We start from the raw sequence: 57,671 nt of genomic DNA, 5'->3' as shown, positions 1-57,671 counted from the left end.
ATTCTTATTCAAAAGTTAATTTAACGTGTCAAATATATAATATTATCAAAAATATATATTCATTTTTTTGAATATAATAATTTAACCGATTGCTTGTTCTAAATCCGCTATCAAGTCTTCTACATCCTCGATCCCTACACTTAGCCTAATTAAAGAATCAACCACACCAGTTTTCTCACGTTCTTCTTTTGGGATAGATGCGTGCGTCATACTGGCAGGATGACCAGCTAAACTCTCTACACCTCCTAAAGATTCTGCTAAAGTGAAAACTTTTAGGTTTTCTACTATTTTAATAGCCTCATCGAAATTGCTACCCTTTGTCACAAAAGATATCATTCCGCCAAATCCATCCATTTGTGCTTTGGCAACCTCGTGATTAGGATGATCTTCGAAACCTGGCCAATATACTTTTTCAATCTTTGGATGATTTTTTAAGTACCGAGCAATAGCTTCTCCATTTTCGCAATGACGCAGCATACGAACGTGTAGCGTTTTTATTCCTCTAAGTGCTAAAAAACTATCTTGAGGACCACAAACCGCTCCACTCGCGTTTTGAATAAAATATAAACGCTCAGCAATCTCATCATCTTTTACGATCAAGGCTCCCATCACCAAATCGCTATGACCACCGATGTATTTAGTTGCACTATGCATCACGATATCAGCACCAAGGTCTAAAGGTCTCTGCAAATAAGGGGTTGCAAAAGTATTATCCACGGCCAGCAGAATATTGTTCTTCTTAGATATTTGAGCAATTGCTCTAATATCGATAATATTCATCATTGGATTTGTAGGTGTCTCTACCCAAATTAATTTCGTATTAGCGTTTATATAAGATGCTACTTTATCTGAATTCTCCATTCCAACGAAATGAAACCTGATACCAAAATCTTCAAATATTTTGGTAAATAAGCGATAAGTTCCACCGTATAAATCATTAGTAGAGATCACTTCATCACCTGATTTCAATAATTTAATTACTGCATCAATTGCTGCTAATCCAGATCCAAATGCAAGCCCATATTTTCCGTTTTCGATACTAGCAAATGCATTTTCCAATGCTTTTCTTGTTGGATTATGTGTTCTGCTATATTCAAATCCTTTATGACCTCCTGGTGTCGTCTGAGCATAGGTAGATGTCTGATATATTGGAGGCATCACAGCTCCATATGCTGGATCGTGTTCTTGTCCTCCGTGTATTGTCTTCGTATTAAATTTCACTAGTTTTAATGTTTTTTTAATCGAGTCTTGTATTTTTGACTCATAGAAATCAACATATGTGTTTTTATGTTAAAAAACTGAACAAATGTATGATTTAATTCGTTCTAATCATATTTCAATGAATACCTTTAGTAGATGATTAACACAAAACCCAACACTAAGAGGAAATACATTTTTTTTCTTATCCTCGTTACTTGTTTTTGTAGTTGTGAAACAAATGAATCTTATACTTTTCGGCAACGAACTGTAATGGTTGACGACTTTTTTGATTGTGAAGTCACTGATTGTGTAATCACCGAAATTTTCCTGTTAGAATCTGTGTCTGAAGACAAAATTTCTAAAGATATCAATCAATTAATTGAAAAAACTGCAATATCTATTTTAAATATTGAGGAGGACAATTCTATTACTACTGTAGAAAAAGCAGTGCAAAACTTTAATAACTCCTATCAAGAAATTAAAAAAGAGTTTCCTGAAGAAATCATGCCCTATGAAGTCAGTATTCATTGTGATATCAGTTTTCAAAATGCTAACATCCTGTCTGTCATTATTGACTCTTATTTGTTTGCTGGAGGTGCACACGGGAGTGGTAATTCAACCTATTTGAATATAGATCCTAAAACAGGTAAAAGTATTGAAAACCAAAAAATGATAAAAGACATTAATCAATTTTCAACATTTGTTGAAAAGAAGTTTAGAAAAACACATTCAATCCCTGAAAATGCTTCTATAAACAGTACCGGATTCTTTTTTGAAAATGATATTTTTAGCCTTCCAATCAATATCGGTCTTACTGATACACATATCATTCTTTTATATAATCAGTATGAAATTAGTTCTTACGCGGAAGGACCGATTGAATTGAAACTTGATAAGCAAGAAGTTAAAGACTATTTTGCCTTAAATATACTACAGTGACTTTTTAAGTGCTAAAACATAACCAAGATGGATTCCTTCGTGGAAGTTGTTAAAGTGAATCGCATCTTTTACAGATCTTATTACAAATCCTGTACTTGTTGGATATTCTTGATACTCTTCAAAAACATTAGCTTCTATATCTTTTTCGGTTTGATCTAATGTACTAAAAAGAAGCTCTTTTATCTTTTCTACGTCTTCTGTGCTTGCAAATCCTTCAGCTTTTGTGCCCTTGCGATATTTGTTGACCATTTCATCATCAACCATCAAAGATAATCCACTTAACTTATACACAAGCAGTTGTTGGGTAACAATCACATGAGCAATATTCCAAAATAAATTGTTATTAAAGCCTTCAGGAACTTTATTAAGATCCTCTAAAGAATAGTTGTCCATTATTTTAAGAAGTAATCGTCTATTGGTTCTGGTAATTTCTAATTGATCTTTCATAGCTACTTAGTGAATGTTCTTAATTTTTAGCCAAAAATATGAGTTTTATTGTGAAATGAATTTCCTTTGTGCTGATTTTGACACTTTAAATTACCATCTGTGAAGAAAATATACCATCTATCGACCTGTGATACATGTAAACGAATACTAAACGAGTTAGCTCCTACTTCGGATTTTGTTTTACAAGACATTAAAAACGAATCTATTACCAAAAATCAAGTGGAAGAAATGAAATCGTTGTCCGGCTCTTATGAATCTTTGTTTAGTAAAAGAGCAAGACTTTACAAAGAACGGGATTTAAAAAACAAAGCTCTTACAGAGGATGACTACAAAAATTTAATACTAGAACATTACACCTTTTTAAAGCGTCCGGTAATCCTATACAATGAACAAATATTTATAGGGAATAGTAAAAAAGTAGTAGAAGCTGCAAACACAGCCATGAATGGATAAAAGAACGGTAGCATTATTAGCAGCTTTTGGCGCTAGTTTAATTTATGCCATCAATCACACCTTGGCAAAAGGAGTAATGCCAACTTATATCAAACCTTTTGGTTTTATACTTCTTAGAGTGGTTGGTGCTGCAGCACTGTTCTGGATTGCTTCGATCTGGGCTCCAAAACAAAAAATTGATCGCAGTGATTGGTTGAGAATATTTGGGTGTGCAATTTTTGGAATGGTGATTAATATGTTGATGTTCTTTAAGGGACTTCAATTATCCACTCCAATAAATAGTTCGGTAATGATTACCATCTCCCCTATTTTGGTATTCATTTTATCTGCAATTTTCTTGAGTGAGAAGATAACTTTTCTAAGAACCATTGGTATTTTATTAGGTTTTTCTGGTGCATTAGGGCTTATTCTTTTTGGAGCAGAAGTAAGACAAGATGCTCCTAATATCCCTTTAGGAAATATTCTTTTTATTATAAATGCTGCTTCTTATGCAATCTATTTGGTGTTGGTAAAACCATTAACCGCAAAATATCATTCTTTTACGTTAATGAAATGGTTCTTTCTGATTGGTGTTATCATTAATTTCCCCATTACGATTTCAGAATTTAGCGAAGTACAATGGACCTCACTCCCGTATGATGTGATCTGGAAAATGGTTTTCGTGGTTGTTGGAACTACTTTCTTTACCTATTTATTAAATGTATTCGCACTAAGAACTCTAAAAGCTTCCACCATCGGAGCATTCATTTATCTCCAACCACTATTAGCTATAAGTTTTGCGATGGCTATGGGTGCAGATTCATTGAGTCTGGTTAAAATAGTATCTGCATTATTAGTGTTTTTAGGTGTATATCTAGTCACTAAAACACCTAAAAAATTAACTTAAATCTTTGGGAACCTTTGCAAATTTCCTGGTGTCTTCTTTGGTAAGCACTTTAAAGTTTACGGAGCGTTCTACATTATCCATAAACTGAAGCATTTCTTCAGGAAGAGGTATCAATTTTCGGGTTTTTAGATCTAACCAAGCACCCATCATTTCACATCGCGCAAAATTTTTCCCTTTATGGTCATAAAAATTATGTACGAATTCGAAAAACATTCCATCTTCACTCATGCCGGATAATTCTAAAGAAACTTTGACCGGTTTGCCATAAAAAACCTCTTTAAAATAATAAATATGTTCATAAAATGTAATGGGTCCAATATTAAACTTCGCTAAAAGTCTTTGATCAAAACCCATATCAAATAAAAATGACATGCGGGTATGAGCTGCATATTCTATATATGTTTTGTTTCCTAAATGACGGTTAGCGTCAATATCATTCCATCGAATCTCAAATTCTTTTAAATACATATTACTTAAAGTTACGCAGCAAAAATACAAAAACGCCTGTAATTGGATCACCGGAAAACTTGCCCTAAGAAAATTGAACCTTATACTGGATTCGTTCCTGAAACAAAATAAGACCAGACAGGTTTTGAAAACCTTCGGGGTCTTCTTATTTTAGAACAAAATTTAACCAATGTATATTAAAAGAAATATTAGTTGGGGGATTATTCTGCGATATGCATGGAAAAATGTAATCTTCTTCACACTTTACACTGCCATTATATTTTCGTTGTATCATTTTTTTGAATTAAAATTTATTGATATTCCTTTTCAACCGCTATCTGTAATTGGTATTGCAGTTGCGTTCTATATCGGTTTTAAAAACAGTCAAAGTTATGATCGTTTTTGGGAAGGACGCAAAATTTGGGGTGGTATTGTCAATTATAGCCGAACTTGGGCGAATCAAGTTTTATGCTTGGTCGACGATCACCACGAAACCAAAAAGATATTAATTCACCGACATATAGCCTGGATTAATGCACTACGAATTCAATTAAGACAACCTACGTCTTTCTCTATTAAAGAAAACTCTTCTGTAGAACGGATATTTCATAAACACGGAGAGCGCAATCCCGCTTGTGATGCTACTAAGGCATTCGTTTCGGATCAAGAATATAATGATTTACTTCAAAGAAAAAACGCAGCTACCCATTTGGTAAAAAATCAGGGATTGCATATTAAAGAGCTATTGAAAGCAGGAAAAATTACAGAATTTGATAAACAACTTCTACATTCAGTTTTAGAAGAGCTGTATAATCTTCAGGGGAAATGTGAACGTATTAAAAACACACCTTTTCCTCGTCAATATGCCTATTTCAGCACAGTTTTTACCTGGATATTTGTATTGTTATTGCCTTTTGGATTATTGAGTGTTTTTGAAAGTGAACTCAGTGACATGTCTCAACAGCTACAACCCTGGTTTATTTTTCTAATGATTCCCCTTTCTGTATTAATATCCTGGATTTTTACCACCATGGAAAAAGTTGGAAGCAATAGCGAAGATCCCTTTGAAGGGAGAATAAATGACGTTCCGATGACAGCACTGTGCAGGACTATCGAGATTGACTTAAGAGATATGTTGGACGAGAAAGACCTTCCTGAAAAAGTAAAACCAAAAGATAATATTTTGTATTAATGCCAGTAGTCGAATCCAAATACGTTCCGCCTTATTTTTTTAGAAATGGTCATTTCTCTACAATCTATCCCAATTTATTGAGAAAAGTAACAGGAATTCATCAGAAAAGAGAAAGAGTAGAATTACAAGACGGAGATTTTATTGATATAGATTGGAGCTATGCATCCGATACTAAATCTGGGCAAAAAGTTGCTGTCTTAATTCACGGACTGGAAGGTAACGCTCAACGCCAATATATTGTTGGACTTGCTAAACACTTAAATAACAACGAATGGGATGTGGCTGCGGTTAATCTTCGAAATTGTAGCGGAGAAGTTAATCGATTATATAGATCTTATAATGCCGGAGTTAGTGATGATTTAGACTCTGTTGTCCAACACATCATTGAAAAAGATTATAATAATATCTCTATTTGTGGATTTAGCCTTGGCGGAAATATTACATTAAAATATTTGGGAGAAAGAACAACTCCAGTACAAATCAAATCCGCTGTTGCGGTATCAGTTCCTTGTGATCTGTATGATTCTTTAACTGAAATCAATAAACCTAAAAACTTTATTTACCAACAACGTTTTATTAGAAGTTTAAAAGAAAAATTATACGAGAGACAAGTAGTTTTTCCAGATCAAATCAGTAAATCGGATATCAATGCATGTAAATCTTTAATTGATATCGACAATTTATACACTAGCAAAGCACACGGTTATATAGATGCCATTGATTATTACACAAAATGCAGCAGTAAACAATTTTTAAACGGTATTCAGATTCCAACCCTTATCATCAATGCCAAGAATGATACTTTTCTCGGAGATGCATGCTATCCAAAAAAAGAAGCCGGAGAGAATTCTAACCTATTTTTAGAAACTCCGGATTTTGGTGGTCACGTAGGATTTTATTTACACGGAGGGACATACTACAACGAACTAAAAACCGTAGCCTTTTTACAGAAATGGTAAAACTTCCTAACGTTTTTTAGTTCGTTGTAGTATATTTCCTTCAACAATCTTTAAACAAAACAAATGTTAAGCCAATGTTAAGGTTTTGTATGGCAATTTTCTATCCCTTTATCGAAAATCTTTTTTTTATTTAGATTATTTTAAGAGTTTTGGTCGTTTCCTTAAAGAATCATCAAGGAAACTAAATTATCGCTAACTCAAACTCAATAAAAATGAAAAAAAGTTACAAAAACCTTACTGGGGTATTTGGCTTTGTGCCAAAGAGGTTTGGAAAACTACACATGCTGGTTTTTTCTTCTATGTTTCTCCTTTCTACAGGAGCCTTTTCACAAACAAAAGAGGCTAAAGATCAAATCAAATCGAAAAGTAATATTTCTAAACTTCAACAACTTCAACAACAAAATGCTGAAAAGGCCGCTATTCAAAAAAAAGAAGCAATACAAGCTGCTAGAAGAAATGGTTGGCCAATTAAAACACGCCTGAAAGATGGTACTTACTCCGAATTACAAAGACTTGCATTTGATGGAAGTCCTGTGTACTATACAACCTTTAATGTAGATGCTGCAAGATCTACCAGAACAAATCATTTAAATAGCGGAGGATCTCTTGGACTTAATCTAGACGGTCAGAATATGACCGCTCACGTATGGGATGGTGGTCACGCAAGAGCATCTCACCAGGAATATGACGGTCCTGGAGGAAATAATCGAGTAACTATTCAGGATACTGGCTCAGAAGGTGGCGTCCAACTTAACTTTCACGCAGGTCACGTAACTGGAACGATTATGGCTTCTGGTGTGCAAGCTAGTGCAAAAGGAATGGCTTCTCAAGCAAAAGTAAATGGATATATGTGGAATGATGATGTAGCCGAGGCAACCGCTGCTGCTGCAAATGGTATGTTAGTATCGAATCACTCATATGGTTTTAGAAGCGATTTAGTTCCTGATCAATATTTTGGAGCGTATATCGATACTTCTAGAGATTGGGATGAAGTAATGTTTAATGCACCTTATTATCTTATGGTAGTTGCAGCAGGAAACGATGGTAACCAAAACAGCTACAATTCACAACCACTTGATGGAAATTCTTCTTATGATAAACTAACCGGACATTCTACTTCTAAAAACAATATGGTTGTTGCTAATGCACAAGATGCTAATGTAAATAATGATGGTTCTTTGGTAAGCGTTTCTATTAACAGCTCCAGTAGTGAAGGACCTACCGATGATTATAGAATCAAACCGGATATCACAGGTAACGGTACTGGTGTATATTCTACGTATGCAAGTAGCGATACTGCATACAATAGCATTACAGGAACCTCTATGGCATCTCCTAATGTTACAGGGTCTTTATTGTTATTACAGCAACATTACAATAACTTAAATGGAAATTTCATGCGAGCTGCTACCTTAAAAGGAATTGCACTTCATACTGCTAATGATGCAGGACCTTCTGGGCCTGATGCTGTTTATGGATGGGGATTAATGAATGCAAAAGCTGCTGCAGAAGTAATTTCTGCTAACGGAAACGAGTCTAAAATTGAAGAGCTTACTTTAACTAGTGGTCAAACCTATTCAATCACTGTTGATTCTGATGGAGTTAACCCTCTATTAGCTTCTATTTCTTGGACAGATCGTGCTGGTGATGCAGTAACTGCTACAAATTCCAACGCAGCTGTTTTAGTAAATGATTTAGATATCAGAGTTACTCAAAACTCTACAACCTATAATCCCTACAGATTAACAGGCGTAACAACAAATGGAACTGGTGACAACACCGTAGATCCATATGAAAGAATCGATGTAGCAAATGCTTCTGGTTCCTACACAATTACTGTGACCAACAAGGGATCTCTAGTTGGAGGAAGCCAAGATTTCACACTTATCGTTACAGGATTAACAGGAACCCCAGTAGTTTGTAACGCTACAGTTCCTGCAGGAGTTGGGACTTCCAACGTAGGTTCTGATTCTGCTACCATCAACTGGACTGCAATTCCAGGAGCATCTTTTGACGTAAGATATCGTCAAACAGGTACTTCAACCTGGACTACACAAACAGCAAGCGGAACTTCATCTGTAATTTCTGGATTAGCTGCTACCACATCATATGAAGCACAAGTAAGAAGCAACTGTTCTGATGGATCAACTTCTTCTTATAGCACATCTACAACCTTTACAACTACTGAAATTCAGTTAAACTATTGTGCATCTAATGGAAATAGCACGGCTGATGAATATATTGGTAATGTACAGTTAGGAACTATTAATAATGCATCTGGTGCAGGAAGTGGAGGTTATACAGATTTCACTTCTATTTCTACATCTATTGCAAAAGGTGACTCTTATACAATCACTGTTACACCAACCTGGACAGGAACTGTATATAGTGAAGGTTACAGTGTATGGATAGACTATAACCAAAATGGGGACTTTACAGATGCAGGAGAGCAAGTATGGACTCAGGCAACTACGCAAGCTACACCCGTAAGTGGTACTTTTACAGTTCCTGCAAGTGCAACAAACGGGGATACAAGAATGCGCGTTTCCATGAAATATAATGGAGTACCTACTTCTTGCGAATCCTTTCAATATGGAGAGGTAGAGGATTACACTGTAACTATTGGAGCTTCTACCGGTGATACGCAAGCACCTACAGCACCAACAGGTCTGGCTGCATCAAATGTAGAAGAAACTACATTGACTCTAACTTGGAATGCCGCTACAGATAATGTAGCTGTAACCGCATATGACGTGTACCAAGGAAGTAATCTTTTAGGAGAAGTTACGAGTACTACCGCAAATGTAACAGGATTAACCGCTAGTACAGCATACCAATTTAGTGTAAAAGCAAAGGATGCCGCTGGTAACGAATCCACTTTTAGTAACACAATTGATGTAACCACAGCGGCAGCACCTGACACACAGGCGCCAACTGCACCAACAGGTTTGGCTGCTTCAAATGTGGAAGAAACTACATTGACATTAACGTGGAATGCAGCTACAGATAATGTTGGTGTAACTGCATACGATGTATACCAAGGAAACGCTCTGTTAGGAGAGGTTACTGAAACTACTGCAAACGTAACAGGATTAACTGCGGATACCACATATCAATTTACCATAAAAGCAAAAGATGCTGCAGGTAACGAATCCGCTTTCAGTAACACCGTAAATGTAACTACCGCAGGTGGATCTACAGGGAGTAGTTGTACATCAGGTATTTCTTCTTTCCCATATAGTGAAGGATTTGAAAACACACTTGGAGCGTGGACGCAGTCTACTGATGATGATATTAACTGGTCCGTTGATGCTAACGGAACACCATCTAATGGTACAGGACCATCTTCTGCAACACAAGGCTCTTATTATATTTTTGTAGAAGCCTCTGGTAATGGAACGGGTTATCCAAACAAACAGGCAATCTTAAACTCACCATGTTTTGATCTATCTGGTCTTTCTGAAGCTAGTTTATCTTTTAGCTATCATATGTACGGTGCAACTAATATGGGTAGCATCGCTGTTGATGCGAGTACAGATAATGGAGCAACCTGGACAAATCTTTGGAGTGAGTCTGGTAATAAAGGAAACTCCTGGCTAACAGCTAGTATTGATCTTGGTGCATATGTAGGAGGAAGCGTTCAACTGAGACTTAATAGAATAACAGGATCTACTTGGCAGGCTGATATTGCTATCGATAATTTATCATTAACCAACACTACTGGCGGTGGTGGATCAACAGATATTTGTGAAGGAGTATCAGCATGGTCAAGTTCACAGTCGTACCAACCAGGTGATAGAGTAACGTATCAAGGAAACTTATATGAAAGAACTACTACCGGATGGATAAATCTTGGAGCTTGTGGAACTACAACATCGTTTGCTACAACATCTGATGACCCTCTAGGACCACCAACTCAATTATTATCTGTGTATCCAAATCCGTTAAAAGGAGCAATTCTTAACGTACGTACAGGAAATTTAAATACTGAACAATATTCAATTTATAATATGTTAGGTCAAACAGTTCTAAAAGGAACTTTCTCTAATACTATTAATGTTCAAGGATTAGAAGCTGGAGTGTATATGCTTAAAGTAAATACACGAACTGCCCGTTTTATAAAAGAATAAAATTATAGATAGATAACCTTAATTTTATAAAAAAAGCCCTGAAGCAAGATGTTTCAGGGCTTTTATACACTTACTTTTTTCTATAAAATAAAATATAATATTGCACGGTAAGGTTTAAAAAACATAACTATTACTAGCTATGGTATGGTCATAAGACTAAAGTCAATAATTGATCATAAACATTCGCCAACAGCATATCATATTTGAGTCTTACAAAGAAAACACCTAATTTTACACCCACAATTGATCAAATCAATTTCATTGGATTGGAGATATCCTTCATAAACTTTAATCATTTTTTAGGACAACACAAATTATATAAAACATTGAAAAGCCTTTTCCAAAGATTATTTTTCAAAAACATACAAAATACTAAAGAAGAAACTCAGTCAGCTCTTATGAAAAAATTTCTTGTAGTTGGTCTTGGTAATATTGGACCTAAATATCATAATACACGACACAATATAGGTTTTAGGATACTGGATACTCTTGCAAAAGAGGAAACACTAAATTTTGAAACTGAAAAACTGGGTGATATAGCGACCTACAAATACAAAGGACGGACCATAGTTTTGCTTAAACCGAACACTTATATGAACCTGAGTGGAAAATCCGTAAGGTATTGGTTGACTAAAGAAAAAGTTCCTGTTGAAAACTTATTGATCATTACGGATGATATCAATCTTCCTTTTGGCACTATCCGATTAAAAGCAAAAGGTAGTGCAGGAGGCCACAATGGGTTAAAGGATATCGAAGCACAACTAAATACATCCAAATACTGTAGATTCAGGTTTGGAGTAGGAGCAGAATTCAGTAAAGGAAGACAAGTTGATTATGTGTTAGGAGAGTGGGGTTCTGAAGAAGAAGCCAATATGCCAGAAAGATTAGACAAAGCTATCGCATTAATAAAATCCTTTGCTACGGCAGGATTGGCAAACACTATGAATACCTTTAACGGAAAATAAATAGTACATCTCGTAACATTTCCTTAATTTTATAACCTAAAAATACTGCTTGACAGCTATAGTAGCAAATCTTATGCAACCTTGATGACGAAGCATGATTTTACTAAAATTAATCTTCTTGAAACGAAAAAACACTTCAAAACCGATATTTACCTCTACGCCCTTTAGTATTTTACCGTATACCGAAAACTAAGAACCACCCAGGATGAAACGCTACACAGACGCTAAAACATATGACAATCAAACCCCATCCGTGGTTACCATAGGAACTTTTGACGGGGTACATATTGGACACAAAAAAATAATTGAGCGATTGGTAGAAGCTGCAAAAAGGAATAATCTTGAATCTGTTATTCTTACCTTTTTCCCACACCCAAGAATGGTCTTACAAAAAGACACAAACATTAAACTGATTAATACTATAGATGAACGAATTCAGATTTTGGAAAAAACCGGATTAGACAGTTTAGTAATCCATCCATTTACAAAAGAATTTTCCAGGTTCACTGCAAAAGAATATGTAGAAGAGATGTTAATTAAGAAACTCAATGTACGGCACGTTATTATTGGATACGACCACCGTTTTGGACGAAATCGAAATTCTAATATTACTGATCTTGCTTCTTTTGGAATTCAAAATGACTTTACCGTGGAAGAAATTTCAAAACAGGATATTGACGATGTTGCTGTAAGTTCTACAAAGATTCGAGAAGCATTATTGGATGGTAATATTGCTAAAGCTAATAAATATTTAGGATATAATTTTATGCTTACCGGTAAGATTATTAAAGGAAAAGAACTCGGACGAAAACTGGAGTATCCTACTGCTAATCTCTATATTGAAGAAGAATACAAACTTATCCCAAAAAAAGGAGTATATATCGTTAGATCACAGATCAATAACAAAACGTATTTCGGAATGATGAATATCGGTAATAATCCTACAGTCAACGGAAAACATCAAACCATAGAAACTCATTTCTTTGATGCTTCATTTAACTTGTATGAAAAAAAGATCCAAATAGAAATGCTAAAGCGTATCAGAGATGAGAAAAAATTTGATTCTATCGAAGCGTTAAAAACAGCAATGCAAGATGATGAAGACTTTTCCAGAGATTTTATAAACTCTATGGTATGATCAATCGGTGGCTATTCAAACACATAGATAATAGTCCTCTAATCATATTTAGAGTATTTTTCGGATTTCTGATTGCGGCAGAATCCTTTGGTGCTATTCTTACTGGTTGGGTAAGACGAACCTTGGTGGAACCACAATTTACATTTAATTTTATAGGATTTGATTTTTTACAACCACTTCCAGGTAATGGGATGTATTATTACTTCGCACTAATGGGTGTACTGGGTGTTTTCGTGATGATCGGTTTTAAGTATCGATGGAGTATGATCGGATACACTTTGCTTTGGGCCGGAGTCTATTATATGCAAAAGTCATCTTACAATAATCACTACTACTTGTTATTATTGTTGTGTATTCTAATGAGTACTCTTCCTGCTGGCAATTATTTCTCTATTGACGTAAAACAAAATCCAGCATTAAAAAAAATATCGATGCCCAGATGGTGTGTCTTATTCATTATAATACAACTCTGGATTGTTTACACCTATGCATCTATTGCAAAATTATATCCAGACTGGTTAGATTACACAGTTGCGAAAAACTTAATGCTCTCCAGAGCTAATTACCCATTAATAGGAGATATTCTCCAGCAACATTGGACACACGTTTCGATTACTTATTTTGGGATTTTATTTGACTTACTGATTATTCCATTACTTTTATGGAGAAGAACCCGGCTTGCAGCATTCATCGCCAGTATATTTTTTCACTTATTCAACTCAATTGTATTTCAAATCGGAATATTTCCTTATTTATCACTGGCTTTTAGTGTATTTTTCTTTTCCAAAGAAAGGATCCATCGCATTTTTATGCCTAAAAAAGAATTTTATGATGCTGGTAAAGTGATCATTCCATCCTATAGAAAATTTTTAATTCCTGCATTGAGCACTTGGTTCATTATTCAGCTTGCATTACCGGTTCGTCACTGGTTTATCCCTGGAGACGTACTGTGGACAGAAGAAGGACATAAACTAAGTTGGAGAATGATGTTAAGAGGTAGGTCTGGATATACTAACTTCTATATTGAATTCAAAGATAATGCTTGTAGAAGGGTAAAAATTGATAAAAACCAATACTTGACACTAAAACAACGTCGTCAGGTAGACACCAAGCCTGATGCTATCTGGCAGTTTGCACAATTCTTAAAAAAAGAACATCTAAAAGAAGGAAGAGATATTGCGGTTTACGTGAATAGTAAGGTTGCAGTTAATGGTAAAAAACTAAGAGTTTTAATTGATCCTGATGTAGATTTGGCAAGTGTTGACTGGAATTATTTTACGACTAATCCGTGGATTATTAAATATGATAAGGAATAAACATATACTCACTGCCAGAATGTATAGAACTGCTTTATGATGTGCAAAATTTCTTCTATATGGTGTTATGTAGGTATTGTATTCATTTCATTTTCTGCTAAATCCCAGGAAAAGAAAGACTGGTATTCTTTTTTTGGAGAAATACCTAATACAGTAGATAGACATTTTTATCAGGATCTAAGGGTTACTAAGGATCTTGAGAAGAGGATAAAAATTATTGATACCATTGCTACCATTCATATTAGGGCAGGAAATACAGATTCTATTATACATTATGGAAATTTGCTCCAAAATGAAATTCGTCATAGAAAAGATGAACTCTTAGATTATGACCTCTATCTTTCAAAATCCTACAATATCCTCGGAAAAGGGAAATTAGAGAAAGGTCTATTTGACGATGCCATGAAACATCATCTGGATGGAATTGCAATTTCTCCTGCTGCCACAATGAATAAAATGCACTATACCCATCAAATAGGTCTTGGTGTTGTTTATCTTAATCAAAAAGAATATGAAACCGCACTATCCATATTTCAAAATTGTTTAAAGAATGCCATCTACACTGAAATTTTAGTCTTAGCCAAAAAAAGATTGGCTGATACTTATTTTTTAAAAAAAGAATTTTCCGAATCAAAGTCTAATTACCTGCAAGTGTTAGAAGACATGCAACTCTATGAAAACAATAAAATTAGATTAGAGACTCAGTTGAAGCTAGGAAGGATAGATATTTTTGAAAATAATCTTGACCACGCGCTAAAATATTTCCAATCTGTAAAAGACATTGCGTTAGAAAGTAAATTTTACGATCTCTATATGAATGCAGTGATCAATATGGGGATTGTTTATTATAATCAGGGACATCTTCAAGACGCAGAAATCATCCTATCCTCTGCCTATATAAATTCGGTACAGTGGAATAAACTTGAGTTACAGAGGGATGTTATTATGGTGCTTAAGGACTTAAAGGTAGCTCAAGAAGATTATAAAAATGCTTATAATCTAATGACTCAATACCTCGGTATTTCTAATCAAATTCTAACCGATCAAAATAAAGAGATTGTTAAGGAAATGGAGGTTAAATATCATACTCTACAAAAAGAAAAAGAAATACTAGCGCTTAAAGAAGAGCAACTTATAAAGGAAAGCGAAATTAAAAGACAAAGAACCATCAAAATAGCGTTTCTTATCGGCTTTCTTGTCGTTTTGGTTCCGGTCGTGGCGCTTTTATTTATGTATTTCCAGAAATTAAAAACGCAAATAGAACTTAACAAATCCCAAAAAGAAGTCAATTCTCAAAAGGTCCATCGACTGATGAAAGATCAGGAATTAAATCTTGTTCAGGCAACTATGGATGGACAAAATAAAGAACGTATGCGTCTTGCCAGAGAATTACATGATAGCATCGGAGGAAATCTTGCCAGCATAAAACTACAACTTTCCGGAACTACTCAGAATGGTGACCTTCAAACCACAATTATCAAACAGGTGGATGAAACCTATCATCAGGTACGTAATTTATCTCATAATCTTGCTTCCAAAAAATTTCAGGATAATGGAATTTCGACCTTGATCAACGAATATGTAAATAATATAAAACAGGGAAGTGATCAAATGATTTCCTTTAACCCGTATCCCGAAGCTTCTCTAAATGAAATCGAAAGTCCTTTAAAAGAAGAATTATTTAAAATCATTCAGGAGCTTTTAACCAATGCATTAAAATATGCCAAAGCGGATCAAATTGATATCTATCTTAACGGATATGAGAAATCGCTTCAGCTTCTTTTTGAAGATAATGGTATCGGGTTTGACACATCAAAAGTTGCCGATGGCATTGGGTTTAAGAATATCAAAAATCGATTAAAATCACTGTCCGGCAGCTTAATGATCGACTCAACCATCAATAGGGGAACTGTTATTAATATTGAAATCCCAATGTCTGTATAAAGGACCTAATCAATAAACTCTGTTATTGATTTCTTAACCAAGTATCAGGACGTAAAGCAAAAAATACTAGATCCATCCTTTGCCCAATATACCTTATTGAGGATTGCCCTAGAATGTGGGTTTAACTCAAAGACCAGTTTTAATAGAACCTTTCAAAGATTTGAGGGAGTCACCCCATCAACATTTAGAAATCAAAACTTTAAAACTCAAACGTTAGAATAAATAAAAGACTAACACGGAATAAAAGTAAATATTTCAAATACATAATAGCTTCAAAATTTATACAAAAAATCAAGGGTATATCAACGCCGTTTTCTTTAAATTTGCTGCTTTAATGCGAAAGGGATAGAAGCGGCATCCTTTTTATTTTTTGAACCATTCGACGACACTTCGACAAGCTCAACGTGACCGCTTAGGTTCTAAAGTAAAAAGATATAGCGGATAGCCTGGCCACGAGAAAACGAGTGGAATCGCCCAAAACAAAAATCATGTTACTGGTACAAGAAATTATAGCAAATAAAGAGGAGTATATCAAAGCATTAGCCAAACGTAATTTTGATGCTGCACCGGTTTTAGATAACATCATTACACTTGATGAAGCCCGTAGAGAGACTCAGGCAAAATTGGATAATACCCTCGCGGATTCTAACAAATTCTCCAAAGAAATAGGAATGCTATTTAAAAATGGAGAACAGCAAAAAGCTAACTTACTAAAAGAGAAAACCGCCCAGCTTAAAGAAGTTTCTAAAGATCTATCTACCAAACTTACAGAAATACAACAAGAGTTAAACGAACTGCTATATACGGTGCCTAATATTCCGCACGATTCTGTGCCTGATGGACAGAGTGATGAAGATAATGAAGAAGTATTTAAGGAGGGTGAAATTCCAGAACTGAATGAAGATGCTTTACCACATTGGGAATTGGCCAAAAAATATGATATTATTGATTTTGAATTAGGAGTCAAAATTAGTGGAGCAGGTTTTCCTGTTTATAAAGGAAAAGGAGCAAGGCTGCAGCGTGCTTTAATCAATTACTTCCTTGACAAAAACACAGAAGCTGGTTATAAGGAATATCAGGTGCCTCATCTCGTTAATGAAGCTTCAGGTTTTGGAACAGGACAATTACCAGATAAAGAAGGTCAAATGTATCACGTAACCGAAGATGATTTATATCTTATTCCAACTGCAGAAGTACCAGTAACCAATTTATTCAGAGATGATCTATTAAGTGAAAAAGATTTACCTATCACTTGTACCGGTTATACACCTTGTTTCAGAAGAGAAGCAGGTTCATATGGTGCCCACGTTCGCGGATTGAACCGTTTACACCAGTTTGACAAAGTAGAAATCGTACGAATCGAAAAACAGGAAAACTCTTATCAAGCATTGGATGGTATGGTAGAGCACGTTAAAGATATACTGCGTGAGTTAAAATTGCCATATCGCATCTTACGCCTCTGTGGCGGCGACATCGGTTTTACGGCTGCACTAACTTATGATTTTGAAGTATTTTCTACTGCACAAGATCGTTGGTTAGAGATCAGTTCTGTTTCTAACTTTGAATCATTCCAGGCTAACCGGTTAAAATTAAGATATAAAGATGATCACGGTAAGAAAAAATTGGCGCACACGCTCAATGGAAGCTCATTGGCTTTACCTAGAGTACTTGCCGGTATTTTAGAAAACTATCAAACCCCAAAAGGAATTAAAATTCCGGAGGTATTAGTTCCTTATTGTGGATTCGAATACATTGATTAACTATTTGGTTAGGGAGTTTGCGAGTGATGAGAGTCAAGGAAATCGAACCGTGACGTAGAAAAAGATTCTTAATAATTGATTAAGAAGGAATTATTAGAGCTTGATAGGCTAACATATTAGTTTTTAGTCTGAAGATCAATCTAAATATTTTATTGGTTTATCTATCTTTTAGGATGAATTTATATATAAGAATTGATATTTAATCAGATCAAGAAATGAAAAATTTATACTTATATTTTTCTTAAAAGTGTTCCCTCTCATACGCTAACATCACAATACTCAGTAACTTATTTCCTATATTTACAAAAAAACTTGCAGCATGCGCTTTATCTTTCTTTATATAGCCTTTCTTTTTGCTATTCCGATGTTTGGTCAATCCGAACAATTGGCTAAGAATTATATGCAACAAGGGCAGTACGAAAAGGCACTTTCTGTATACCAAAAATTATATGCCAAAAACTCTAATCGCATCAACTACCTGCTAGGTCTTGTTGAATCATATCAACAATTAGAACAATTTGAAAAGGCTGAAGAAATTTTAAAAAAAAGAATTGAAAAAAGCCCTAATAATTCACAATTACTGGTAGAGCTGGGACACCATTTTGAGGTACAGGGTGATACAGTAAAAGCAAAAACATATTATGACAGAGCCGTTAGTAGCTTTAACCACAATAATATAAATGCCGCTTATACATTAGCACAAACCTTTGAAAAGTATAATCTTCTGGATCAGGCAGCTATTATTTATGAAAAAGGAATGGCATCGAATCCAGGCGCTAATTTTAACGTTCAACTTGCCAAAATATATGGTGAGCAAGGAAAGTTAGAGAAAATGTTTGATAGCTATCTTTCCTTACTCCTACTGCAACCAAACTATAAGAATATAGTTCAAAGAAATTTTAATCAATATATAACTGATGACCCACTTAATGAGGCTAATGTCATCTTCAGGAAATTATTGATCAAAAAACTTCAACAAAATCCCGATATTATCTTTAATGAAATGCTGAGCTGGCTTTTCGTACAACAAAAAGATTTTAAAAAGGCTTTTATACAAGAAAAAGCAATTTATAAACGAAAAGATCAAGGATTGCAAGGCATTCTAGATCTTGCACGCATTGCCATCGGAGCAAAAGATATAAAATCTGCTACCTACATTTTAGATTATCTCTTAGAAACACCGGCAGGAAATGATATTAAATTAAAAGCGCACAAAATAATCCTTAAAGCAAAGACCGATCTTGCCGATAAAAAAGAGTATAAAGATATCAATGAACAGTATGAGGCAATATTTCAAACCTATGGTAAATCAAGAGAAACCATTGGTTTGCAAATCGATTATGCGCATTTTTTGGCTTTTAATCAAGATAGAAAAAAAGAGGCTATTGATTTTTTGAAGGAATTATTGACTAGAGAACAACTCTCCAGATTTCAATCTTCTCGTGCTAAAATGAAAATCGCGGATATTCTCGTTTTGGATCAAAAATTTAATCAGGCACTTATCTATTATACTCAAGTACAAAATGCCTTAAAAAATAATTTTCTAGCTCAGGATGCAAGGTTTAAAGTGGCAAAAACCAGTTACTACAAAGGCGATTTTGCCTGGGCACAAACCCAATTAGATGTCCTTAAATCATCAACTTCACAATTGATTGCAAATGATGCCATGGAGCTCAGTCTAATTATAAGCGATAATTCTTTAGAGGATTCAACACAGACTGCACTGAAGATTTTTGCAAAAGGCGATTTGTTAGCTTTCCAAAATAAAAATCAGGAAGCTATTGCCAAGTATGAAGAAATTTTGGTAAATCATAAGGGAGAAAAAATTGAAGATGAGACCTTTTTAAGACAAGCCAAATTATATGAAAAAGAAAAAGAATTTGACAAGGCAAAAGTGAACTACCTAAAAATTATAGAATTTTATCCTGATGATATTCTGGTAGATGATGCCTACTACTGGCTTGCTGAGCTATATGTGAATGTCTTGGGCGAACCGGAAAAAGCAAAAGAATTATACGAGAAACTCATCTTTAATCACGCAGATAGTATTTATTTTGTGGATGCTAGGAAAAAATATCGAACATTAAGAGGTGATGCTATTAATTAGTTGATAGTGGATAACCCGTACTTCTATTAATATATTGTAAATGAGAAATGTCCTCTCAAGAAAACACATTATGAAAGTGTTCTAATATTTCCAAATAAAACAATTGTTGGTATAAATTACTCCTATCCGTATAAGGAGATGATAACCATTATAATTTCGTTTCTTTGTATCGTTCAAGAATATCAACAAAATATTTATATGTACATCTACAACGTTACCATAAACATAGAAGACACCAAACACGATGAATGGTTGGATTGGATGAAAAAAAAGCACATTCCTGATATGTTAGCTACCGGAAAATTTAGTAAGGCTCTTATGACCAAAGTACTGGTCGAAGAAGAAATGGGTGGTATTACTTATTCTGTGCAGTATACGACAGATAGTAAAAGTACATTAGAACGCTATTATAACGAAGATGCAGAGCGTCTTCGTTCAGAAACGAACAAATTTGCAGGACATTTTGTTGCTTTCAGAACAGAACTGGAAATCATAAGTGAACAATAACGAAAATGGATTTGAGTTAAATTACACTTAAATGAAGAAATATCGGCCCACATTGTTATACATCGTTAAGATTTTTGGTCTTATCATAGGAGCTGCGGTTGCAGTTTTTATTGTGAGTCTATTTTTAGACGTTATTTCATTTTTAGTGCAAAGTTCAATTTTTGAAAAATCGGTTGCTATCTTTCTTATCTTCTTATTGGTTGTTGCTGCTTTCTTGATCATTCGATCCAATAACCCTGCGATAAGTTTAGATGATAACTATATAATTATCGGAAGACAACAGATCCAGTACGATCAAATTAAGGCTTTTTATGCTGCTAAAGGAGGATCTGAACCTTATATTATTATCAACGACGGTACTAAAATTGATTTAGAAATTTCGTGGTTTAGCAAAAAGGATCGTTCTGAAATAGAAAAAACAATTCTTGAAAAGATCGAATCACGAACAAAACAAACATAAAATGTCTTCCAAATTTAAAAAAAATAAAAACCAAAGATCCAGTCAGAAGACTCCTCAAGAAAAAACCGCAGTTAGAGCAAAAAAACATCTAGGTCAGCACTTTTTAAAGGATGAAAATATAGCCAAAAAAATTGGAGACACACTTACACTTACTAACTATAGTAATGTTATTGAGATTGGTCCTGGTATGGGAGTTCTTACCAAATATATTTTGCAAAAAGATGTAAATCTTATTGCTATGGATTTGGATACAGAATCTATTCAATATCTAAATACCAGTTTTCCATTGGAGCATCCGGAAATTAGAAATGGCAAAGGAGAGTTTCAGGTAATAGAAGCTGATTTTCTAAAGTTTGATCTCGATACATTATTTAATAATGAACCTTTTGCAATAATAGGAAATTTCCCTTACAACATTTCATCTCAGATTGTTTTCAAAACTCTAGAAAATCGTCATAGAATACCAGAATTTACCGGAATGTTCCAGAAAGAAGTTGCACAACGTATTTGTGAAAAACCAGGCACCAAGACCTATGGAATCTTATCCGTTTTGACACAGGCATTTTATAACGCCGAGTATCTGTTTACGGTTCCTCCTTCTGTTTTTAATCCTCCTCCAAAAGTAGACAGTGGGGTATTACGATTGATAAGGAAACCTGAACAAACCCTCGAGTGTAATGAACCATTATTTTACAAAGTAGTGAAAACAGCATTTGGGCAGCGAAGAAAAACTTTAAGAAATAGCCTAAAGGTTTTTCAGTTATCTGATAAAATCAAAGAAATGGATATCCTAACCAAAAGACCAGAGCAATTAGATGTTAATCAGTTTATTGAGCTTACGTTGCTTATCGAAAAATCAATAAATTAATTTCATTTAACATCTATCTGAACTGCAATAGATTTGTTTGGTTATCTTTGTGAGCATTCGTACAGAAATCCATAAAAAAGTAACCTATGTCATTCGAGATTTCCAATGAGCTTATCGATGAAGTGAAATACCATATTCAAAATGAGGATGACACTCAGTTGCAAGATATGCTTAGCGAAATCCATTTTGCTGATTTTGCAGAAATTATTGGAGAGCTCAACCTCTATCAAGCCACCTATCTGATCAAACTATTTGATAGTGAAAAAACTTCTGAAGCTCTTATGGAGTTAGAAGAAGATTTTAGAGAACGTATTTTAGAAAACTTATCTGTAAAAGAAATTGCAGAAGAGTTAGAAGAAATGGATACCGATGATGCAGCCGATATTATTGCAGAATTACCCGAGGATCGAGCCGAAGAGGTAATTGCAGAGATAGAGGACGAAAAGCACGCAGAGGATATAAAAGAACTACTTTTATATGCTGAAAGTACCGCAGGTGGTTTAATGGCAAAAGAGCTGGTGAAGGTAAAAGAGACCTGGACAGTTGCGGGATGTGTTCGCGAAATGCGCAGACAAGCTGAAAATGTGACGAGGGTTCACTCTATTTACGTGGTGGATGAAGAAGGAAAGCTTAAAGGCAGATTATCTTTAAAAGACTTGCTTACTGCCCCGGCGAAAGCATATATTAGTGATATATATATCCCTAAAGTAGACTATGTAAATGTAGAAACCGAGGGAGAAGAGGTTGCCAGAATTATGCAAAAGTACGATCTCGAAGCTATTCCTGTTGTAGATCAAAATACTGTATTAGTTGGTCGTATTACTATAGACGATATAGTAGACTTTATAAAAGACGAAGCCGAAAAAGATTATCAAATGGCAGCAGGTATATCTCAGGATGTAGAAGCTGATGATAACGTTTGGGAACTTACCAGAGCACGTTTGCCTTGGTTAATTTTGGGATTATTTGGTGGATTAGGCAGCGTATTTATTATGCAGGGTTTTGAAGATGTTATGACCAATCCCAGAATACGTGACTTATTTTTCTACACACCGCTGATTGCGGCGATGGCCGGTAATGTTGGTGTTCAATCTTCCGCAATTATTGTACAAGGTTTGGCTAATGACAATGTAAAAGGAAGTCTTTTAAATCGTTTGCTAAAAGAAGTAGGCCTCAGTTTAATCAATGGAGTCGCATTAGCGCTTTTAGTAATCCTTTTTGGACTTGTAATGCGTTATGAAATTTCTTTTAGTTTAACCATTGCAGCAGCGTTAATGAGTGTTATTATCGTAGCGGCACTAATTGGCACATTTGTGCCTATAATCCTTGATAAAAGAGGTATTGATCCAGCAATTGCTACAGGACCTTTTATTACTACGAGTAACGATATTTTCGGAATTTTCCTGTTCTTTTATATTGCCAAACTGATTCTAGGTTTTTAAAATTAAAAACACCAATTCTTTTGACACCTCTGAAAATGAACTCCGAAGTATTCGAATATCAGATCAAAGTTCCAAAATCAGCTATTGATGATATGAACCATGTAAATAATGTTATCTATCTGCAATGGATACAAGACATTGCTAAAAAACACTGGGAAACAAAGACGGATAACGAAATAAGGAACATCTATGTTTGGGTAGTATTAAACCACTATATAGAGTACCAAAATCCAGCCTTTGAAAATGATGATCTTACGATCCAGACATGGATCGACCATCATCACGGAGCTAAAAGCGAAAGACATACTAAAATCATACATACAGCCACCCAAAAAGTAATTGTTACTGCCAAAACAACTTGGTGCTTACTCCATAAAGAAACGTTAAGACCTACCAGAATCAATCAAGAAATAAGTAAATTGTTTTCTTAATTTAAGAAGAAAACATGGAAGCTATTAACATTAAAGAGAAATTTTCAAAATTTAATAAACAATGGCATCCACATAGAATTGCAATGGTTGATGACAACCAAGTGTTTCTTGCCAAAGTTTGTGGTGATTTTGTTTGGCATAAACATGATCACGAAGATGAACTTTTTCAAGTTGTAAAGGGCACTCTTTATATGAAATTCAGAGATAAAACCGTAAAGGTTGAAGCAGGAGAAATTATTGTTGTACCAAAGGGTGTAGAACATTGTCCATCTACTCAAAATAATGAAGAAGTACACCTCCTTATATTCGAAAAAATAAGCACCAAACATACCGGAGAAATTGAATCAGATAGAACGGTTTCTGACTATATAGATATTTGATCGTTAAGTTCGATATTCTCTTGACCGGCATTACAATCAACAACGTATTGTTGACTCTTTTTCTTTTATAAAATTAAAAAAATGAGTTTAAACAGAAGAACATTCATTCGTAATATAGGTCTTATGGCCGGGTACGGCCTGATACCTGGTAATCACCTATTTTCAAATGCAAAAAACAAAAAACTGGGAGTTTGTTTGGTTGCATTAGGTAATTATAGCACCAATATACTTGCTCCTGCATTACAATCAACAAAGTATTGTAGACTTAGCGGAATCGTAACAGGAACGCCTTCTAAAATTCCTGTTTGGCAAAAAAAATATAATATTCCTGATAAAAATGTCTACGATTATGAGACTATGGATCGTATTGCAAACAATCCCGATATAGACATCATTTATATTGTTCTACCTACCGGTTTACACGCTAAATATGCCATCAAAGCAGCCAATACCGGAAAACATGTTTGGTGCGAAAAACCAATGGCCAAAACTGAAAAAGAGTGCCTTTCGATAATAAACGCTTGTCAAAAAAACAAGGTAAAACTGTCCATTGGATACAGAATGCAACACGAACCCAATACGCAACAGGTCATGCAATGGGCTACAACCAAACCTTATGGAAATATCAATACGGTATATGCCGAAATCGGTTATAATGTAACGAATCCAGAAAAAAGCTGGAGACTAAATGCCAAACTAGGCGGTGGTACCATGTATGATTTAGGTGTTTATTCTCTAAATGCCTCCAGATATGCGACCAATGAGGAACCTATATCTGTTACCGCAGAGCAAATGACTACCCGACCTCATATCTTTACTGAGACTGATGAGACCACACATTTTACATTAGAATTTCCTTCAGGAGCCATCGCTCACGGAAAAACTAGCGTCGGCAAGGATATGCATAGACTACGCATTGATGCCGATAATGGGTGGTATCAATTACAACCCTTCTCTATGTATTCTGGTGTGGAAGGAATTACCAGTGACGGAAAATTACTTAATGCCTACATAGAAAATCAACAAGCTAAACAAATGGATGATGATGCATTGTCTATACTAAATAACACAGATGTTCTTGTACCAGGAGAAGAAGGAATGAAAGATATAAGAATTGTTGAGGCTATTTACAAATCTGCCAAGGAAAAACAAAAAATCAGCCTGATTTAACTTTCAAAAATTAATCAGACTGAATCAGAAAAATAATTTTGATCTAGAATGTAAGTTATAGTTCGTCCTTACAAGATCGTATATCTTCGTAGAAAATGCGATAATCGGTGCTTGTAACTACCTCTCCTTTTGTACTGAGTCTGACCGTACCGTTTTTAGTAATTTCACTATAAGGAACTTGTTTTCTAGCATATCCTTTGTAAACAAATTCAAAATAACTATCCGCTTTCATTTTACTTGGATTAATAAGAAAATCATATAATCCATCCTGATCCGTATAAGCTTTCATACACGTATTCTCGTCCACTACTAACTTTACAGCAACATATTCCATTGTCTTTTTCCCCTTACCCAGCACTTTACCGGTAAGTAATTCATCCTCTGTTATTGCCTGAATATCTTCGCTCTCGTTTAATGGATCTCCTTTTTGTTGAGACTTACAAGAAGCAAGAAGGGTAATAATAAATAATAATAGTAAAATTGATCTCATAGTATCTTAGATTTTGGGTGTTTTATACGTATTTGATGATGAAAATGTATTGTTTTCCTATTTCTTTGTCAATTTACAAAATAAAACTACTTGTTTCACATAATCCATAGGGTGTTTTTTTATAATAAGCTAGTAACTTCCGGTAGTTCGTTAATTAATTTAAATAAATATACGGTTATATACCCCAAAAATCTTCTAAAAATCATTCTTTTCCTAAACTAAAACAGGTATAAATACTATGTCTTTAGCACTATAAATTTTTATAGCTTTAATGCAATAAATAACTCCTTTCAAAAACCAAAATTATGCCTTCAGCAACGGACACTAAAACAACTTCTACAAAAACACCTCAGACAATTTCCCCTAAACAAGAAAATGTTCCTGGTATTTCTAAAGAGGTTATAGACGAACTGAGCAATGAAGTAAATAACATGCTTTCTTTTGCTGTATATAATGGTATTATTATCAATACTGAAGTAAATGCCCTAATTCAGAAAAGCACTGTAGATGATCTGATCAATGCACATAATCTGTTGTGCAAAAATATTGCTCCCGCCACTCCAAAATCGATTCATTATACGAAACAATTGAATCAACAAGGAAAGGGTAAAACCTTGTTTGGAAAGCTTCCTCTCGTTAGAAACTTAATCATATTAGCTATTTTTTTTCTTGCAACTTTTATTATATCAAGTTTATCCCCCGATGTAAATGACGCTTCTCTGGATAAAGGAGTTTTAAATAATAATGGAATATCGTTGCTACTAAACCTTAGTTTCTTAGCATCAGTCTCGGGTTTAGGAGTGTTATTTTATTTACTAAAAAGCGTAAGTATCTCAGCAAAAAACAGCACCCTAGTTCCAGAAGATACTATATACTATATTGCGATGATTATACTGGGGGTTATTGCCGGATTAATTTCATCAGAAATCATCTCATTTTATAAAACAGATCCAAACGATATCAATTTATTTAACAAAAGTGTGTTAGCACTTATTGGTGGATTTTCATCAGATGCCATTTTTAGCATTTTACAAGGTATTATTGATAGGATAAAAGCCATTTTCATACCTTCAACCACAGCAACGTGATAACAGAAGAAAATTTCAAAAAGCTAATTCCCGATGTAAATTGGAATTACGCCAGTAAATATGTGTCATTATTTGATACTGTGTTACCAAAATATGACATTAATTCTCCTTTAAGACAAGCTCACTTTCTTGCACAAGTAACTCATGAAAGTGGTGGATTTAAATTCGTGACAGAAAATCTTAACTATTCTGCAAAAGCACTATACGGAGTTTTTAGAAAATACTTCCCTACTTTAGACGCTGCCAATACATATGCCAGAAAACCGGAAAAAATTGCAAATAAAGTATATGCTAATAGAATAGGCAATGGATCAGAATCTAGCGGAGATGGATGGAAATATCGAGGAAGAGGATTAATACAATTAACCGGAAAATCAAACTACCGGGCACTATCTGAAACAACAAATCAGGATTTTATATATGATCCTGAATTGGTTACTAACCCAAAATGGGCATTAACCTCTGCCTGCTGGTACTGGCAAAAAAGAAATATCAATAAGTATGCAGATGCAGATGATATTCATATGGTCACTAAACTTATTAATGGTGGATGTAACGGATTGCAAAACCGACAACATTTCTTAGAAGAGTTTAAAATACTGTATTCTATATAGCCCAAAACCTATTCTATCAGTAGCTTGTCATAGTTCATCATTTATTAAGTATTTTTGAAGTCGCAATAAAATTTTCCTATGAAAATACTTCACATAGATTCTAACCATCCATTATTACTGCAACAGCTCAATGATATAGGGTTCGAAAATCACGAGGATTTTACCTCTACAAAATCTGAAGTAGAGACAAAAATAAGTGAATATAATGGTGTTATCATCCGAAGTCGTTTTAAGATCGATAACGTGTTTTTAGATCGTGCAACAAACCTAAAATTTATTGGTCGTGTTGGTGCAGGACTAGAAAGTATTGATGTAGAATATGCTAAGAAAAAGGGAATCAAACTCTTTTCTGCTCCAGAAGGAAATCGAAATGCTGTGGGAGAACACGCATTAGGAATGATATTATCCTTATTTAATAAACTCAAAACAGCAGATCAACAAGTAAGAAATGGACAATGGAATCGTGAAGAAAACAGAGGAGTAGAACTTGATCTAAAAACTGTGGGTATCATAGGTTATGGTAATATGGGTAAAGCTTTTGCCAGAAAACTGAGAGGTTTTGATGTAGAAGTTATTTGTTACGATATCAAGGAAGATGTGGAAAACAGTGATGCTACCCAAGTCAGCTTAGAAGAACTTTTTGAAAAAACAGATGTCTTGAGTTTGCATACACCATGGACGTCGCTAACCGATAAAATGATTAACGCATCATTTATCGATCAATTCAAGAAACCTTTTTGGTTTATCAATACTGCACGTGGAAAAAGTGTGGTAACCAAGGATCTCGTAGCAGCGTTAAAATCCGGAAAAATATTAGGTGCAGGATTGGATGTATTAGAATATGAAAAGTTATCTTTTGAAAACCTTTTTACATCAGAAGAAGAAATCCCAGAACCTTTAAAGGAACTTTTACAATTAAACAACGTGATTCTAAGTCCTCATATTGCCGGATGGACGGTAGAGTCTAAAGAAAAACTAGCCCAAACCATTGTAGATAAAATCAAAGCAGAATTTTGTTAAAAGAGGTTTTTAAATTGCTCGTTTCTAAATATTCTCCTGACAAAGAATACATAGAAACCCTGTGGCAGGAAATCGTAAAAAATTATAACAAGAAAAACAGATACTATCACAACCTGTCTCATCTGGAAAACTTGTATCATCAATTACTCAAAGTCAAAGAAGAAATTCTGGACTGGGATATTATTTTGTTTGCATTGTTCTACCATGATTATATTTACAATGTGTTAAAACAAGATAATGAAGAACAAAGTGCGCAAAAGGCCAGGAAGATATTGAGTTCATTGTCCATCGGTTCTAATAGAATAGAGCTTTGTGAAAAAATGATTTTAGCAACAAAAGGGCATCATATTTCTACACATAATGATATTAATTATTTTACAGACGCTGATCTTTCTATTCTTGGAAGCAACTGGGTAACTTATAAAAGCTATTTCACGGCCGTGAGAAAAGAATACAAGTACTATCCTGACTTTATGTACAACAAAGGCCGAATGAAGGTGTTAAAACACTTTATCGAAATGCCAAGAATTTTTAAAACACAATATTTCTATAAAAAGTTTGAAAAACAGGCCAAGAATAACCTTCAACACGAGATAAATTTACTTTTGTAAACTAAGCCTAATTATCGTATTACATTTAAGTTTTATTACTTTTATAATGTGAAGAAAACCGTACTCATCTTCGGAGCATTAGTTATAGCGTTGTTGATACTATTTCAATTAAGCAAATACAGCCTTATTTCGGGTAACGCATCTATAGAATTTATCATCGCCGCAATCGCAGTGCTATTTTTTATAATAGGTGTTATTATAAATAAAAAAGTGCTACATCAGAACAAGATGATTACTCAAGAAATCGATCACGATAAAATAGAAGCTATTGGATTAAGTAAACGCGAATATGAAGTGCTATGCGAAATTGCTTCCGGATTATCCAATAAAGAAATTGCAGAAAAACTTTTTGTGTCAGAAAGCACTATAAAAACCCACGTTTCTAGTATTCTGGTTAAATTAGATGCTAAGCGAAGAACGCAGGCCATACAAATAGCAAAAAAGCTCAACATTATACCATTTTAGAAGATTTTCATACTTTAGTATGAGTCCTTTTCTAACTATCAATCCTACTTTTGACCCAAACCAATACATAAATTATACATGAAAAATACAATAATACGTTACGGGATATATGGAGCAATTACCATATGTGTGTTATTTTTATTGAGCTTAACTCTTGGTAAAAATCTTTCATATTCGTTACAAGAAGTTATCGGATATACCAGTATGGTGGTCTCATTGCTCTTTGTTTATTTTGGTATAAAACATTATAGAGACACAGAAAATGATGGGGTCGTGTCATTTGGGAAAGCAATGACCATAGGTCTATTGATTTCTTTGTTTGCCGCACTAGCATTTGGAATTCTGGACTATATATATATCAAATACATCAATCCTGATTTTACTGCAGAGTATTATGGACATATGGTAGAACAAATGCGCAGTTCGCTTTCTGAAGCAGAGTTTAAAGTGAAGCTGGAAGAACTTGAAGCTCAGAAAGAATTATTCTCAAGTCCATTCATAAATTTTTTATTAATGTCCTCTACAGTATTGATCATTGGTGTCATCATTTCATTAATTTCAGGACTTATTTTACAACGAAAACCGGCACAAAGCAGTTAACACCTAATATTATGCAATATAAAGCGACTACACCCGATGAATATATCGAAGCAATCCCAGAAGACCGAAAAGAAGTAATGCAGAATCTTCGTAAAACAATTTTGAACAACTTGCCAGAAGGATATTCTGAACAGATCACTTATGGGATGATAGGGTATGTAGTACCACACGAAATATATCCAGACGGATATCATTGCGATCCTAAATTACCTCTACCTTTTATGAGCATCGCTTCGCAAAAGAATTTTATAGCACTGTATCATTCTGGAATTTATGCCAATAAAGAGCTCATGGATTGGTTTGTTTGTGAATATCCGAAGTATGTAAAAACTAAATTGGACATGGGTAAGAGTTGTATTCGATTTAAAAAAATAGATCAAATTCCACTAAAACTTATCGGCGAATTAGTGACTAAACTATCGGTTGAGGCCTGGATTGACATGTATGAGACCAATATCAAAAAGAAATAAAAATCAGAGTTTGATTATTCTTTTATTTGAAATCCTTGTAATTTCTTCTTCTGTCTGGTCGAGCAGAGTCGAGACTCGATGACATATGTAAAAATAACCTCTCGACTCCACCCGAAGTGACTGAAGCAAAATACAATATTTAGATATTTAATTTATTAATAACAGAATCCAGATAAAAATCAGAAGTAATAATATTTCAATCTTCAACGGAATAAATAAAAGACGTAACTATGAAAAGAGTAACAGGATTAGGAGGTGTTTTTTTTAAAACAAAAGACCCAAAAATGACAAAAGAATGGTATGGTAAACATTTAGGATTACCAGTAGATGATTATGGATGTACCTTCTGGTGGAAAGATAAGCAAGGAAATGATTGTTCTACGCAATGGAGTCCTTTTAAAGAAGACACCAATTATTTTGCTCCAAGTAAAAAGGAGTTTATGATGAATTTTAGGGTAGAAAATTTGGTGCAACTGCTAAAAGTATTAAAAGAAGAAGGAGTAACGATTGTTGGTAAAATTGAAGAATATGACTACGGCAAATTTGGATGGATACTAGATCCTGACGGTAACAAAATTGAGCTTTGGGAGCCTATTGATCAAGCATTCTTATAGAAAAAGCCAGCATAAAGCTGGCTTTCTTATTTTCTATTAAGCGGATTATGTTTAAGAAACAGGTTCTGGTTCTAATTTTGGGTCAGGACCATACTCATTATCACCCGAATCTCCTTCGGTTACATATAAGATTAATAACCAGATACCTCCAATAAAAGGAATTAGACCGACCAAAATCATCCAACCGCTTTTACCGGTGTCGTGTAATCTTCGAACAGCCACAGCTAGTCCTGGGACTAGAACAGCTAAAGCATATACTACATAAACTCCATAAAAAATTATGGTTAAGGCGTCTATTTCCATCGCTGCAAAAACACCAGCCAGAATTATAAGAGCCAGTGCTATCAAAAAGTTGAATAAGGTAAACATCCAATACTCTGTTCTACGTGCTCTTCCTTCGAAGTTTGCATAATTGTCTCTCAAGACTTTTAGGTACCAATTCATATTTAAAATTTAATAGTTAGTTTATTTAATGTTGAAACAAAAAATTTAAACTCCTTTTAAGCATACAAGTTTAAATATAAAGTCTCAATAGTTTTATACTCAAAATATTTTATGAGTTTTCATTGTCCAAAAAAAAACCTGTCAAGCTCTTAAGACTAACAGGTTTATTCATCGCGACTTGGGGAGGTTGCGATTCATTAACAACAAAAAATCACATAACAAAAATTAACTTTTTTGTTAAAACAAAAATACTTTTTTTGCTAAATACATACAGTTAGAAATCAATTCGATTGTAGGTTTAACTGATTTCTGTAGACGATTTATACGCTTTTTCATAATAGGGCAATGTGTGAGGGTTAAAATTTAAATTATTTATTTTAAAAGAGCACATTTTAATGTACTTCTTCATAGGGACTGCTAATATGCAAAATATTTTGTAAAACAACGTTTAAATACCATTAAAATCGACAAAATACTCAAAATTTTAACATTTAAAAACATTTAACTCGTATTTATGGGTTAAAGCAAAGGTTTAGGTAAGTTTGAAAAGCAAGAATAAAGTAGTGTTTTTCTTACAATTTTTGCTTTTGTAGTATATATAACAATAACGTAAGTTTTCTTGTTTTATTATTCGTTGAGGTTTATTTAATAATCGTGTACCTGTAAATAGAATTTGATGCTATTAATCCAAAACCATTTCCGGAACATTACCTTCGATTATCAGATTGCCTTCAGTTGCATTTTTTATATCCTCTACACTAACACCGGGAGCCCTTTCCAATAATTTAAATCCATCCTTGGTGATTTCAATAACCGCCAAATTAGTTACCACCTTCTTTACACAGTTTACACCTGTTAATGGTAAAGAACATCTTTTTAAGAGTTTTGATGCTCCTGCCCTATTCGTATGCATCATTGCTACAATAATATTTTCTGCGCTTGCCACAAGATCCATGGCGCCACCCATTCCCTTCACCATTTTGCCAGGAATTTTCCAGTTGGCAATATCTCCGTTCTCAGCTACTTCCATTGCTCCCAAAATAGTTAGGTCTACGTGCTTTCCCCTAATCATACCAAAACTCATCGCAGAATCAAAAAATGAAGCACCTGGCATCGTTGTTATCGTTTGCTTACCTGCATTAATAATATCAGCATCCTCTTCGCCCTCAAAAGGAAAAGGTCCCATACCCAGAACCCCATTTTCACTCTGAAACTCGACCTCTATTCCTTCGGGTATGTAATTGGCAACCAGTGTTGGAATTCCAATTCCAAGATTTACAAAATATCCGTCCTGTAGTTCTTTAGCTATTCGTCTTGCTATTCCGTTCTTATCAAGCATACTTTTTCTATCGTTTTATAAAATTGCCCTTCATATTGCAGCCTTTAATGTTGTGAACTGAATATGTACTAAGCTAAATTCTTGTAATAATTGTTATCTTTTTCTAACCGTACGCTGCTCAATTCTCTTTTCGTACTTTTCTCCTTGAAAAATTCGTTGTACAAAAATTCCGGGAATATGGATTTGATTTGGATCCAAGGTCCCTGCAGGCACCAATTCCTCTACTTCTGCCACAGTAATGGTTGCTGCCCCGCACATACAGGGATTAAAATTTCTTGCAGTTCCTTTAAAAATAAGATTTCCTGCTTCGTCGCCCTTCCAGGCTTTTACAAATGCGAAATCTGCTTTGAAGGCTTGCTCCAGTATATACATTTTTCCGTTGAACTCTCTGGTTTCTTTTCCTTCTGCAACCTCGGTACCATAACCGGCCGGCGTATAAAAAGCCGGAAAACCGCCTTGAGCAGCTCTGCAACGCTCAGCTAAAGTGCCTTGAGGAATAAGCTCAACTTCTAATTCTCCACTTAACATCTGACGTTCGAATTCATCATTCTCACCAACATAAGAAGAAACCATTTTTTTGATTTGCTTTTGCTGAAGTAAAAGCCCCAATCCGAAATCGTCCACACCGGCATTGTTAGAGATACAGGTAAGCCCTTTGATGTTTTTTTTTACTAATTCTGTAATAGCATTTTCTGGTATTCCACATAGCCCAAAACCTCCAAGCATAAAGGTCATATCATCTTTTACCCCTTCTGTAGCTTCAACAACTCCAGACACCGTTTTTCGAATCATAGTACTTAAATTTTAGCAGTCTAAAAGTACTAAAAAAATAGTACTAAAACGTTTGAATTCTTGGAGTTTTAGAAATTTTTAAATGATAATGAGATGGAAGATCAAAAACCTAATTCATCATCAACCTCATTGCTTTTTTCATCGACTTCGCAATTTAGTTGGATCGAAAGATTTTCTGGTTTATTAAATTCAGATGTTGAAACATTTAAGGTGGGATCTGTATAACATTTCTTCATGTACAAAGCCCAAATCGGAAGTGCCATGGTTGCACCTGAACCATTTGTTATGGATGCAAAACGTATCGATCTATTATCGCCTCCAACCCAAACTCCTGTGCATAGATTGGGCACCATCCCTACAAACCATCCATCACTTTGGTTTTGAGTGGTACCAGTTTTTCCAGCTATCGGATTTGTAAATTCATATGGATATCCGGTGACCACGTTTTTATAGGTATATTGATCAGAGACTTTGGTTCTCAATCTTTTTCCCGATCCTGTCTGCGTAACTCCTTCCATCAAATTGAGTGTTGCATACGCTGATTCTTCATTAATTACATCTCTTCGCTCAGGAAAATTATCATATATCAATGTTCCGTTTTTGTCTCTTATATGTGAAATTATAAAAGGTTTAATGTGTATTCCTTCATTAGCAAATGTACTATAGGCTCCTACCATTTCTGATAGTTTAAGATTTTCTGTTCCTAATGCAATAGAAGCCACTGTGTCTATGTCAGATTGAATTCCGAGTTTTTTAGCCAAATTGATAACAGGCTCAGGCCCTATTCTATCCATCAATCTAGCCGAAACCGTATTTACTGATGCCGCCAATGCATCTTTAAGTGTCAAAGATCCAATATAATTTCCATCAGTATTGGTTGGTGTCCAATCCTCTCCTGATACTCCATGTTTGCCAACAGGTATTGTTATTTTTGCTCTTGGTATTTTATAACACGGGGAATATTTTAATTGATCAATAGCTGTTGCATAAACAAATGGCTTAAACGTAGATCCTACTTGTCTTGTTCCTTGATTTACGTGATCATACTTAAAATATTTATAATCGATTCCTCCTACCCATGCTTTTATCTCTCCGGTTTGTGGCACCATAGACATCAGTCCTGTATGCAAAAACTTTTTATGATGTCTAATTGAGTCCCTAGGAGTCATAATAGTATCAACAACTCCGTTCCAAGAAAAAACTTTCATTTTTGTTTTTTTATCAAAAGAGTCTCGGATTTCTTTTTCGCTTTTACCTTTGTCAAGCATTTTCTTCCTTCGTGAAGAATTTTTAATCGCTTGGTTAATAATTCCTTCTATTTGCTCATCAGAGATTCCTCTAAATGGTGCTGTCTTATTACTATTTTCTTGTTTATCGAATTCTTTTTGAAGATTCTTCATGTGTTCAGAAACCGCTTCCTCGGCATATTTTTGCATACGAGAATCCACGGTAACATAAATTTTAAGACCATCCTTATAAATATCGTGGAATTCTAAATCCCCATCTTCATTTTTCCCCTTAGGGTTATTCTTAATCCAATCTTCTGCCCACTTTTTTACTTGCCACCTGAAATAGGTTGCATTACCTTCATTATACCCTTCCGCCTTATAGTTCAGTCTCAGAGGTAATTGTTGTAAACTGTCCTTTTCCTGAGTAGTTAAATATCCGTATTTCGCCATTTGCCCCAATACAGTATTTCTCCTCGCTGTTGCACTCTCCAATCGTGACCTTGGATTATATAGCGTTGCACTTTTGAGCATTCCTATTAAAACAGCTGCTTCTTCGATATTTAAATCGATAGGTTTTTTATTAAAATAAATTCGAGATGCAGATCCAATACCAATTGCTTGTCGTGCAAAGTCATATTTATTTAAATACATCACGATGATCTCATCCTTGGTATATTGCCTTTCTAAGCGCGCCGCAATAACCCATTCTCTAATCTTCTGAGTATATTTATCGAAGTTTTTGGACCTCAAGCCTATAAAAAGTAATCTGGCTAATTGTTGTGTGATTGTACTTGCTCCTCCTCTACTGCCCAGAGAGGCAAAAGCTCTCAATGTACCTCTGGCATCCACTCCAGAGTGTTCATAAAAACGAACGTCCTCTGTAGCTATGAGTGCATCTACTAAATGTGAAGGTAAATCTTCGTATACAATGGGAGTGCGGTTTTCATTAGGCCTAAAAATAGTTCCCAGTTGTACTCCATCCGATGATATAATCTGTGCAGCTAAATCATTTCTGGGATTTTCCAAATCCTCGAATGTAGGCATTTTTCCCAATGCGCCCCAGCCAGCTAAAAGAAATAAAAAGATTACAAAAAGAATACCTGTAATAAAAGTAATCCAGAAATACTTAACATATTTCTGTGTTTTACCATACACATCTTTTTCTTGTTTTCTCTCTTTAAAAAATGATGACTCCATTTTTGGCTTCGTGGATGATTACTAAAGACCAAACTCGTCTTCCTTTGGATCTTCCACTTTAATATTCTTCTTAAACTCTTTACAATCGACTTCTATCGTCAAATTCTCAGGTTTTTTGAAGGCATCTTTAGATACATCCAGTGTTTTATCGGCATAACATTTTTTCATATATAATGCCCATATGGGTAAAGCCATCGTAGCGCCCTGTCCGTACTTAACAGAACTAAAATGAGTAGCACGGTCATCACCACCGACCCAAACACCAGTACAGAGATTTGGAACAATTCCCATAAACCATCCGTCACTTTGATTTTGTGTTGTTCCTGTTTTTCCCGCTATTGGATTGGTAAATTCATAAGGATATCCTGTAACGACATTTTTATAATCATATCTCGTAGATGGTCCGGTTCTAAGCCGCAAACCAGATCCAGATTGCGTAACTCCTTCTAAAAGATTTAAGGTTACATAAGCAGCCTCTTTGCTTATTACATCTCTTGTTACTGGTTCGAACTGATATAGTGTAGTTCCATTTTTATCTTCAATACTGGTAATCATCACAGGTTTGTTATAAATACCTTCATTAGCAAAAGTACTATAGGCACCCACCATTTCGGACAATTTAAGATCTACAGAACCTAATGCAATCGAAGCAACTTCGATAACTTCGGATTCTACTCCTGATTTTTTTGCTAGCCTCACGATAGGTTCAGGACCAATTCGATCCATCAAACGTGCAGATATTGTATTTACGGACTTTGCGAGAGCCTCCTTAAGGCTTAAATAACCTGTATATTTCGCATCACTATTTTTTGGTGTCCAATCTTCCATCACACCGTGTGAACCAGCAGGAATTGTGATCTGTGACATAGGTAATGTATCACAAGGAGATAGTTTAAGCTGATCAATAGCAGTTGCATACACAAAAGGTTTGAACGTGGAGCCTACCTGTCTTGCTCCCTGATATACGTGATCGTATTGAAAATGTTTAATGTCAACACCACCAACCCACGCTTTTACCTGACCAGTTTGCGGTTCCATTGACATCATACCAGAACGTAGAAATCCTTTATAATATAAAATAGAATCTCTGGGGGTCATAATGGTATCGATATATCCTTTCCAAGAAAATATTTTCATCTCTGTTTTAACGTCAAAAGATTTCAGGATTTCCTTCTCACTTTTGCCTTGATCAAGCATTTTCTTCCTTCGAGCAGAACTTCTAATCGCTCTTTTAATAATACCATCAACCTCTTGTTGAGTTAAATCTCTAAACGGAGAAGTTTTATTCTTTTGCTCCTGCTTATCAAATTCTTTCTGCAGATTTGCCATATGCTCCTGTACCGCTTCTTCTGCATACTTTTGCATTCTCGAATCAATAGTTACATTAATCTGTAGCCCATCTCTATAAATATTATAGTACTCTATGTTTCCGTCTTCGTCTTTTCCCTTCGGATTTTTTTCTACCCAATCGCTCATCCAACTTCTTACATACTCTCTAAAATAAGTTGCTATACCATCAGAATGTCCTTCTGGTGCATAATCTAATTTTAAGGGCAATTGTTGCAAACTATCTTTCTCCTGAACAGTAATAAAATCATATTTAGCCATCTGTGACAATACCACATCACGCCTGTTTTTAACTAACTCAGGTCTTCTTAAAGGATTGAAAAGTGAAGAATTCTTTAACATCCCAACCAGTACAGCTGCCTCTTCTTTTTTAAGATCTTTTGGGGTTTTATTAAAATAAATACGTGAAGCAGAACTGACACCAATCGCCTGATTCAGAAAATCGTACTTATTTAAGTACATCGCCATAATTTCATCTTTGGTATACTGCCTTTCTAAACGAGCTGCAATTACCCATTCCTTAATTTTTTGGGTATAGCGCTGCCAACCTCGAGATCTTTTTCCTGTAAAGAGAAGTTTTGCTAATTGTTGTGTAATGGTACTTGCTCCTCCTTTTTTACCTAAAAAGGCAAAGGCTCGTATTGTCCCTCTGGCATCTATCCCCGAGTGTTCATAATAGCGTACATCCTCTGTTGCTACCAGTGCATTTACGAGATCGGGAGATAAATCTTCATAATTAACAGGAGTTCTATTCTCTTTAAAAAACGTCCCAATTTGTTTTCCATCAGAAGAAATAATCTGAGTTGCTAAATCATTTTGTGGATTTTCTAATTCATCAAACCCAGGCATTTCGCCAAAAGTTCCCCAGCTTGCCAGTAAAAATAATAAGATCACCATAAGCACTCCTATGGCGAAAGTGATCCAAAACCATTTAATATATTTGACAACATTAATCTGTGGGGTATTTGATGTTTTTCTGGTTGATTTTGGTGTTGCTTTAGCCATATTATTGAGGGTTTTCTGCAAATTCTATTCTAAAACCTATATCGGTAATTCCTTCTAAAGAGTTGATTCCAAATGTCTCGCCATTTTTTCTCATTGCATGTTGAAGTGTTACTTTATATGCTCCTTTTTCTGAAAAAACTACATTTTCTTTATACCAAAGTTTACTTTCTTTCAGGTCTGTAAAACCGGTACCCAACCATTCTCCATTTGGTTTTGCCATTTCATATTCCAAAGTATCTGTAATGATCTTTCCATTAGGAAATTCCATCTCACTAATCAAAAATAAATTACTAAACTTATAATCATTGGTATTTCTTATATTTATGAAAAGATGATATTGTTGTAGAGAATCCAGTTCTGGTAAGACAAAACTAATTTTTTCATCTTTTTCCCAAGAATCAGACACCGTTTTATACTCGTCAAAAACCCGTGTATCATCACAAGAAACAAGACCAATTATCAGAAAAAGTATTGAAAAAAACCTAAGATTTATCATTATTCTTACGCTGCTGCGGTTTACGCTTTCTATTGCGTTGATTTTGTTTTCTATTTGTGTTTTTGTTTTCTTGATTACCTTCTTTCGATTTTTGTGGAGTAGGTTTTTGTTTCTCTACTGCTACTTTCTTCTTATTTACATTTCGATTTTTATTCCTTCTCCTTTTACTCCTTTTAGGTTGATCAAATCGTGTTAAACTATCCTGTCCTACAACGTTTTCAAAATCTACTTTAGTATCTTCGATAAGCTCTGATGCAAACTCTTCTAGACTTGGTACTTTTTCTTTCTTTTTATTAGCCTCTATGATCTCATTTGCGTGATCTGCTGATATCTTGTGCCAATTCATCCACTCTCCTTCATAGGCATACCATAAATATCCTTTGAAAATATCAATTTTCTGGCATACTGCTATCCCTTTTTCGGTTTGGAGTTTAATCTCAGTTTTTGGAAACTCTTTTAAAGCATCTATATAAGCATCTAGCTCGTAATTAAGGCAACATTTAAGTTTTCCACATTGCCCGGCTAGTTTTTGAGGATTCAAGGATAATTGTTGATATCTCGCTGCGCTTGTATTTACAGATCTAAAATCTGTAAGCCAGGTAGAACAACACAGCTCTCGTCCACAAGAACCAATACCACCTAATCGAGCAGCTTCCTGACGAAAACCTATCTGACGCATTTCTATTCTAGTGCCAAATTCCTGTGCAAACTCTTTGATCAATTGTCTGAAATCTACACGTTCTTCTGCTGTATAATAAAAAGTACATTTTGAACCATCTCCCTGAAACTCGATATCAGAGATTTTCATTTGTAACTTTAATCGAATAGCAATTTCTCTTGATCGCACTTGTATAGCTTGCTCGCGATCTCTGGCTTTTTGCCAAATATCAATATCTTTCTGAGAAGCCTTTCGATACACTTTTCTGACATCCTCACTATCAATATCTACCTTTTTCTTTTTCATTTGGATACGAACCAATTCTCCCGTTAAGGATACAATACCTACATCGTGGCCTGGTGAAGCTTCAGTAGCCACAATATCTCCGATGCTTAAAGATAGATTTTCTGTATTCTTGAAAAAGCTTTTTCGCCCGTTTTTAAAGCGAACTTCTACACAATGAAAAGGTGCTACACCACTAGGTAGTGACATATTTGATAACCAATCAAAAACGGTTAATTTATTACAACCATCTGTACCGCACGTACCATTATTCTTACACCCTTTTGGTTGTCCGTCTTTCCCGGAGGAACAACTACTACACCCCATATGCTCTTACTATATTGAAATTTGCCTGTGATTAAAAACACAGCAAATATGATTCTTACTTGGATCAAATACTTTCGCATTTGATATCTTAATCGATAAAGATACTATGATTTCTTTTAAAACCATAGCATCTAAATCATTTTAGCATTACTGCTTATATTTTAGCACTTCAGAACGACCTTTCTTAAAAATTTTATTACTATTTCCTTTACCTTTTCTTAATGCTTTCTGTTCTTCATAAGGGAGACTATTAATTTCTTTACATTCTGTAGAGCAACAATTATCCATAGCAGTGGCACAAGCTTCACATTGAATAAACAATAAATGACACGCTTCATTTTCGCAATTTACATGTGTATCACAAGGGTTTCCACACTGGTGGCAATTAGAAATAACGTCATCAGAGATTCTTTCTGATCTTCGATGATCAAAAACAAAGTTTTTCCCCAGGTATTTGTTTTCCAGTCCCTTTTCTTCAACTTGCCTGGCATATTCTATGATGCCACCTTCTAACTGAAATACATTTTTAAAACCTTTGTGTTTATAGTACGCACTTGCTTTTTCGCATCGGATTCCACCAGTACAATACATCACCAGTTTTTTATCTTCTTTATGATCTTTTAAATCCTCTTCAATAATATCCAAAGAATCTCTAAATGTATCCACATCCGGTGTTATGGCTCCCTTAAAGTGGCCTATCTCACTCTCATAGTGATTACGCATATCCACCAATACGGTATCAGGATCTTCAATCAATTGATTAAACTTCTCTGCATCAACGTGAACTCCTTTATTGGTTACATCAAAAGTTTCATCATTTAAACCATCAGCCACAATTTTTTTCCTGATTTTAACTTTCAGTTTCAGAAATGATTTTATGTCTTGCTCTCTAGCAATATTTAATCGTACATCCTCCAGAAAAGAAATACTGTCTAAATGCTTTTTGAATGCTTCAAAATTTGGTGCTGGAACAGACAATTGAGCATTGATACCTTCATTAGCTACATAAATTCGGCCAAGAACGTCTAGTTCGTTCCAATGTATAAAAAGATGATTTCTAAAAATTTCGGTATTTCCGATATGTGCATATTTATAAAAGGAGAGCGTAAGACGTTCGGTACCGGCTTCGTCGATAAGAGCAGCTCTCTCTTTTGCACTTAATGTATTGTACAGTTGCATGCTATACTAATGTTTTTAAGTTAAAAAAAGAAATTATTTAATTTTTGCAAAAGTACAAATAGCCTATTTAATAAACTAATTGATTATTGAATGCGTAAAACTATTACTACATCATAAGAAAAATGAAATCAAGAATTATTTAATTTTTTTGAAAAATGTGGGTAACAAAAATAATCATTTGGTAACAACACAATTATTAAACATAAAATAAATAGAATCATGATTAAAAAAATTCAAAACTTAAACAAGGTAAAACAGATTCAAAGAAATGAACAAAAAAATATTACTGGAGGTAAATTACCATTAGGAGGAAAAGTAGCTGTTTGGTGCAGGTGTTCAGATGGAAAATCTTGGTACGTAGGGTCAGCAAGTGTGAACAATCACGCTGCAATACAGAGTCTGGGAGATCAATGCACTGCAGATGGTGGAAATGCTTGGGCAGAGGAATTCTAAATTATAATCCTATTACAATTGAAACTAAAAAAAATGCCTTGAAAACCACTTCAAGGCATTTTTTGGGCTAATTCGTTATTTAATTAATTTACTTAATCTAAACGACTAATCTTTAAATAACGAAGCTAGCCACCATCAACTATACAATTACTAATTGCAGTAATTGTATATCCATCAAGGTTGTGTCTTACGACTCTTTTAAGAAACTTCATCTACATCCTCCTTCCTCACAGTTTGTTCTAGTTTTGCTTTTTAAGTAGATGCGGGATGATAAAAAAGGTTGCGTTATGATTTTTAAAAAAATATTACCGTTTTTGACAGTCACTAGTCATTGTTAATAAATTAGTTGGATAAGTATAATTTTTGAAACGGGTATGCAAAAAACTTGTAGTATTTTAGCGAAAATCAATTACAAAAGAAAGTGAGCGCATGAGTACTGAAAAAGAAAAAGATGCAAAACTAAAAGCGTTAAAACTAACTTTAGACAAGCTAGATAAATCCTACGGAAAAGGAACCGTGATGAGGATGGGTGATTCTGCAGTTCAGGAAGTAGAAGTAATATCTACCGGATCGCTTGGATTAGATTTGGCGCTTGGTGTAGGAGGATATCCAAGAGGTAGAGTAATCGAGATTTTTGGTCCGGAATCTTCGGGTAAAACAACACTTACAATTCACGCAATTGCTCAAGCACAAAAATCTGGTGGAATTGCTGCTTTTATAGATGCAGAGCACGCCTTTGATCGTTTTTATGCAGAAAAATTAGGTGTGGATATAGATAATCTTATTATTTCTCAACCTGATAACGGGGAACAAGCATTAGAAATTGCCGATAACTTAATCCGATCAGGAGCAATTGATATTATTGTTATTGACTCTGTAGCTGCCTTAACTCCAAAAAGTGAGATTGAAGGAGAAATGGGAGATTCTAAGATGGGACTACACGCCCGATTGATGTCTCAGGCATTGAGAAAATTAACCAGTTCTATTAGTAAAACAAATTGTACTGTAATCTTTATCAACCAGCTGCGTGAAAAAATAGGAGTTATGTTTGGTAATCCGGAAACTACCACTGGTGGTAATGCACTTAAGTTTTACGCTTCTGTTCGTTTAGATATCAGAAGATCTACCCAGATAAAAGATAGTAATAGCGAAGTACAAGGAAATAAAACACGTGTAAAAGTTGTTAAAAATAAGGTTGCACCACCATTCAGAACAGCAGAGTTTGACATTATGTACGGAATGGGTATATCCAAAACCGGTGAGATTATAGACATTGGCGTGGATTATGAAATCATTAAAAAGAGCGGTTCTTGGTTTAGTTATCAGGACACAAAATTAGGTCAGGGACGAGATGCCGTAAAAGCATTACTCAATGACAATCCGGAACTAATGGAGGAACTCGAAGAGAAAATAAAAGAAGCCATAAAGATTGTTAATGAATAATCTATCCTTCTTGTTGAAATATTAAAATCCCGAGCCTTCGGGATTTTTTTATATCTTATATTGTTAATTATTAATAGTAAAATATAAGAACCTCTTAAGCAATTTTCAGGAATCAAAAAATTATTCAGTAACAACGCAACCAACTCAACATAGCCGCATCTAAATAGTACAATTTGGTATGTAGAACCCCAAAAGTTATGAATATGAAAAAGATACAAATAATTGCATTGATTATTTTGACCTGTTGTTTGTCAAGTTGCTTGAATGACGATAATGATGGCATTATTTTCTCTTATGAGTTGGTGCCAATCGAAGAAGTAGATATTCCGGATCAGTTTATTAGAGGAGAAACCTATGAAATTACGGTCTCCTATTTTAGACCATCTGATTGCCATTCTTTTAGTGGATTTGATTACGACAGGCTTGCTAATGAACGTACGGTTTCTGTGGTCAATGTGGTAGTCAATGATCGTGAATGTGAAGATCTTGCTCAAACTGATTTAATCGATGCATCACTGAACTTTTTAGTTGGAATAGAAGAATCATATGTCTTTAGATTTTGGCAAGGAAGAAATGATCAAGGCGAAAATCAATTTCTGATCCGAGAAGTCCCTGTTGTAGATTAAAGCCTCAGTTGTACTATATTAACCAAAACAAAAACTGTTCGTGAGTTTAGACCAACTCATAAAAAAATGTAAAAAACAAGATGCTAAGGCACAGGAACAACTGTATAGGCTATATGGTAGTAAGTTATTTTCTATCTGTCTGAAGTATTCTTACAACTACGCAAGTGCAGAAGACACCTTGCAGGATGCCTTTATTACAATTTTTGATAAAATAGAGCAGTACAAAAACAAGGGCTCTTTTGAAGGATGGATGAAACGAATCACCATCAATACCGCTTTACAAAAATATCGCAAACAAAAAGTTTTCGAAATTATTGGTGAGGAACAGATAGAAGAGGTAGAAGTAGAAGTGGATGAAGATAATGTATCGTTAGATTATCTTTTACAAATTATTCAGCAGTTACCGGACCGATATCGATTGGTTTTTAATCTTTATGTATTAGATGGTTATTCTCATAAAGAAATTGCCGGAATGTTAGATATTTCTACAGGTACTTCAAAATCAAATTTGGCACGAGCCAGAAAAATTTTAAAAGAAAAAATAGAAACCAATCAAGAACATCACGTTCAGTCAATTGAAGGATGAATATGAGTGATAAAAAAAATATAGATAGACTGTTTCAGGAGAAATTCAAAAATTTTGAAGTTACTCCTGATGATGCTGTCTGGAAAAAAATTCAGGCACGAAAAAATAAGGATCGCAAACGAGTAATACTTTTACCTTTTTGGTACCGCGTTGCTGGAGTTGCCGCATTAATTGCTGTAATCTTATCTGTAGGCTCAGTCCTATTAACAGACAATACCAAAATTGATACTATTGTAGTTAATGAAAAAGAAGAAGACATAACTCCTAAATTAGATCAAAAGAAAAGAGATAATCGTTCGCAAGATGTATTTGTAGATACACCAGAACGTAAAGAAGCTGATTATACAGATGGAACTTCAAAAAGCTCGAATGCAAATAATGAGGCCGTCACTAATAATTCACTAAAGACAAATGATAAAAAAGATACTTCTTTAGATACTAAAATAAATAATAAGAGTTCATTCCCAAAAGCAAATAATGATGCACTAATAACTCAAAACACAAACAAGAAAGAAATTCAAGACACTTCGCCTAGAGAAAAAAATGCAGTTATCGTTGGATCAGATGATAAGAGAAAGGATGAAATAATCCTTGATCGACAAATGGATGTCGCAAGAACCGTAACTGACAAACAAAATCCAAAAACGGTAGATGATACTACTAGAACAGCACAAATTACCACAGGAATAGCAACAAATAACACTTTTGCCAATAAGGAATCAACAGACATAATTGAAGACACCAGTGAATATCTACAAGATCCAGACGAAGATCCAAATAAAGGCAAAGAGTTCATAGCAAATAATACAAAAGACGCCAGTACCGAAACTAAAAAAGAAGTTTCTGACCAAATTACTGATCAATATCCAGATGACGGCAAGAAATCAATTTTTGATGCGATCAAAGAAAAAGAAGAAAGGGAAGCTATAGCAGAGGAGACAAACGAAGGAAAAAAATGGAATATTTCTCCTAATGTTGCTCCGGTATACTATGATTCATTTGGAGGATCTTCTATTGATCCTCAATTCTCTGATAATAACAAGCAAGGAGAAGTCAACCTCAGTTATGGTATTCAAGTAGCATATGCTATTAATAAACGACTCATCGTGCGATCAGGCATCAACAAAGTAGATGTAGGTTACAATACAGAAGACGTAGGATTCGGAATTTCATCTGTTACCAGAGGAGAAAATAGTTTTACAAATACCCAAAGTATTATTGTATCAGATTATCAAAGTGCGACAGCGAATTTTGCTCCGGCACCGGTAGACATTAACGATGAAATTTTGGTGAAATCTCAAAACCCAGGATTGCTCAATCATAGTATTGGATATATTGAGGTGCCATTAGAGCTTAAGTATGCACTGACCGATTCTAAAATTGGAATTCACATGATAGGCGGAATAAGTACTTTATTTCTAGAAGATGATGAAGTATCTATCATTGCAGGAAGTTTTAGGAATGATAATGTTGCAAGGGATCAAACGGTTAATGATGTAAGCTTTAGTGGAAATGTTGGTATAGGTTTTGATTATAAACTTTCAGATCAATTTAAGATCAATATGGAGCCTATCTTCAAATATCAATTCAATGGATTTAGGGATAGCGCACAAGATTTTAGACCTTACTATTTCGGCATATATACCGGTGTAAGTTTTAAGTTTTAATACAACGAAAAAGAAAAGTAACTATATGTGTTTTAGATTATTTTAGTTGGTTAGGTTGAATTATTGCTCTAGGGAAGCAATGATGACAAAGCTGTTTCTGGGGAGGAACAGCTTTTGTTTTTTCTTAAACCACTTTCAAATTAAAATTTACCCGATTGAAGCTTATCCAATATAACTTTATGAGTAGATGCTTTTAGTTCTTTTTTATTTTCCTGAGTAAACCCTTTAGTTGGAATTTCTTTATGAATAAAAGCCCTCATTTTTCCGGGGCTTCCACTAAAAAATGTGTATGAAAATCGTTTCTTATTATCAAGAAAAGTTAATGGGAGTATCGATATTTGATGATCGATTGCTAATCTAAAAGCTCCATCCTTAAACTCATCCAAAATGATAGATTCATCTTCTGGCACACCACCTTCAGGAAAAATGCAAATACTTGTGCCGTCGTGTAGCCTGGCTTGTGCCCTGTCAAAAACTTCTTTCCTGCTTTTTTGGCTATTTCTATCCACCAAAATACAAGTTCGTTTATAGAAAAAACCAAAGATCGGAATCTTTGTTAATTCTTTTTTACCGACAAAAACAAAAGGGTTTTTGACACAATAAAGCATCAGCATAATGTCTGCCATAGAAGTATGATTGGCTACAAACATGTAACTCTTATGTATATCTAGATCAGCTTCTTTTTTTACTCGTGGAACAAAACCTGTACCGTACAATACGATTTTAGCCCAAAATCTGGCTACTTTAAAAAACTGTGCATACCATTGCTCTCTGGAAGTAAGAATTAATAATACAGGAAACATCATAATAATGGGAATTCCCATCATTATATAAAACCAAATTCTCCAAAGAAGAATTAATATGTATCTAAGGATAAACATAGCCGCAAAAATACGCAATTGCTTTGAGCTATGTGAACAAAAAAATTACCTTTGCGACAAACTATAAAATTACTATGGCAAGAATTCTAACAGGGGTCCAAAGTACTGGAACGCCTCATTTGGGAAACTTATTAGGAGCAATCATCCCTGCGATTCATATGGCTAATGAACCAGAGAACGATTCTTTTTTATTTATTGCAGATATGCATTCTTTAACACAAATTAAAGATGCTAAAACATTAAGAGAGAACACCTACTCTACTGCCGCCACTTGGCTTGCTTTTGGTTTAAACATAGAAAAAACGGTTTTTTACAGACAGAGCGATGTACCGCAAGTAACAGAATTGGCTTGGTATCTTAATTGCTTTTTCCCTTATAAGAGACTAACCCTGGCACATTCATTTAAGGACAAAGCAGATCGGTTAGAAGATGTCAATGCTGGATTATTTACCTATCCTATGTTAATGGCTGCAGATATCTTGCTATATGATGCAGAAATTGTTCCTGTAGGAAAAGACCAGGAACAACATTTAGAATTTACCCGAGATGTCGCAGAAAGAATACACAATAAAGTGGGAGAAGTATTTGTGTTGCCAAAAGCGCAATTTCGTTCAGAAACTATGCACGTACCCGGAACTGATGGTTCTAAAATGAGTAAATCTAAAGGGAATACTATTAATTTATTTTTACCGGATAAAAAGTTACGCAAAACGATTATGGGTATCCAGACAGATAGTACCCCGTTAGAAGAGCCTAAAAATCCAGATACTTGTAATGTATTTGCCTTGTATCAGTTGGTCGCAACCGAAAATGAAATATCTGAGATGAGAGCAAATTATCAAGGAGGAAACTACGGTTATGGTCACGCAAAACAAGCTCTATATGAGCTCTTAATAAATAAATTCTCTGAAGAACGGTCGCGCTATAATTACTATATGGAAAATCTGGAAGAAGTAGATAAAGCACTAGCCATAGGTGCTAAGAAAGCATCTGAGGTTGCGTCTAAAGTCCTTTCAAGAGTACGTGAAAAAATTGGGTACTAACCACTGTTTTTCAATGAATATAACAGACTAAAAGAGTCTAATTATCGGTAGCGTCATCAAAAATAGCTCTTAACTTATCAAGAAATCTTCATATGCTGAAGTGCTAATGAATAGAATCACCCTTGTAAATTTTCATTTCTAATAATGAATATTGTTCTGAAACTTTAATAGGATCATTATTGGTTTTACTCTTAAGGTGTTTATTGAAAAAGGCTAAAAGTACTTCATTTGTGATTTTTAGACCTAGTTTGGGATCTATACTGCCAGTTCCGGCTAGCGATCGCATTGGAATCATTAAAGGTATATCCATAAAATTGGAATGGCCGGATGTAAGTAATTTACCTTCGTAGAAATAATCAGTGCTCTTATTAATATACGTATGAGCATTAATATTTTCGTGCTCTTCTGGCCAATCGGAAGAAAGTAAAAGAAATGGCTTTTGAAATGTAGCGTCCATCATTTCTCCCCACTGGATTCCATCGATATTTGCGGCTACCTTGATCCTATCATCCTTTAAGGCAGTTTGACCCGCTGCTCCCCCTCCTCTAGAATGGCCAAAGACTCCTATCCTATCCAAATCGATGTGGTCTTTAAAAAAAGCATCTGTATTCATAGATTTCAGCTGATCTATTACGGATATCAAATCTTTGGACCACCTTTCTACGATATGAGTTACAAAATAATCTTTAGAAGCTTCTCTAATAATTTTATGTCCGTTGTCAAAAGAAATACTATCTGAAAATGCATTTTTAATAGCCATAATATGTTCTATAGATGATACCTCTTCTTGATATTGATACTCATAATCGAAAAATTTCATAGTACCATCTGGAAATGACGTTCCTAAGCTCTCATATGTATGTGATACGTTTGCAACTATGTATCCGTGGCTTGCAATCTCTGTTAACATTGCATAATATCCTGTTGATATTGAGCCGTAACCAGGAGAAAAAATTAGAACAGGGAATGCACCGTTTGAAATAGCTGCCTCTTGATACACATTTGTTTTAATACGATCTAAATAGTTTATGGTAAAAGAAGGTAAAATACCCATACTATATTTATTAATAAAACCAAGTCGATTTGCTTGATCTACATATGGTTCTCTTTTCTCCTCTGAGATTTTATCCGTAGGATACCACATTTTTACCATTAATTCCCTTTTATCTAATGGATCTGTTGTAATTACTTCATCTCGGTTTGTTTTAATATCAATCCATTTACTACCTACGTGATACGTGCCAGTAGGTTCTGGTAATGAAAAAATTGGTAGAAAAAGTGGCAAAAACCACGCTACAGATAGAATTACCAAAAACGATATATAACCAAATGCCCGGGAAAAAGTGAGTTTTGGAACTTTAACCACCCGAATACGTTGGACTCTATAGATTAAAAGAAAAATTAGCGCGTATGCCGGAATCATTTGCCAACGCCAATTATCTATTAAAATATGTAATAGAAATAATAGTAAAAGAAAATATGGTATATATTTCTTTCGTATCTTTTTAATCAGTGGCCTTTTAATAAAAGGTATAATTGTGACTGTAAATAGCAAAAACATTTCGAAAGTTGTCATTTCTTTTAAGAATCAAGGTTTTACTGCAATATTCTTAATTTACTTATACTATTCTTTTTTAAGCGACAGACAACGATTTTTAAAGGCTTTTCTCCTCTTTTAACGCTTTGATATCAGTTGTAATTATAATTAAAACTTAATTTTAAAACTAAAAAAATAGTTCAAACTAAAAAAATAGTTTATATTAGCAAACTCAAACTCAAACTAAAATTTTAGTTTGAGTTTTTAAACTTACTATATGAAACAGTTGACCAAAGCAGAAGAAGATATTATGAAAATTCTCTGGAACCTAGAGGAAGGCAGTGTGGTTTCCATCCTTGAACAATTGCCAGAACCTAAACCGGCATACAACACAGTTTCTACTATTGTAAGAATATTAGAAGATAAAGGCTTTGTCAACTACAGGAAAGAAGGAAGAATTCATATTTATATACCGCTAGTTAAAAAATCAGAGTATAGTAATCAAAGTATCAACAAATTGATTGATGGTTATTTTCAAGGATCTTTTAAGAGTATGGTTTCTTTTTTTATGAAGAAAAACGACATCAGTATTGCGGAAATGGAAGCAGCCATGAAAGAAATAAATAAAGAAGAAGAATAATATGATCCATTATATACTACAAATCATAGGGTTTCAATTACTTTTTTTAGTAACCTATGATCTATTCTTCAAAAAGGAAACATTTTTTAACTGGAATAGAGCGTATCTTCTCATCACCCCTATTCTAAGTTTCTTGCTTCCTATGATTCGATTAGATATTATACGACATAATATACCCTCTGAATATAACATACAATTACCTGAAGTATTGATTACAAATTCTCCTATGCAGGTACATCTTTTACCCGAAGTTGTAATAGGGTCCGAAAATAGTATATCTAATTATATTTCTTTGATCCCAATTTTTGGGTATTTATGGTATATCGGAATTACAATCAGCTTCATTTTATTTTTTTATAAAGTTTTTAAAATCATTAAGTTAAAAAGGTCTGGAAACAAGATAAATACAAAAAACATTACGCTGGTTTTCCTACCTAACACCACTACTGCATTTTCGTTTTTCAACACCATTTATATTGGCAGCAATCTTTCGGAACTAAAAAAGACCAACGTTCTACTTCACGAAAAAATCCATGTAAGAGAATACCATTCTATTGACCTTATTTTCTTTGAAATCTTACGAATTATATTTTGGTTTAACCCTTTGATCTACATATATCAAAACAGAATGGCAATGTTGCAGGAATATATCGCTGATGCAAAAGCAATCGCAGAGACCAGCAAAAAAGAATATTATCAGGACCTGCTATCCCAGGTTTTCCAGACGGAGAAAATTTCATTTATTAATACATTTTTTAATCATTCATTAATCAAAAATCGACTAGTTATGTTACAAAAATCAAAATCAAAGAAAATCTTTCAATTAAAATATTTATTATTAATACCTGTGGTGTGTATAATGTTAGTATACACTTCTTGTACTGAAGATGCTAATGCGCAGTTAGCTAATAGCTCAGATAATGTATCAAAATCTGAAAGTTTAATCCTGCGTAACATTTCTGTATTAAAGGAATCTATTGCCGCAAAAGGAGAAATGACAGAAGAAGAAAGAAAAGCACTAAAAGGCTTACTATTATTAACCACAGAAAACGGTTTTTCTGAACCTTTTTTCAAAGATGTAGTGGAATATGCTGAAATTCCTTTTGGAGTTATCGAAAAAGTCCCTGTATATCCGGGTTGCGAAAACCTATCTCCAGTGGAGGCAAAAAAATGTTTTTCTAAAAATGTTAATCAGTTAGTAGGAAGTAAATTCAACACTGAAGTAGGAAAAGAATCTGGCCTTACCGGACGTCAAAAAATTCTTGTAAAATTCAAGATAGACAATCAAGGTAATGTTGTAGATGTTGCAGCAAGAGGCTCGTTACCAGAATTAGAAACCGAAGCAATACGCGTGATTAACCAATTACCCAAAATGATACCAGGAGTACAAGATGGAGTCAATGTTGGGGTGATGTATTCTCTACCTATCATTTTTGAGATAAAAGAATAAACATAAATCTTTAAATTCAAGATAAAAGGCTGGCAGAGTTCTGAAACTCCGCCAGCCTTTTCTATTCGCCAACATCTATTTGTCTACTGTCGTTCAAATCCTTTTTCTACAGAAAGTATAGCATTAAATGTTCCGTTTTCCCTATTAATTATAACAGGATATTTACCAGCTTTAACGATGTTTCCATGAAGACCAAGCTCTTTAGAAGTCTCTGCATCTAGAATAAGATCTTCTTCCAGCTGAAATGTATTATCTCTTAAGAAGCCTTCATCTTGATAAAACTGTAATCCTGCAATACCTTCATTGAGCGCAAAAGGAAATACATTTTCTCTCGGATCTATTTCCAGCTCTAGTTTATCTCTAAAGGAAATAAATTCTTTAGGATCAAGCTTTTCATAAATGATCCATGGATCGAATATTTCTATCCAGCAAGGAACAAAATAACAAGGGTCATAAATTAATTCTGGTATACATATTTTATATATATCACATATTCCGGGAAATTGTCTATAACATTTCCCTCCAAACTTCAGACCTGGTCTTACAAAATAAAAACATCGCCCCCAATGAGCTTTTCCAGTAGCTTCGTCGATGCTACTATTATCCAATTCCAAAGATTCTTCTACAATAGTATTATCTACCGTCTCTTGATCACATGCACAGAAAACACCAAGTGTCAATACTGCAGCAAAAAAAATTACTTTTTTCATATTATTTAGGTTTTAAGATTAAAAAATCCCCATCACAATTGGTCGTTGGCATTCCAATCGTTATGGGGATATATGTTGTAACAACTCTTTAATTCCAATTATTCTAAGAAGCTGTCTTTTTATAATAAATTAAAGTCGGGAAAATATGATGCTAAAGTACTGTGTATATAAACCTAAGTCACGGGGCTAACACCTGTTTTTGGTCAGGTTATTTGACTAAATTATGTTAAAAAAGTAAGTTACGAAACTAATACTCCTCGTTGTTGCATCACTGGTAAATCACGAAAAGCCTTTTCGTTAATCGTATTTTTTCTGAAAAGATATTTCTTATCATATAGCTTTCCTTCAGAGAAGAAAGTAACAGAGAATTCATTATTCATAACAAACAATTCTTCCTGAATCATTTCGATTTTAGCAGATGATTTGGCATTAACAGTTCCTATACCGTGTCTAAGCAGAGAAGTCTTTCTTTCGGTATCAAACCCTTTGGTAACTACCATAACCATCTCTATGGGTGTTTCTTGATCATTAATGATATAAGAATTCCAATCATATCCTCCAAACTCTTCATTCCATTCTTTCAAAACGGCGATGTAGACATTTTTTACAATGGGTATTTCTATATCCTTTTTCAATTATAGTGCAGACTTAAATTGTTCCAGAAAACGCACATCATTTTCACTTAACATACGTATATCTGAGATACCATATAATAACAACGCTATTCGGTCAATTCCCATTCCAAACGCAAATCCGCTATATACCGTGGGATCGATATTACAATTTTTTAGAACGTTAGGATCAACCATTCCACAACCCATAATTTCTAACCAACCCGTTCCCTTGGTCATTTTATAATCGGTTTCTGTTTCTAATCCCCAATATACATCTACCTCAGCACTTGGCTCTGTAAATGGAAAATAAGAGGGTCGTAACCTGATCTTAGACTTACCAAACATTTCTGTAGTAAAATATTGCAATGTTTGCTTTAGATCAGCGAATGAAACATCTTTATCAATATACAATCCTTCTACCTGATGAAAGAAACAATGAGATCTGGCTGATATAGCTTCATTACGATACACCCTACCAGGAGAAATCGTTCTGATTGGTGGCTTATTCTCTTCCATATATCGTACCTGAACGGAAGAGGTATGAGTTCTAAGCAAAATATCCGGATCCGTCTGAATAAAAAAAGTATCCTGCATATCACGCGCCGGATGGTATTCTGGCAAGTTTAATGCTGTAAAATTGTGCCAATCGTCTTCAATCTCCGGACCTTCACTGACATTAAAACCTATTCTAGAGAATATATCTATAATTTGATTTTTTACCAAAGAAATAGGATGGCGAGAACCTAAAGCAATTGGTTCTGCCGGTCGAGTTAAATCTCCATATGCTCCTTTATCTTCTTCTTTAGATTCTAGTTCATCTTTTAACGAGTCAACTTTTTCCTTTACTTTATTTTGAAGATTATTTATAGTTTGACCAAATTCTTTCTTCTGATCATTTGCTATGTTTTTGAATTCCTCAAAATAATCTCTAATAATTCCTTTACGGCCTAAAAACTTAATTCTGAATGCTTCAACTTCTTCTTTAGTCTTAGCAGAGAAATCCTCAACTTCTGAGATATATTCTTTAATCTTATCGATCATGATCTTTTTCTTAATAGAGGGCAAATTTAAGATTTGTACTTCAAAAATGTAGTATTATCACCATAAAATGTATCTTTTTCGGAAAAATCATCCTTCTTGAAGGATTTTGCTTTCTTTTAGGTTATCTCTATACACATATAACATCAAAAAGAAAACAGATATTCCGCCGCAAACATGCCATAACCAATGCGTACCCATATAAAAAATATCTGTTTTCCAGAACGTATCAGCACTTCTAAAGCTTATGGCTATTGTAAAGAACAAAAAAGCCAGAATAATCATTTCTTTATATCTTCCGTTTGTCTTAATCAGATACAAAATAATAGGAAGCAATACCGTTATTGCCGTAATCACATATCCTAGTGATATTCTCAAAGCCATAGGAATAGGCAACATACGCACCGCAAATGAAACACCAAAAATTAAGATAAAAGCTAACAACCTTTTTTTCCAATCTTTATATAGTTTAAAAATGAAATAAAAAACAGCCGACATACATAAAATCATAATCGGTACCCAATCCATAAACAACCATATTTGATGACTTCTGGTACCGTGAAACATGGTTCCTCCGATAAATCCAATAGTGAGAATAGGCAAGCTGAGCGCTATAAATAAATGTTGCTTGGGAAGTCTATATACACGAATTGAGAAATATATAATGATGATTAAGAAAACAAGGTTGCTAATTGTATTGAAAGGCTCTACCGGCAACCTACCCATTATCGTTTCCTGATATATTGGACCGGTGTCATTAGGAATATTAAAATCATTAATCATTTTTGTAAGCATTTCTTTTTGTTTTAAAGGTAAGGAAATGACCAAAATTGTGATGCTTATCGGTAGTGATTTCTAAACTCAAACAAATAATAATACCTTTATAATCAGATAGGTACATGTTTTAATATTCTTTTAAGAAAAAAAAGTCGAACGTACGTTAAAGCTCGTTAAAAACTTTGACAAACCAGAAGAAATTAGTTATATTTAAGTAGAACTTAATAAAAATATTATAAGATATAACCAGTCTATAGTTTTCCCCAAAATAATGTTTCGTAACCAATAGATGCAAACAAATGGTATTTGGCTAAAAGTTAGTCACAATTCAATGTTTAATTTAAAAAAATGTCGATATGAAAAAGTTATTTTTTGGAATCCTAATCATAGACATGAAAGGATTAAAAGAATTAATAAGTAATCTTCCTTCGGCTTCTTGGTATGCTATGAGAAGATAATTACACTATTAATTTATGAACTATTCAATTACGTTCATCAATTCATAAAAAAAAGTATTCAAATGAATACTTTTTTTTATGAATTGATGTGTATTTATTTAAATCTTGATATATACATCTCTGTACTCAGTAGTTTGGTCACCAAAAGTATCTGAATATTCTATAGAAAAAGTATTTCCGGAAAAGGTAATTTCGTCAGTAATGGTATCACCTTCAACTATAAAAGTATAGATATTATTTCCTGTTTTTCGCCAAGTTCCGGTTTCAGTTTCTTCAACAAGTTGAACACAAACTCCAGTACCATCATCCTCAAAAAATGTTCCTTCATAGGTTCCGTTTATTCTAAAAGTTAGTACCCCTTCAAGATCACAAGGGTCAGAAGCAATTTCCACTCCGTTTTCAAACTCCTGTGATAATTGCCAAGAACCGACTAGTGGATCCTGTACTGTGCCATCATCATCATCATCCCCACAAGAAGTAATACAAAACGAAATAGTCGCGACAAATAATAATAGGATTTTTTTCATTATAAAATTTTGTTTATTTAGTATTCTTCCCTTAGATGATCATTCATAAGATTGGTTGCGTTGTGTTATTAAAAAATATATTCACTCGAAACAAAGTAACTTACGATGGCTTCTTTCATCAGGATAGATTGTTCTCCCGCTTTAAGATTAGGCAATTGCTCTTTTACAATATAATGCGGCCATCCATCTTCATCAAAATAATCAAACTCATAATAGCCATAGGGTTCTAAGAGTCTACAAATTGCAATATGCATCAGGTCTAACTTCTCATCTTTTTTAAATCTACGATGCACCTGACCCAATTCCTGAACCCCGATTAGATAAATAATCGCATCCAGGTCCAACTCATCTCCTTCTGCAAACTGTGCCGATAATTTTTGCACCAGCATCTCCCATCGCTTTTTTAATTTTTCGTCTCTAGACATTCAGCTTTTTTTGCAAAAATACGATTTGAAATGTTTATTAAAGAATTATTTATCCAACCATCTATGATTTGATAGAGGCTAAAATTTTGATTTAAAACATTATATTCGTCTAAACAAAACAAATCGATGAACTATATAGACATCATTTTAGGGATCTTGCTACTTTGGGGACTAATCAAAGGTTTCAGTAAAGGTCTGTTTGTCTCACTGGCATCTTTGGTTGCATTAGTAGCTGGAATCTATATATCCGTACACTTTTCTCATCTTGTAGGTGGATATTTAGAACAATATGTAGATTGGGGAGATGGCGCATTGAAACTCACTGCTTTTGCCATCACTTTTATAGCTGTGGTTATATTAATATCTGTAGCCGGAAAGTTATTGACCAAAATTGCAGATTTTGCCTCTCTCGGTATTCTTAATAAACTTTTGGGAGCAGCTTTTGGAGTATTAAAGTTTGCTTTTATAGCCAGTGTTGTCATTATTTTTATTGATGCTGGAAATAGAAGTTTAGGAATTATTAAAAAAGAGACTCTGGATTCTTCTATTCTTTATTCTCCTGTAAAAAAGTTAGCACCGATGGTACTACCCAATATTTTAAAAAGCGAACCTGCAGAAGATATTACAGATGAAAAAAAGACTTCTTAATTATTTTTTAAAAACATAAAAAAACCGATACTCTTGGGTATCGGTTCATTTTATTGAATTTTAGAAAACTATTTTTCAAAAAACCGAACGCTTCCATCATTAATATCATACATACCGCCCATAATCATAATTTCTTGATTATCTTCCATCTCCTTTAAGACACTACTTTTTTGACGAATATTATCGATCGTCATTTGTACGTTTTTAACGGCTACATCATTTACAAAATCAATATTTTTAGAGTTCCTTAAAGAACTATCTGATGGCTCACTAACCGCTTCTACGGCTGGCTTTATTTTACTTAATAATGCGGTAAGGTTTCCCAGTTTTGCATCATCACAGGCACCTTTTACAGCACCACAAGCAGTATGACCTAATACCAGTACTAATTTTGTGCCTGCTAGTTTGCAAGCAAACTCCATACTACCGAGAATGTCCTCGTTTACAAAGTTTCCTGCTACTCTGGCACTAAAAATATCTCCTATTCCTTGGTCAAAAATTAATTCTGAAGAAACTCTGGAGTCTATACAACTTAGAATTGTCGCAAAAGGAAACTGACCAGTTTTAGTATCACTTACCTGATCTAAAAGGTCTCTATCAGCCATTTTTTTATTCTGGAATCTTTTGTTACCATCCTTGAGCATTTGTAGTGCTATTTCTGGAGTAATAGCGCTTTGAGCATCTTTTGTTAGTGCTTTCATAATATGTTTTAAATTTTGGTTTATGCTGTTTTTTTTGGT

59 protein-coding genes (1 of these 59 only partly in view) are annotated in these 57,671 nt (G+C 34.3%); 37 read left to right on the top strand and 22 right to left on the bottom strand.

The features are described from left to right. Nucleotides 1-81 precede the first annotated feature (81 nt). Nucleotides 82-1,242, bottom strand: coding sequence for a cystathionine gamma-synthase (locus tag ACE94K_RS04825; protein WP_378184226.1), 1,161 nt, complete (start codon nt 1,240-1,242; stop codon nt 82-84). A gap of 228 nt (nt 1,243-1,470) precedes the next feature. On the opposite strand from ACE94K_RS04825, the gene ACE94K_RS04820 reads away from it, so the two are divergent. Further along, nucleotides 1,471-2,139 carry a DUF3298 domain-containing protein gene (locus ACE94K_RS04820; protein ID WP_378180707.1) on the top strand — a complete coding sequence of 223 codons (669 nt, stop codon included), beginning with the start codon at nt 1,471-1,473 and terminating at the stop codon, nt 2,137-2,139. On the opposite strand, the gene ACE94K_RS04815 is transcribed toward ACE94K_RS04820, so the two are convergent. Continuing rightward, a complete protein-coding gene (locus ACE94K_RS04815) occupies nt 2,131-2,586 on the bottom strand; it encodes a DinB family protein (RefSeq protein ID WP_378180704.1) in 456 nt (151 codons plus the stop codon). The genes ACE94K_RS04820 and ACE94K_RS04815 overlap by 9 nt on opposite strands. A gap of 99 nt (nt 2,587-2,685) precedes the next feature. Between ACE94K_RS04815 and ACE94K_RS04810 the strand changes: the two genes are divergently transcribed. Both ACE94K_RS04810 and ACE94K_RS04805 read left to right on the top strand, forming a co-directional pair. Continuing rightward, complete coding sequence (locus ACE94K_RS04810; protein ID WP_378180701.1) at nt 2,686-3,039, top strand: arsenate reductase family protein; 354 nt, start codon at nt 2,686-2,688, stop codon at nt 3,037-3,039. Continuing rightward, nucleotides 3,032-3,925: a DMT family transporter gene (locus ACE94K_RS04805; RefSeq protein WP_378180698.1), complete on the top strand. Its 894-nt coding sequence runs from the start codon at nt 3,032-3,034 to the stop codon at nt 3,923-3,925. The genes ACE94K_RS04810 and ACE94K_RS04805 overlap by 8 nt, the downstream gene beginning before the upstream one ends. Here the strand turns inward: ACE94K_RS04805 and ACE94K_RS04800 are convergent. After that, nucleotides 3,917-4,393: an acyl-CoA thioesterase gene (locus ACE94K_RS04800; RefSeq protein ID WP_378180695.1), complete on the bottom strand. Its 477-nt coding sequence runs from the start codon at nt 4,391-4,393 to the stop codon at nt 3,917-3,919. The genes ACE94K_RS04805 and ACE94K_RS04800 overlap by 9 nt on opposite strands. 169 nt (nt 4,394-4,562) lie before the next feature. Here ACE94K_RS04800 and ACE94K_RS04795 point away from each other — a divergent pair, with 169 nt between their 5' ends. The 17 genes from ACE94K_RS04795 (at nt 4,563) to ACE94K_RS04715 (ending at nt 25,141) form a co-directional block, all read left to right on the top strand. After that, nucleotides 4,563-5,564: a bestrophin family protein gene (locus ACE94K_RS04795; RefSeq protein ID WP_378180692.1), complete on the top strand. Its 1,002-nt coding sequence runs from the start codon at nt 4,563-4,565 to the stop codon at nt 5,562-5,564. Next, complete coding sequence (locus ACE94K_RS04790) at nt 5,564-6,523, top strand: YheT family hydrolase (RefSeq protein WP_378180689.1); 960 nt, start codon at nt 5,564-5,566, stop codon at nt 6,521-6,523. The genes ACE94K_RS04795 and ACE94K_RS04790 overlap by 1 nt, the downstream gene beginning before the upstream one ends. A gap of 212 nt (nt 6,524-6,735) precedes the next feature. Further along, on the top strand, nt 6,736-10,653 hold the full coding sequence (locus tag ACE94K_RS04785) for a fibronectin type III domain-containing protein (protein ID WP_378180686.1): 3,918 nt from the start codon (nt 6,736-6,738) through the stop codon (nt 10,651-10,653). A gap of 398 nt (nt 10,654-11,051) precedes the next feature. Beyond that, complete coding sequence (gene pth / locus ACE94K_RS04780) at nt 11,052-11,618, top strand: aminoacyl-tRNA hydrolase (protein WP_378180683.1); 567 nt, start codon at nt 11,052-11,054, stop codon at nt 11,616-11,618. Nucleotides 11,619-11,823: 205 nt separating this feature from the next. Continuing rightward, a complete protein-coding gene (locus ACE94K_RS04775) occupies nt 11,824-12,756 on the top strand; it encodes a bifunctional riboflavin kinase/FAD synthetase (protein WP_378180680.1) in 933 nt (310 codons plus the stop codon). Next, nucleotides 12,753-14,072: an HTTM domain-containing protein gene (locus ACE94K_RS04770; protein ID WP_378180677.1), complete on the top strand. Its 1,320-nt coding sequence runs from the start codon at nt 12,753-12,755 to the stop codon at nt 14,070-14,072. Before ACE94K_RS04775 ends, ACE94K_RS04770 begins: the two co-directional genes overlap by 4 nt. 36 nt (nt 14,073-14,108) lie before the next feature. Next, on the top strand, nt 14,109-16,016 hold the full coding sequence (locus ACE94K_RS04765; protein ID WP_378180674.1) for an ATP-binding protein: 1,908 nt from the start codon (nt 14,109-14,111) through the stop codon (nt 16,014-16,016). Nucleotides 16,017-16,028: 12 nt separating this feature from the next. After that, on the top strand, nt 16,029-16,238 hold the full coding sequence (locus ACE94K_RS04760; protein ID WP_378184224.1) for a helix-turn-helix domain-containing protein: 210 nt from the start codon (nt 16,029-16,031) through the stop codon (nt 16,236-16,238). 266 nt (nt 16,239-16,504) lie between these two features. Beyond that, nucleotides 16,505-17,776, top strand: a complete 1,272-nt coding sequence (serS, locus tag ACE94K_RS04755) for a serine--tRNA ligase (RefSeq protein WP_378180671.1) — start codon at nt 16,505-16,507, stop codon at nt 17,774-17,776. A 319-nt stretch (nt 17,777-18,095) separates the two neighbouring features. Beyond that, complete coding sequence (locus ACE94K_RS04750; protein WP_378180668.1) at nt 18,096-19,883, top strand: tetratricopeptide repeat protein; 1,788 nt, start codon at nt 18,096-18,098, stop codon at nt 19,881-19,883. 198 nt (nt 19,884-20,081) lie between these two features. Next, entirely contained in the window at nt 20,082-20,390 is a 309-nt protein-coding gene (locus ACE94K_RS04745; protein WP_378180665.1) for a DUF4286 family protein, read from the top strand. A 31-nt stretch (nt 20,391-20,421) separates the two neighbouring features. Next, nucleotides 20,422-20,850: a hypothetical protein gene (locus ACE94K_RS04740; protein ID WP_378180662.1), complete on the top strand. Its 429-nt coding sequence runs from the start codon at nt 20,422-20,424 to the stop codon at nt 20,848-20,850. 1 nt (nt 20,851) lies between these two features. After that, nucleotides 20,852-21,718 (top strand): 16S rRNA (adenine(1518)-N(6)/adenine(1519)-N(6))-dimethyltransferase RsmA, encoded by an 867-nt coding sequence (gene rsmA / locus ACE94K_RS04735; RefSeq protein WP_378180659.1) that lies wholly within the window; start codon nt 20,852-20,854, stop codon nt 21,716-21,718. A gap of 86 nt (nt 21,719-21,804) precedes the next feature. Then, nucleotides 21,805-23,160, top strand: a complete 1,356-nt coding sequence (gene mgtE, locus ACE94K_RS04730; protein ID WP_378180656.1) for a magnesium transporter — start codon at nt 21,805-21,807, stop codon at nt 23,158-23,160. Nucleotides 23,161-23,195: 35 nt separating this feature from the next. Further along, a complete protein-coding gene (locus ACE94K_RS04725; RefSeq protein WP_378180653.1) occupies nt 23,196-23,591 on the top strand; it encodes an acyl-CoA thioesterase in 396 nt (131 codons plus the stop codon). Nucleotides 23,592-23,605: 14 nt separating this feature from the next. Then, nucleotides 23,606-23,971 carry a cupin domain-containing protein gene (locus ACE94K_RS04720; RefSeq protein ID WP_378180650.1) on the top strand — a complete coding sequence of 122 codons (366 nt, stop codon included), beginning with the start codon at nt 23,606-23,608 and terminating at the stop codon, nt 23,969-23,971. A gap of 81 nt (nt 23,972-24,052) precedes the next feature. Then, on the top strand, nt 24,053-25,141 hold the full coding sequence (locus ACE94K_RS04715) for a Gfo/Idh/MocA family protein (protein ID WP_378180647.1): 1,089 nt from the start codon (nt 24,053-24,055) through the stop codon (nt 25,139-25,141). 55 nt (nt 25,142-25,196) lie between these two features. On the opposite strand, the gene ACE94K_RS04710 is transcribed toward ACE94K_RS04715, so the two are convergent. Further along, nucleotides 25,197-25,631 (bottom strand): hypothetical protein, encoded by a 435-nt coding sequence (locus tag ACE94K_RS04710; protein ID WP_378180644.1) that lies wholly within the window; start codon nt 25,629-25,631, stop codon nt 25,197-25,199. A gap of 305 nt (nt 25,632-25,936) precedes the next feature. Here ACE94K_RS04710 and ACE94K_RS04705 point away from each other — a divergent pair, with 305 nt between their 5' ends. The 8 genes from ACE94K_RS04705 (at nt 25,937) to ACE94K_RS04670 (ending at nt 31,113) form a co-directional block, all read left to right on the top strand. After that, entirely contained in the window at nt 25,937-26,719 is a 783-nt protein-coding gene (locus ACE94K_RS04705; protein WP_378180641.1) for a hypothetical protein, read from the top strand. Continuing rightward, complete coding sequence (locus ACE94K_RS04700) at nt 26,716-27,333, top strand: glycoside hydrolase family 19 protein (RefSeq protein ID WP_378180638.1); 618 nt, start codon at nt 26,716-26,718, stop codon at nt 27,331-27,333. Before ACE94K_RS04705 ends, ACE94K_RS04700 begins: the two co-directional genes overlap by 4 nt. A 78-nt stretch (nt 27,334-27,411) precedes the next feature. Next, nucleotides 27,412-28,353 carry a 2-hydroxyacid dehydrogenase gene (locus ACE94K_RS04695; RefSeq protein WP_378180635.1) on the top strand — a complete coding sequence of 314 codons (942 nt, stop codon included), beginning with the start codon at nt 27,412-27,414 and terminating at the stop codon, nt 28,351-28,353. Nucleotides 28,354-28,367: 14 nt separating this feature from the next. Then, nucleotides 28,368-28,964 (top strand): hypothetical protein, encoded by a 597-nt coding sequence (locus tag ACE94K_RS04690; protein ID WP_378180632.1) that lies wholly within the window; start codon nt 28,368-28,370, stop codon nt 28,962-28,964. Nucleotides 28,965-29,012: 48 nt separating this feature from the next. Then, complete coding sequence (locus ACE94K_RS04685) at nt 29,013-29,429, top strand: response regulator transcription factor (protein ID WP_378180629.1); 417 nt, start codon at nt 29,013-29,015, stop codon at nt 29,427-29,429. Nucleotides 29,430-29,507: 78 nt separating this feature from the next. Then, entirely contained in the window at nt 29,508-30,029 is a 522-nt protein-coding gene (locus tag ACE94K_RS04680) for a DUF4199 domain-containing protein (protein ID WP_378180626.1), read from the top strand. Nucleotides 30,030-30,040: 11 nt separating this feature from the next. Beyond that, complete coding sequence (locus tag ACE94K_RS04675; RefSeq protein ID WP_378180623.1) at nt 30,041-30,499, top strand: DUF1801 domain-containing protein; 459 nt, start codon at nt 30,041-30,043, stop codon at nt 30,497-30,499. 230 nt (nt 30,500-30,729) lie between these two features. After that, nucleotides 30,730-31,113 (top strand): VOC family protein, encoded by a 384-nt coding sequence (locus ACE94K_RS04670; RefSeq protein ID WP_378180621.1) that lies wholly within the window; start codon nt 30,730-30,732, stop codon nt 31,111-31,113. A 51-nt stretch (nt 31,114-31,164) separates the two neighbouring features. Here ACE94K_RS04670 and ACE94K_RS04665 read toward each other — a convergent pair whose 3' ends face one another. The 8 genes from ACE94K_RS04665 to ACE94K_RS04630 form a co-directional block, all read right to left on the bottom strand. Further along, on the bottom strand, nt 31,165-31,557 hold the full coding sequence (locus ACE94K_RS04665; protein WP_378180618.1) for a DUF805 domain-containing protein: 393 nt from the start codon (nt 31,555-31,557) through the stop codon (nt 31,165-31,167). Between the two features lie 682 nt (nt 31,558-32,239). Further along, complete coding sequence (locus ACE94K_RS04660) at nt 32,240-32,896, bottom strand: CoA transferase subunit B (protein ID WP_378180615.1); 657 nt, start codon at nt 32,894-32,896, stop codon at nt 32,240-32,242. Nucleotides 32,897-32,989: 93 nt separating this feature from the next. Then, the gene (locus ACE94K_RS04655) at nt 32,990-33,688 is read right to left on the bottom strand and encodes a CoA transferase subunit A (protein ID WP_378180612.1); all 699 of its coding nucleotides are present in this window, start codon (nt 33,686-33,688) and stop codon (nt 32,990-32,992) included. Between the two features lie 101 nt (nt 33,689-33,789). Further along, entirely contained in the window at nt 33,790-36,114 is a 2,325-nt protein-coding gene (locus tag ACE94K_RS04650) for a penicillin-binding protein 1A (protein WP_378180609.1), read from the bottom strand. A 21-nt stretch (nt 36,115-36,135) separates the two neighbouring features. After that, complete coding sequence (locus tag ACE94K_RS04645; protein WP_378180607.1) at nt 36,136-38,466, bottom strand: penicillin-binding protein 1A; 2,331 nt, start codon at nt 38,464-38,466, stop codon at nt 36,136-36,138. 1 nt (nt 38,467) lies between these two features. Beyond that, the gene (locus ACE94K_RS04640) at nt 38,468-38,962 is read right to left on the bottom strand and encodes a gliding motility lipoprotein GldH (protein ID WP_378180604.1); all 495 of its coding nucleotides are present in this window, start codon (nt 38,960-38,962) and stop codon (nt 38,468-38,470) included. Next, nucleotides 38,949-40,229 (bottom strand): stage 0 sporulation family protein, encoded by a 1,281-nt coding sequence (locus ACE94K_RS04635; RefSeq protein ID WP_378180601.1) that lies wholly within the window; start codon nt 40,227-40,229, stop codon nt 38,949-38,951. Before ACE94K_RS04635 ends, ACE94K_RS04640 begins: the two co-directional genes overlap by 14 nt. Nucleotides 40,230-40,376: 147 nt before the next feature. Further along, the gene (locus ACE94K_RS04630; protein ID WP_378180599.1) at nt 40,377-41,408 is read right to left on the bottom strand and encodes a rhodanese-related sulfurtransferase; all 1,032 of its coding nucleotides are present in this window, start codon (nt 41,406-41,408) and stop codon (nt 40,377-40,379) included. A 219-nt stretch (nt 41,409-41,627) separates the two neighbouring features. Between ACE94K_RS04630 and ACE94K_RS04625 the strand changes: the two genes are divergently transcribed. From ACE94K_RS04625 to ACE94K_RS04605, 5 genes are all read left to right on the top strand, one after another. After that, nucleotides 41,628-41,861, top strand: coding sequence for a hypothetical protein (locus ACE94K_RS04625; RefSeq protein ID WP_378180597.1), 234 nt, complete (start codon nt 41,628-41,630; stop codon nt 41,859-41,861). Between the two features lie 429 nt (nt 41,862-42,290). Then, nucleotides 42,291-43,304, top strand: a complete 1,014-nt coding sequence (gene recA / locus ACE94K_RS04620) for a recombinase RecA (protein ID WP_378180594.1) — start codon at nt 42,291-42,293, stop codon at nt 43,302-43,304. A gap of 203 nt (nt 43,305-43,507) precedes the next feature. Beyond that, the gene (locus ACE94K_RS04615) at nt 43,508-43,930 is read left to right on the top strand and encodes a hypothetical protein (RefSeq protein ID WP_378180591.1); all 423 of its coding nucleotides are present in this window, start codon (nt 43,508-43,510) and stop codon (nt 43,928-43,930) included. A gap of 40 nt (nt 43,931-43,970) precedes the next feature. Further along, the gene (locus ACE94K_RS04610) at nt 43,971-44,516 is read left to right on the top strand and encodes an RNA polymerase sigma factor (protein WP_378180588.1); all 546 of its coding nucleotides are present in this window, start codon (nt 43,971-43,973) and stop codon (nt 44,514-44,516) included. Nucleotides 44,517-44,518: 2 nt separating this feature from the next. Beyond that, on the top strand, nt 44,519-46,183 hold the full coding sequence (locus ACE94K_RS04605) for a hypothetical protein (RefSeq protein WP_378180586.1): 1,665 nt from the start codon (nt 44,519-44,521) through the stop codon (nt 46,181-46,183). A 140-nt stretch (nt 46,184-46,323) separates the two neighbouring features. Here the strand turns inward: ACE94K_RS04605 and ACE94K_RS04600 are convergent, their stop codons facing one another. Beyond that, complete coding sequence (locus tag ACE94K_RS04600) at nt 46,324-47,064, bottom strand: lysophospholipid acyltransferase family protein (protein ID WP_378180584.1); 741 nt, start codon at nt 47,062-47,064, stop codon at nt 46,324-46,326. Nucleotides 47,065-47,138: 74 nt separating this feature from the next. Between ACE94K_RS04600 and trpS the strand changes: the two genes are divergently transcribed. Further along, complete coding sequence (gene trpS, locus ACE94K_RS04595) at nt 47,139-48,107, top strand: tryptophan--tRNA ligase (protein ID WP_378180581.1); 969 nt, start codon at nt 47,139-47,141, stop codon at nt 48,105-48,107. A 103-nt stretch (nt 48,108-48,210) separates the two neighbouring features. Here trpS and ACE94K_RS04590 read toward each other — a convergent pair whose 3' ends face one another. After that, nucleotides 48,211-49,683 (bottom strand): alpha/beta hydrolase family protein, encoded by a 1,473-nt coding sequence (locus ACE94K_RS04590; RefSeq protein WP_378180578.1) that lies wholly within the window; start codon nt 49,681-49,683, stop codon nt 48,211-48,213. Between the two features lie 238 nt (nt 49,684-49,921). On the opposite strand from ACE94K_RS04590, the gene ACE94K_RS04585 reads away from it, so the two are divergent. After that, on the top strand, nt 49,922-50,284 hold the full coding sequence (locus ACE94K_RS04585) for a BlaI/MecI/CopY family transcriptional regulator (protein WP_378180575.1): 363 nt from the start codon (nt 49,922-49,924) through the stop codon (nt 50,282-50,284). 1 nt (nt 50,285) lies between these two features. Next, complete coding sequence (locus ACE94K_RS04580; RefSeq protein ID WP_378180572.1) at nt 50,286-51,734, top strand: M56 family metallopeptidase; 1,449 nt, start codon at nt 50,286-50,288, stop codon at nt 51,732-51,734. Between the two features lie 83 nt (nt 51,735-51,817). Here ACE94K_RS04580 and ACE94K_RS04575 read toward each other — a convergent pair whose 3' ends face one another. The 6 genes from ACE94K_RS04575 to ACE94K_RS04550 all read right to left on the bottom strand — a co-directional run bounded on the left by ACE94K_RS04575 (nt 51,818) and on the right by ACE94K_RS04550 (nt 56,283). After that, nucleotides 51,818-52,444 carry a hypothetical protein gene (locus ACE94K_RS04575; RefSeq protein WP_378180569.1) on the bottom strand — a complete coding sequence of 209 codons (627 nt, stop codon included), beginning with the start codon at nt 52,442-52,444 and terminating at the stop codon, nt 51,818-51,820. Nucleotides 52,445-52,683: 239 nt separating this feature from the next. After that, on the bottom strand, nt 52,684-53,079 hold the full coding sequence (locus tag ACE94K_RS04570; protein WP_378180566.1) for a hypothetical protein: 396 nt from the start codon (nt 53,077-53,079) through the stop codon (nt 52,684-52,686). Further along, nucleotides 53,080-54,099 carry a phenylalanine--tRNA ligase subunit alpha gene (pheS, locus tag ACE94K_RS04565; RefSeq protein ID WP_378180564.1) on the bottom strand — a complete coding sequence of 340 codons (1,020 nt, stop codon included), beginning with the start codon at nt 54,097-54,099 and terminating at the stop codon, nt 53,080-53,082. Between the two features lie 87 nt (nt 54,100-54,186). After that, nucleotides 54,187-54,891 carry a ceramidase domain-containing protein gene (locus ACE94K_RS04560; RefSeq protein ID WP_378180561.1) on the bottom strand — a complete coding sequence of 235 codons (705 nt, stop codon included), beginning with the start codon at nt 54,889-54,891 and terminating at the stop codon, nt 54,187-54,189. Nucleotides 54,892-55,429: 538 nt separating this feature from the next. Beyond that, nucleotides 55,430-55,858: a lipocalin family protein gene (locus ACE94K_RS04555; RefSeq protein WP_378180559.1), complete on the bottom strand. Its 429-nt coding sequence runs from the start codon at nt 55,856-55,858 to the stop codon at nt 55,430-55,432. A gap of 68 nt (nt 55,859-55,926) precedes the next feature. After that, a complete protein-coding gene (locus tag ACE94K_RS04550) occupies nt 55,927-56,283 on the bottom strand; it encodes a hypothetical protein (RefSeq protein ID WP_378180556.1) in 357 nt (118 codons plus the stop codon). A gap of 126 nt (nt 56,284-56,409) precedes the next feature. On the opposite strand from ACE94K_RS04550, the gene ACE94K_RS04545 reads away from it, so the two are divergent. Next, nucleotides 56,410-56,931 (top strand): CvpA family protein, encoded by a 522-nt coding sequence (locus tag ACE94K_RS04545; protein ID WP_378180553.1) that lies wholly within the window; start codon nt 56,410-56,412, stop codon nt 56,929-56,931. A gap of 68 nt (nt 56,932-56,999) precedes the next feature. On the opposite strand, the gene ACE94K_RS04540 is transcribed toward ACE94K_RS04545, so the two are convergent. Together ACE94K_RS04540 and ACE94K_RS04535 are read right to left on the bottom strand one after the other, a co-directional pair. Then, on the bottom strand, nt 57,000-57,632 hold the full coding sequence (locus tag ACE94K_RS04540) for a carbonic anhydrase family protein (RefSeq protein ID WP_378180550.1): 633 nt from the start codon (nt 57,630-57,632) through the stop codon (nt 57,000-57,002). Between the two features lie 20 nt (nt 57,633-57,652). After that, on the bottom strand, nt 57,653-57,671 hold the end of the coding sequence (locus tag ACE94K_RS04535; protein ID WP_378184222.1) for a SulP family inorganic anion transporter. The gene runs 1,577 nt beyond the window's last position; 19 of the gene's 1,596 nt are visible here — the last part of the coding sequence; its start codon lies beyond the right edge, outside the window — the gene reads right to left on this strand; its stop codon occupies nt 57,653-57,655.

The sequence above is a fragment of the Aquimarina besae genome, assembly GCF_042434905.1.
Lineage (GTDB): Bacteria > Bacteroidota > Bacteroidia > Flavobacteriales > Flavobacteriaceae > Aquimarina.
The sequence above is the reverse complement of the archived record's forward strand: the minus strand, read 5'-3'. Positions and strand labels throughout refer to the sequence as shown.

Excerpts from the sequence above, each read along its gene's own strand:
- ACE94K_RS04680 (WP_378180626.1), top strand. The coding sequence starts at position 29,508 with ATGAAAAATACAATAATACGTTACGGGATATATGGAGCAATTACCATA.
- ACE94K_RS04710 (WP_378180644.1), bottom strand. The coding sequence starts at position 25,631 with ATGAGATCAATTTTACTATTATTATTTATTATTACCCTTCTTGCTTCT.
- ACE94K_RS04635 (WP_378180601.1), bottom strand. The coding sequence starts at position 40,229 with ATGGGGTGTAGTAGTTGTTCCTCCGGGAAAGACGGACAACCAAAAGGG.
- ACE94K_RS04675 (WP_378180623.1), top strand. The coding sequence starts at position 30,041 with ATGCAATATAAAGCGACTACACCCGATGAATATATCGAAGCAATCCCA.
- ACE94K_RS04665 (WP_378180618.1), bottom strand. The coding sequence starts at position 31,557 with ATGAATTGGTACCTAAAAGTCTTGAGAGACAATTATGCAAACTTCGAA.
- ACE94K_RS04590 (WP_378180578.1), bottom strand. The coding sequence starts at position 49,683 with ATGACAACTTTCGAAATGTTTTTGCTATTTACAGTCACAATTATACCT.
- ACE94K_RS04805 (WP_378180698.1), top strand. The coding sequence starts at position 3,032 with ATGGATAAAAGAACGGTAGCATTATTAGCAGCTTTTGGCGCTAGTTTA.
- ACE94K_RS04820 (WP_378180707.1), top strand. The coding sequence starts at position 1,471 with ATGGTTGACGACTTTTTTGATTGTGAAGTCACTGATTGTGTAATCACC.
- ACE94K_RS04650 (WP_378180609.1), bottom strand. The coding sequence starts at position 36,114 with ATGGAGTCATCATTTTTTAAAGAGAGAAAACAAGAAAAAGATGTGTAT.
- mgtE (WP_378180656.1), top strand. The coding sequence starts at position 21,805 with ATGTCATTCGAGATTTCCAATGAGCTTATCGATGAAGTGAAATACCAT.
- ACE94K_RS04560 (WP_378180561.1), bottom strand. The coding sequence starts at position 54,891 with ATGCTTACAAAAATGATTAATGATTTTAATATTCCTAATGACACCGGT.
- pth (WP_378180683.1), top strand. The coding sequence starts at position 11,052 with ATGAAAAAATTTCTTGTAGTTGGTCTTGGTAATATTGGACCTAAATAT.
- ACE94K_RS04600 (WP_378180584.1), bottom strand. The coding sequence starts at position 47,064 with ATGTTTATCCTTAGATACATATTAATTCTTCTTTGGAGAATTTGGTTT.
- ACE94K_RS04770 (WP_378180677.1), top strand. The coding sequence starts at position 12,753 with ATGATCAATCGGTGGCTATTCAAACACATAGATAATAGTCCTCTAATC.
- ACE94K_RS04625 (WP_378180597.1), top strand. The coding sequence starts at position 41,628 with ATGATTAAAAAAATTCAAAACTTAAACAAGGTAAAACAGATTCAAAGA.
- ACE94K_RS04660 (WP_378180615.1), bottom strand. The coding sequence starts at position 32,896 with ATGCTTGATAAGAACGGAATAGCAAGACGAATAGCTAAAGAACTACAG.
- ACE94K_RS04715 (WP_378180647.1), top strand. The coding sequence starts at position 24,053 with ATGAGTTTAAACAGAAGAACATTCATTCGTAATATAGGTCTTATGGCC.
- recA (WP_378180594.1), top strand. The coding sequence starts at position 42,291 with ATGAGTACTGAAAAAGAAAAAGATGCAAAACTAAAAGCGTTAAAACTA.
- ACE94K_RS04705 (WP_378180641.1), top strand. The coding sequence starts at position 25,937 with ATGCCTTCAGCAACGGACACTAAAACAACTTCTACAAAAACACCTCAG.
- ACE94K_RS04640 (WP_378180604.1), bottom strand. The coding sequence starts at position 38,962 with ATGATAAATCTTAGGTTTTTTTCAATACTTTTTCTGATAATTGGTCTT.
- ACE94K_RS04800 (WP_378180695.1), bottom strand. The coding sequence starts at position 4,393 with ATGTATTTAAAAGAATTTGAGATTCGATGGAATGATATTGACGCTAAC.
- ACE94K_RS04725 (WP_378180653.1), top strand. The coding sequence starts at position 23,196 with ATGAACTCCGAAGTATTCGAATATCAGATCAAAGTTCCAAAATCAGCT.
- ACE94K_RS04580 (WP_378180572.1), top strand. The coding sequence starts at position 50,286 with ATGATCCATTATATACTACAAATCATAGGGTTTCAATTACTTTTTTTA.
- ACE94K_RS04785 (WP_378180686.1), top strand. The coding sequence starts at position 6,736 with ATGAAAAAAAGTTACAAAAACCTTACTGGGGTATTTGGCTTTGTGCCA.
- ACE94K_RS04775 (WP_378180680.1), top strand. The coding sequence starts at position 11,824 with ATGAAACGCTACACAGACGCTAAAACATATGACAATCAAACCCCATCC.
- pheS (WP_378180564.1), bottom strand. The coding sequence starts at position 54,099 with ATGATCGATAAGATTAAAGAATATATCTCAGAAGTTGAGGATTTCTCT.
- ACE94K_RS04645 (WP_378180607.1), bottom strand. The coding sequence starts at position 38,466 with ATGGCTAAAGCAACACCAAAATCAACCAGAAAAACATCAAATACCCCA.
- ACE94K_RS04815 (WP_378180704.1), bottom strand. The coding sequence starts at position 2,586 with ATGAAAGATCAATTAGAAATTACCAGAACCAATAGACGATTACTTCTT.
- ACE94K_RS04555 (WP_378180559.1), bottom strand. The coding sequence starts at position 55,858 with ATGAAAAAAATCCTATTATTATTTGTCGCGACTATTTCGTTTTGTATT.
- trpS (WP_378180581.1), top strand. The coding sequence starts at position 47,139 with ATGGCAAGAATTCTAACAGGGGTCCAAAGTACTGGAACGCCTCATTTG.
- ACE94K_RS04655 (WP_378180612.1), bottom strand. The coding sequence starts at position 33,688 with ATGATTCGAAAAACGGTGTCTGGAGTTGTTGAAGCTACAGAAGGGGTA.
- ACE94K_RS04720 (WP_378180650.1), top strand. The coding sequence starts at position 23,606 with ATGGAAGCTATTAACATTAAAGAGAAATTTTCAAAATTTAATAAACAA.
- ACE94K_RS04750 (WP_378180668.1), top strand. The coding sequence starts at position 18,096 with ATGCGCTTTATCTTTCTTTATATAGCCTTTCTTTTTGCTATTCCGATG.
- ACE94K_RS04795 (WP_378180692.1), top strand. The coding sequence starts at position 4,563 with ATGTATATTAAAAGAAATATTAGTTGGGGGATTATTCTGCGATATGCA.
- ACE94K_RS04630 (WP_378180599.1), bottom strand. The coding sequence starts at position 41,408 with ATGCAACTGTACAATACATTAAGTGCAAAAGAGAGAGCTGCTCTTATC.
- ACE94K_RS04740 (WP_378180662.1), top strand. The coding sequence starts at position 20,422 with ATGAAGAAATATCGGCCCACATTGTTATACATCGTTAAGATTTTTGGT.
- serS (WP_378180671.1), top strand. The coding sequence starts at position 16,505 with ATGTTACTGGTACAAGAAATTATAGCAAATAAAGAGGAGTATATCAAA.
- ACE94K_RS04790 (WP_378180689.1), top strand. The coding sequence starts at position 5,564 with ATGCCAGTAGTCGAATCCAAATACGTTCCGCCTTATTTTTTTAGAAAT.
- ACE94K_RS04765 (WP_378180674.1), top strand. The coding sequence starts at position 14,109 with ATGATGTGCAAAATTTCTTCTATATGGTGTTATGTAGGTATTGTATTC.
- ACE94K_RS04575 (WP_378180569.1), bottom strand. The coding sequence starts at position 52,444 with ATGAAAAAAGTAATTTTTTTTGCTGCAGTATTGACACTTGGTGTTTTC.
- rsmA (WP_378180659.1), top strand. The coding sequence starts at position 20,852 with ATGTCTTCCAAATTTAAAAAAAATAAAAACCAAAGATCCAGTCAGAAG.
- ACE94K_RS04745 (WP_378180665.1), top strand. The coding sequence starts at position 20,082 with ATGTACATCTACAACGTTACCATAAACATAGAAGACACCAAACACGAT.
- ACE94K_RS04540 (WP_378180550.1), bottom strand. The coding sequence starts at position 57,632 with ATGAAAGCACTAACAAAAGATGCTCAAAGCGCTATTACTCCAGAAATA.
- ACE94K_RS04615 (WP_378180591.1), top strand. The coding sequence starts at position 43,508 with ATGAAAAAGATACAAATAATTGCATTGATTATTTTGACCTGTTGTTTG.
- ACE94K_RS04550 (WP_378180556.1), bottom strand. The coding sequence starts at position 56,283 with ATGTCTAGAGACGAAAAATTAAAAAAGCGATGGGAGATGCTGGTGCAA.
- ACE94K_RS04695 (WP_378180635.1), top strand. The coding sequence starts at position 27,412 with ATGAAAATACTTCACATAGATTCTAACCATCCATTATTACTGCAACAG.
- ACE94K_RS04585 (WP_378180575.1), top strand. The coding sequence starts at position 49,922 with ATGAAACAGTTGACCAAAGCAGAAGAAGATATTATGAAAATTCTCTGG.
- ACE94K_RS04605 (WP_378180586.1), top strand. The coding sequence starts at position 44,519 with ATGAGTGATAAAAAAAATATAGATAGACTGTTTCAGGAGAAATTCAAA.
- ACE94K_RS04545 (WP_378180553.1), top strand. The coding sequence starts at position 56,410 with ATGAACTATATAGACATCATTTTAGGGATCTTGCTACTTTGGGGACTA.
- ACE94K_RS04670 (WP_378180621.1), top strand. The coding sequence starts at position 30,730 with ATGAAAAGAGTAACAGGATTAGGAGGTGTTTTTTTTAAAACAAAAGAC.